Annotated in this window: 40 protein-coding genes and 1 tRNA gene (1 of these 41 cut by a window edge); 10 read left to right on the top strand and 31 right to left on the bottom strand. The window is 68.8% G+C overall.

What is annotated here, in order from left to right; all coding sequences use genetic code 11:
* Nucleotides 1-131 precede the first annotated feature (131 nt).
* Both M3195_RS16260 and M3195_RS16255 read right to left on the bottom strand, forming a co-directional pair.
* Nucleotides 132-213, bottom strand: a tRNA-Tyr gene (locus M3195_RS16260).
* Nucleotides 214-299: 86 nt separating this feature from the next.
* Nucleotides 300-1,223, bottom strand: a complete 924-nt coding sequence (locus M3195_RS16255) for a carbohydrate kinase family protein (protein WP_251589100.1) — start codon at nucleotides 1,221-1,223, stop codon at nucleotides 300-302.
* An 84-nt stretch (nucleotides 1,224-1,307) separates the two neighbouring features.
* On the opposite strand from M3195_RS16255, the gene M3195_RS16250 reads away from it, so the two are divergent.
* Nucleotides 1,308-1,895 carry a hypothetical protein gene (locus M3195_RS16250; protein WP_251589099.1) on the top strand — a complete coding sequence of 196 codons (588 nt, stop codon included), beginning with the start codon at nucleotides 1,308-1,310 and terminating at the stop codon, nucleotides 1,893-1,895.
* A 63-nt stretch (nucleotides 1,896-1,958) separates the two neighbouring features.
* Here M3195_RS16250 and rpoC read toward each other — a convergent pair whose 3' ends face one another.
* From rpoC to M3195_RS16195, 11 genes are all read right to left on the bottom strand, one after another.
* Nucleotides 1,959-5,834, bottom strand: a complete 3,876-nt coding sequence (gene rpoC, locus M3195_RS16245; protein WP_096714353.1) for a DNA-directed RNA polymerase subunit beta' — start codon at nucleotides 5,832-5,834, stop codon at nucleotides 1,959-1,961.
* Between the two features lie 83 nt (nucleotides 5,835-5,917).
* On the bottom strand, nucleotides 5,918-9,418 hold the full coding sequence (gene rpoB, locus M3195_RS16240) for a DNA-directed RNA polymerase subunit beta (protein WP_251589098.1): 3,501 nt from the start codon (nucleotides 9,416-9,418) through the stop codon (nucleotides 5,918-5,920).
* A gap of 220 nt (nucleotides 9,419-9,638) precedes the next feature.
* Nucleotides 9,639-11,360, bottom strand: coding sequence for an ABC transporter ATP-binding protein (locus M3195_RS16235; protein ID WP_251589097.1), 1,722 nt, complete (start codon nucleotides 11,358-11,360; stop codon nucleotides 9,639-9,641).
* Nucleotides 11,357-12,322 carry an ABC transporter permease gene (locus M3195_RS16230; protein ID WP_251589095.1) on the bottom strand — a complete coding sequence of 322 codons (966 nt, stop codon included), beginning with the start codon at nucleotides 12,320-12,322 and terminating at the stop codon, nucleotides 11,357-11,359. Before M3195_RS16230 ends, M3195_RS16235 begins: the two co-directional genes overlap by 4 nt.
* 46 nt (nucleotides 12,323-12,368) lie before the next feature.
* Nucleotides 12,369-13,373, bottom strand: coding sequence for an ABC transporter permease (locus tag M3195_RS16225; RefSeq protein ID WP_251589093.1), 1,005 nt, complete (start codon nucleotides 13,371-13,373; stop codon nucleotides 12,369-12,371).
* Between the two features lie 81 nt (nucleotides 13,374-13,454).
* Nucleotides 13,455-15,128 (bottom strand): ABC transporter substrate-binding protein, encoded by a 1,674-nt coding sequence (locus tag M3195_RS16220; protein ID WP_251589092.1) that lies wholly within the window; start codon nucleotides 15,126-15,128, stop codon nucleotides 13,455-13,457.
* Between the two features lie 153 nt (nucleotides 15,129-15,281).
* A complete protein-coding gene (locus tag M3195_RS16215; protein WP_251589091.1) occupies nucleotides 15,282-16,157 on the bottom strand; it encodes a MurR/RpiR family transcriptional regulator in 876 nt (291 codons plus the stop codon).
* 14 nt (nucleotides 16,158-16,171) lie between these two features.
* Nucleotides 16,172-17,683, bottom strand: coding sequence for a glycoside hydrolase family 3 protein (locus tag M3195_RS16210; RefSeq protein ID WP_251589090.1), 1,512 nt, complete (start codon nucleotides 17,681-17,683; stop codon nucleotides 16,172-16,174).
* Complete coding sequence (locus M3195_RS16205; RefSeq protein ID WP_251589089.1) at nucleotides 17,680-18,513, bottom strand: carbohydrate ABC transporter permease; 834 nt, start codon at nucleotides 18,511-18,513, stop codon at nucleotides 17,680-17,682. The genes M3195_RS16210 and M3195_RS16205 overlap by 4 nt, the downstream gene beginning before the upstream one ends.
* Nucleotides 18,510-19,487, bottom strand: a complete 978-nt coding sequence (locus tag M3195_RS16200) for a carbohydrate ABC transporter permease (RefSeq protein WP_251589088.1) — start codon at nucleotides 19,485-19,487, stop codon at nucleotides 18,510-18,512. The genes M3195_RS16205 and M3195_RS16200 overlap by 4 nt, the downstream gene beginning before the upstream one ends.
* Nucleotides 19,488-19,509: 22 nt before the next feature.
* Entirely contained in the window at nucleotides 19,510-20,805 is a 1,296-nt protein-coding gene (locus tag M3195_RS16195) for a sugar ABC transporter substrate-binding protein (protein WP_096713420.1), read from the bottom strand.
* A gap of 157 nt (nucleotides 20,806-20,962) precedes the next feature.
* On the opposite strand from M3195_RS16195, the gene M3195_RS16190 reads away from it, so the two are divergent.
* From M3195_RS16190 to M3195_RS16175, 4 genes are all read left to right on the top strand, one after another.
* Nucleotides 20,963-22,225 (top strand): LCP family protein, encoded by a 1,263-nt coding sequence (locus M3195_RS16190; protein ID WP_251589086.1) that lies wholly within the window; start codon nucleotides 20,963-20,965, stop codon nucleotides 22,223-22,225.
* Between the two features lie 30 nt (nucleotides 22,226-22,255).
* Nucleotides 22,256-23,116, top strand: a complete 861-nt coding sequence (locus M3195_RS16185) for a spermidine synthase (RefSeq protein ID WP_251589084.1) — start codon at nucleotides 22,256-22,258, stop codon at nucleotides 23,114-23,116.
* 101 nt (nucleotides 23,117-23,217) lie between these two features.
* Entirely contained in the window at nucleotides 23,218-23,745 is a 528-nt protein-coding gene (locus M3195_RS16180; protein ID WP_251589082.1) for a hypothetical protein, read from the top strand.
* A 90-nt stretch (nucleotides 23,746-23,835) separates the two neighbouring features.
* On the top strand, nucleotides 23,836-24,324 hold the full coding sequence (locus tag M3195_RS16175) for a SprT-like domain-containing protein (RefSeq protein ID WP_251589080.1): 489 nt from the start codon (nucleotides 23,836-23,838) through the stop codon (nucleotides 24,322-24,324).
* Between the two features lie 29 nt (nucleotides 24,325-24,353).
* Here M3195_RS16175 and M3195_RS16170 read toward each other — a convergent pair whose 3' ends face one another.
* The 11 genes from M3195_RS16170 to M3195_RS16120 form a co-directional block, all read right to left on the bottom strand.
* Complete coding sequence (locus M3195_RS16170) at nucleotides 24,354-24,866, bottom strand: DUF3054 domain-containing protein (protein ID WP_251589078.1); 513 nt, start codon at nucleotides 24,864-24,866, stop codon at nucleotides 24,354-24,356.
* A 41-nt stretch (nucleotides 24,867-24,907) separates the two neighbouring features.
* The gene (locus M3195_RS16165) at nucleotides 24,908-25,564 is read right to left on the bottom strand and encodes a 2-phosphosulfolactate phosphatase (protein ID WP_251589076.1); all 657 of its coding nucleotides are present in this window, start codon (nucleotides 25,562-25,564) and stop codon (nucleotides 24,908-24,910) included.
* Between the two features lie 67 nt (nucleotides 25,565-25,631).
* Nucleotides 25,632-27,104: an ABC transporter permease gene (locus M3195_RS16160; RefSeq protein WP_251589075.1), complete on the bottom strand. Its 1,473-nt coding sequence runs from the start codon at nucleotides 27,102-27,104 to the stop codon at nucleotides 25,632-25,634.
* Nucleotides 27,101-27,862, bottom strand: a complete 762-nt coding sequence (locus M3195_RS16155) for an ABC transporter ATP-binding protein (protein WP_251589074.1) — start codon at nucleotides 27,860-27,862, stop codon at nucleotides 27,101-27,103. The genes M3195_RS16160 and M3195_RS16155 overlap by 4 nt, the downstream gene beginning before the upstream one ends.
* Before the next feature lie 202 nt (nucleotides 27,863-28,064).
* Nucleotides 28,065-28,700, bottom strand: a complete 636-nt coding sequence (locus M3195_RS16150) for a response regulator (protein ID WP_251589073.1) — start codon at nucleotides 28,698-28,700, stop codon at nucleotides 28,065-28,067.
* Nucleotides 28,697-29,875 (bottom strand): sensor histidine kinase, encoded by a 1,179-nt coding sequence (locus M3195_RS16145; protein WP_251589072.1) that lies wholly within the window; start codon nucleotides 29,873-29,875, stop codon nucleotides 28,697-28,699. Before M3195_RS16145 ends, M3195_RS16150 begins: the two co-directional genes overlap by 4 nt.
* A 62-nt stretch (nucleotides 29,876-29,937) precedes the next feature.
* Nucleotides 29,938-30,729 carry a class I SAM-dependent methyltransferase gene (locus M3195_RS16140; RefSeq protein ID WP_251589071.1) on the bottom strand — a complete coding sequence of 264 codons (792 nt, stop codon included), beginning with the start codon at nucleotides 30,727-30,729 and terminating at the stop codon, nucleotides 29,938-29,940.
* A gap of 50 nt (nucleotides 30,730-30,779) precedes the next feature.
* On the bottom strand, nucleotides 30,780-31,934 hold the full coding sequence (locus tag M3195_RS16135) for an AMP-binding protein (RefSeq protein ID WP_251589070.1): 1,155 nt from the start codon (nucleotides 31,932-31,934) through the stop codon (nucleotides 30,780-30,782).
* 18 nt (nucleotides 31,935-31,952) lie between these two features.
* Entirely contained in the window at nucleotides 31,953-32,864 is a 912-nt protein-coding gene (locus M3195_RS16130) for a 1,4-dihydroxy-2-naphthoyl-CoA synthase (RefSeq protein WP_251589069.1), read from the bottom strand.
* Between the two features lie 30 nt (nucleotides 32,865-32,894).
* Nucleotides 32,895-33,893: a permease prefix domain 1-containing protein gene (locus M3195_RS16125; RefSeq protein WP_251589067.1), complete on the bottom strand. Its 999-nt coding sequence runs from the start codon at nucleotides 33,891-33,893 to the stop codon at nucleotides 32,895-32,897.
* A gap of 1 nt (nucleotide 33,894) precedes the next feature.
* A complete protein-coding gene (locus M3195_RS16120; RefSeq protein WP_251589066.1) occupies nucleotides 33,895-34,227 on the bottom strand; it encodes a PadR family transcriptional regulator in 333 nt (110 codons plus the stop codon).
* Between the two features lie 210 nt (nucleotides 34,228-34,437).
* Between M3195_RS16120 and M3195_RS16115 the strand changes: the two genes are divergently transcribed.
* Nucleotides 34,438-35,418 (top strand): o-succinylbenzoate synthase, encoded by a 981-nt coding sequence (locus M3195_RS16115; RefSeq protein ID WP_251589065.1) that lies wholly within the window; start codon nucleotides 34,438-34,440, stop codon nucleotides 35,416-35,418.
* 121 nt (nucleotides 35,419-35,539) lie between these two features.
* Nucleotides 35,540-36,109 (top strand): 2'-5' RNA ligase family protein, encoded by a 570-nt coding sequence (locus tag M3195_RS16110; protein ID WP_251589064.1) that lies wholly within the window; start codon nucleotides 35,540-35,542, stop codon nucleotides 36,107-36,109.
* A 16-nt stretch (nucleotides 36,110-36,125) separates the two neighbouring features.
* Here M3195_RS16110 and ccsB read toward each other — a convergent pair whose 3' ends face one another.
* The 6 genes from ccsB to M3195_RS16080 all read right to left on the bottom strand — a co-directional run bounded on the left by ccsB (nucleotide 36,126) and on the right by M3195_RS16080 (nucleotide 41,514).
* Complete coding sequence (gene ccsB / locus M3195_RS16105) at nucleotides 36,126-37,115, bottom strand: c-type cytochrome biogenesis protein CcsB (RefSeq protein WP_251589063.1); 990 nt, start codon at nucleotides 37,113-37,115, stop codon at nucleotides 36,126-36,128.
* A gap of 4 nt (nucleotides 37,116-37,119) precedes the next feature.
* Nucleotides 37,120-38,946 (bottom strand): cytochrome c biogenesis protein ResB, encoded by a 1,827-nt coding sequence (resB, locus tag M3195_RS16100; protein WP_251589062.1) that lies wholly within the window; start codon nucleotides 38,944-38,946, stop codon nucleotides 37,120-37,122.
* 28 nt (nucleotides 38,947-38,974) lie between these two features.
* Nucleotides 38,975-39,733 (bottom strand): cytochrome c biogenesis CcdA family protein, encoded by a 759-nt coding sequence (locus M3195_RS16095; protein WP_251589061.1) that lies wholly within the window; start codon nucleotides 39,731-39,733, stop codon nucleotides 38,975-38,977.
* A gap of 16 nt (nucleotides 39,734-39,749) precedes the next feature.
* Nucleotides 39,750-40,400 carry a TlpA family protein disulfide reductase gene (locus tag M3195_RS16090; protein WP_251589060.1) on the bottom strand — a complete coding sequence of 217 codons (651 nt, stop codon included), beginning with the start codon at nucleotides 40,398-40,400 and terminating at the stop codon, nucleotides 39,750-39,752.
* 108 nt (nucleotides 40,401-40,508) lie between these two features.
* Complete coding sequence (locus M3195_RS16085; protein ID WP_251589059.1) at nucleotides 40,509-41,138, bottom strand: histidine phosphatase family protein; 630 nt, start codon at nucleotides 41,136-41,138, stop codon at nucleotides 40,509-40,511.
* Between the two features lies 1 nt (nucleotide 41,139).
* Nucleotides 41,140-41,514, bottom strand: a complete 375-nt coding sequence (locus M3195_RS16080; RefSeq protein WP_251589058.1) for a DUF5684 domain-containing protein — start codon at nucleotides 41,512-41,514, stop codon at nucleotides 41,140-41,142.
* Nucleotides 41,515-41,630: 116 nt separating this feature from the next.
* Here M3195_RS16080 and aspS point away from each other — a divergent pair, with 116 nt between their 5' ends.
* A complete protein-coding gene (aspS, locus tag M3195_RS16075) occupies nucleotides 41,631-43,412 on the top strand; it encodes an aspartate--tRNA ligase (RefSeq protein ID WP_251589057.1) in 1,782 nt (593 codons plus the stop codon).
* Nucleotides 43,413-43,574: 162 nt separating this feature from the next.
* Here aspS and M3195_RS16070 read toward each other — a convergent pair whose 3' ends face one another.
* Nucleotides 43,575-44,402 carry a sulfite exporter TauE/SafE family protein gene (locus M3195_RS16070; RefSeq protein ID WP_251589056.1) on the bottom strand — a complete coding sequence of 276 codons (828 nt, stop codon included), beginning with the start codon at nucleotides 44,400-44,402 and terminating at the stop codon, nucleotides 43,575-43,577.
* A 240-nt stretch (nucleotides 44,403-44,642) separates the two neighbouring features.
* On the opposite strand from M3195_RS16070, the gene M3195_RS16065 reads away from it, so the two are divergent.
* Together M3195_RS16065 and M3195_RS16060 are read left to right on the top strand one after the other, a co-directional pair.
* Complete coding sequence (locus M3195_RS16065; RefSeq protein WP_251589055.1) at nucleotides 44,643-45,788, top strand: ABC transporter substrate-binding protein; 1,146 nt, start codon at nucleotides 44,643-44,645, stop codon at nucleotides 45,786-45,788.
* A protein-coding gene (locus M3195_RS16060) for an ABC transporter permease (protein WP_374209337.1) crosses the window boundary here: on the top strand, nucleotides 45,785-46,436 show its 5' portion. It continues 299 nt past the right edge of the window; the window shows 652 of its 951 coding nt (coding positions 1-652); it begins with the start codon at nucleotides 45,785-45,787; the stop codon falls past the right edge of the window. Before M3195_RS16065 ends, M3195_RS16060 begins: the two co-directional genes overlap by 4 nt.

Genomic DNA, 46,436 nt, shown 5'->3' with positions numbered 1-46,436 from the left:
ACACCATCGACCCCACCAAAACCTACTGGCGCAACACGCAGAAAGAGCCCGGCCGATGGCCGAGCTCTTCCTCCAACTAGTCGCCTATGTCGCGACTCACACGTCGCCTATGTCGCGACTCAACACATCGGTGGCGAGTGAGGGATTCGAACCCCCGAATGCAGTGCAGTCTGATTTACAGTCAGATCCCTTTGGCCGCTTGGGTAACTCGCCGTTGCGCGCCCGTCCGACTTCGACAGCCAACCGGGGGCACGAGTCATAATCATACCCGGATGCGGCGGGCCGGAGAAATCGAGTGGTCAGCTGCCGTGCACGCCCTTCTCCCCCTCGCGCAGCGACTCCGGCGTACGCAGCAGACCACCCTCGGCACGGACGGTCGCCGCGGCGACATCCATCGCGCGCTCGAGCAGGGCGAGCCAGCCCTTTCGGTCGGTCGGGGTCCCGTCGACCAGCCCGGCCGCCACGGCGGCGAGCGTCGCGTCGCCGGCACCGACGGTGTCGACGACGCGCCCCGGGAGCGACGAGATCGGTGCGTGCACGGCCCCGGCATGCGACTCCAGCGTTGCGCCGTCGGCACCGGCCGTGGCGAGCACCGCGCTGATGCCGAACCCCCGCAGGCGCTCGCGCAGCGCGTCGAGGTCGCCGTCGTAGAGCAGCGCCGCGTCGTCACCGCCGACCTTCACGATCTCGGCATCCGCGGCAACCCGCTCGAAGCCGCGCACGAACTCCGTCCGGTCACTGAGCATCCCCGACCGCGGGTTCGGATCGATCGCGAGCCGCGCGCCGGCGACGGCATCCACCAGTGCGTCCACCTCGGCCGGCACGTCGAAGGGGAAGCAGCTCACCGCGACGAGCGCGGCATCGGCGATCGCGGTGCGCGCCTCGTCGGAATATCGGATGCTGCGCCGCTGCGCCGCCTCGTTGAACAGGTACACGGGCTCGCCGTTGGCGGCCCGTTGCACGATCGCGCGCGACGAACCGAGGGGCGCCTCGCTCTCGATCAGACGCACGTCGTGATCGCTGAGGTACTCGCGGATGTGCGCGCCCGCCTCGTCGTCGCCCACCATGGCGATCAGCGTCGTCGGCACGCCCAACCGCCGCAGACCGACGGCCACGTTCAGGGCGGCGCCGCCGACCAGTTCGCGGACGCCACCGGCATCGTGGATCTCGTCGATGAGAGCATCGCCGATCACGACGACGGACGCGGAGGAATCAGTGCTCATTCCGCCGACACTACCGGTCACCACCCGCCCCGTGCGGCGGCATGTCCGCCTGCCGCCCGAGACCCGGGGCGGTACGGTGAGCGCATGAACGGACGACTCGCCGCCGGTGCGGCTGCCCTGGTGCTCCTCGTCGCCGTCACCGGCTGCGGAGCGGACACGCCCGCCGGGTCCGACGCGAAACCCTCGCCCTCGGCATCCAGCGCCTCACCCGACGAGACCGCCTCCCCCACACCCACCCCGACGCCCACGGCCGACGCCGTCGAACTGCCGACCGACTGCCGCGCGATCCTCTCCGAGGACGTCCTCTCGCAGCTCGGCGAGACGCCGTTGAACGACGCCGCGTTCGGCCCGTCCGGTGTCGGCGAAGACGGCACCCTCACCTGCATTTGGCGCGACCCGCGTGCCGACACCAGCGGTCTCGTCACCACCATCTCGCGCATGAACCGTGGCCCGGCCCTAGACATGCTCAACGCACTCGTCGCGAACGAGGGCTTCTCGTGCTTCACCCCCGACGGCGGCACGCGCTGCGAGAAGACCTGGCAGAACGAGCAGTACCCCGTGACCGACGGTCGGACGCTGTTCTGGCGCGACGACATCCTCATCGACACCCGGTACTCGAACCTCGCGCCGACCGGCTACACCTCGAGCATCATCGCGCACCTCTTCGACTGACGCGCCGCACGCACGAAGAAGGCCCCGGGCTGATGCCCGGGGCCTTCTCAGTCACTCAGTACCTCAGTTGTAGGTACCGGGGGTGATGTCGTCCGTCGAGAACGCGTCGAAGTCGACGTAGCCGAAGTCGCCGTCGGCGTACGCCCCGTCGGATGCGAAGATCCGGTTCGGGTAGCGCTCGCTCTTGGCCTCCTCGGTGGCCTCGACCGTGACGTCGCGGTACTTCGAGAGACCGGTTCCGGCGGGGATGAGCTTTCCGATGATGACGTTCTCCTTGAGACCGACCAGCGGGTCGCGCTTGCCCTCCATGGCGGCCTGCGTGAGCACGCGGGTCGTCTCCTGGAAGGACGCGGCCGACAGCCACGACTCGGTCGCGAGCGACGCCTTCGTGATACCCATCAGCTCCGGACGACCCGACGCGGGGCGCTTGCCCTCTGCCACGGCCTCGCGGTTGATCGACTGGTAGCGCTTGAGGTCGACCATCTCACCCGGCAGCAGGGTCGTGTCGGCGTGATCGACGACGGTGACCTTGCGGAGCATCTGGCGGACGATGACCTCGATGTGCTTGTCGTGGATCGGCACACCCTGCGAGCGGTAGACGCCCTGGACGCCGCCGACGAGGTAACGCTGCACCTCGCGGGCACCCATGACGCGCATGACCTCCTTGGGGTCGAGCGTGCCGACCTGCAGGGGCTGACCGACCGTGACGTGCTGGCCGTCCTCGACGAGGAGGGTCGCACGCTTCAGCACCGGGTAGACGACGGGCTCGTCGCCGTTGTCGGGCGTCAGGATGACCTTCTTGGCCTTGTCGGTCTCGTCGATCGTGATGCGGCCGTCGGCCTCGGCGATCGGCGACGCACCCTTGGGGGTACGGGCCTCGAAGAGCTCCTGCACACGCGGCAGACCCTGGGTGATGTCATCCGCCGATGCCGAACCACCGGTGTGGAACGTACGCATCGTCAGCTGGGTACCGGGCTCACCGATCGACTGGGCCGCGATGATGCCGACGGCCTCGCCGATGTCGACGGTCTTGCCCGTCGCCAGCGAACGGCCGTAGCACTGCGCGCAGACACCCACGGCGGAGTCGCAGGTCAGGACCGAGCGGACCTTGATGGTCTCGACACCGGCGGCGACCAGCTTGTCGATGAGCACGTCGCCCACGTCGTCACCGGCAGCGGCGAGGACCTCGCCCTTGCTGTCGACGACGTCGGACGCCAGGGTACGGGCGAACACCGAGTTCTCGACGTTCGCGTCGCGCACCAGCTCGCCCGCGGCGTTCGGAGCGGCGATCGGGAGCTCGAGGCCCTTCGACGTGCCGCAGTCCTCTTCGCGGATGATGACGTCCTGCGAGACGTCCACCAGACGACGGGTCAGGTAACCCGAGTCGGCGGTACGCAGAGCGGTGTCGGCGAGACCCTTACGGGTACCGTGCGTCGCGATGAAGTACTCCGCCACCGACAGACCCTCGCGGTACGAGGAGATGATCGGACGGGGGATGATCTCACCCTTGGGGTTGTTCACGAGACCGCGCATACCGGCGATGTTCCGGATCTGCAGCCAGTTACCACGAGCACCCGACGACACCATGCGGTTGATGGTGTTGTCCTGCGGGAAGTGCGCCTTCATCGCAGCCTGGACCTCGTCGGTCGCCTCGGTCCAGATCTTGATGAGCTCCTGACGACGCTCGGCGTCGGTCGTGAGGCCCTTCTCGTACTGCGACTGGACCTTCGCGGCCTGCTTCTCGTAGCCGGCGACGATCTCCGCCTTGTTCGGCGGGGTGAGGATGTCGCTGAGCGCGACGGTCACACCCGAGCGCGTGGCCCAGTAGAAACCGGCGTCCTTGATGCGGTCCAGCGTCGCCGCCGTCTCGACCTTGGGGTACTCCTCGGCCAGCTTGTTGACGATCTGCGACAGCTTGCCCTTGTCGGCCTGCTCGCGGACGAAGGGGTAGCCCTTCGGCAGCGCGTCGTTGAAGATCGCCTGACCGAGCGACGCGTCGACCAGACCGTGCTTCTCGTAGCCCTCGGGAGCCTCGCCCTCAAGGAAGGCCAGACCCGGGATGCGGATGCGGACCTTCGCCTGCAGGTCGAGCGTGCCCTCGTCGTACGCCAGCTGCGCCTCGCCCACGGAGCCGAACGCGCGACCCTCACCGGCTGCGCCCTCCTTGACCGTGGTCAGGTGGTGCAGACCGATGATCATGTCCTGCGAAGGCAGGGTGACCGGGCGGCCGTCGGACGGCTTCAGGATGTTGTTCGACGCGAGCATCAGCACGCGGGCCTCGGCCTGAGCCTCGACCGACAGCGGCAGGTGCACGGCCATCTGGTCACCGTCGAAGTCGGCGTTGAACGCCGCGCAGACGAGCGGGTGCAGCTGGATGGCCTTGCCCTCGACGAGCTGCGGCTCGAACGCCTGGATGCCGAGGCGGTGCAGCGTGGGCGCACGGTTCAGCAGCACGGGGCGCTCGCGGATGATCTCCTCGAGCACGTCCCAGACCTCGGGACGGGTGCGCTCGACGGCGCGCTTCGCAGCCTTGATGTTCTGCGAGTGACCGAGGTCGATCAGACGCTTGATGACGAACGGCTTGAAGAGCTCGAGAGCCATCTGCTTGGGCAGACCGCACTGGTGCAGCTTCAGCTGCGGGCCGACGACGATGACCGAACGGCCAGAGTAGTCGACGCGCTTGCCGAGCAGGTTCTGACGGAAGCGACCCTGCTTGCCCTTCAGCATGTCGCTGAGGGACTTCAGGGCGCGGTTGCCGGTACCGGTGACGGGACGACCGCGGCGGCCGTTGTCGAACAGCGCGTCGACGGCCTCCTGCAGCATCCGCTTCTCGTTGTTGACGATGATCTCGGGAGCGCCGAGGTCGATCAGACGACGAAGACGGTTGTTGCGGTTGATCACACGACGGTAGAGGTCGTTCAGGTCGGAGGTCGCGAAGCGGCCACCGTCGAGCTGCACCATCGGGCGCAGCTCCGGCGGGATCACCGGCACGACGTCGAGGACCATAGCGGCCGGGCTCATGCCGGTCTCCAGGAACGAGTTGACGACCTTGAGGCGCTTGATCGCACGGATCTTGCGCTGGCCCTTGCCCTCGGAGATCTGCAGGTGCAGGCTCTCCGCCTCGGCGGCCAGGTCGAACGACTGCAGACGACGCTGGATCGACTCCGCGCCCATGTAGGCCTCGAAGTACTGACCGAAGCGGTCCTGCAGCTCGTGGAAGACGTCGTCCTCGGGGCGGAGTGCGCCGACCTCGAGCGTGCGGAAGTCCTCCCACACGCGCTCGAGCTTGGCGATCGCCTCGTCGGCACCCTTGCGGATGAGCGACATCTCCTTCTCGGCGGCGTCCTTGACCTTCTTCTTCTGGTCGGCCTTGGCACCCTCCGCCTCGAGAGCGGCGAGCTCCTCCTCCAGCTTGGCCAGACGCTCCGCGATCTTCGAGTCGCGGCGGTCGCCGAGCGTCTTCAGCTCGAGACGGATGTTGTTCTCCTGCGTGCCCAGGTCGCGGTGACGAGCTTCCTCGTCGACCGAGATGACCATGTAGGCGGCGAAGTAGATGACCTTCTCGAGGTCCTTCGGCGCCATGTCGAGCAGGTAGCCGAGGCGCGAGGGCACGCCCTTGAAGTACCAGATGTGGGTGACGGGTGCGGCGAGCTCGATGTGGCCCATGCGCTCACGACGGACGGAGGACTTGGTGACCTCCACGCCGCAGCGCTCGCAGACGATGCCCTTGAAGCGGACGCGCTTGTACTTTCCACAGGCGCACTCCCAGTCGCGGGAGGGGCCGAAGATCTGCTCCCCGAAGAGGCCGTCCTTCTCCGGCTTCAGGGTGCGGTAGTTGATGGTCTCAGGCTTCTTGACCTCGCCGTACGACCACGCGCGGATGTGGTCAGCGGTGGCCAGGCCGATGCGAAGCTCATCGAAGGTTGTTGCGTCGAGCACTAGTTCTCCTGTGTCGGAATTCTTTTGAGAAATCGGGCTTCGGCGGGCTCAGCGGCGATGCGGCGCTGAGCCCGTCGAGGCGTTTAGATCTCGTCGATCGAGGCGGCCTCGAAGCGGCTGGAGATGTTGATTCCGAGCTCTTCCGCTGCGCGGAAGGCCTCGTCGTCGGTGTCGCGGAGGTTGACAGCCGTGCCGTCGGCCGAGAGGACCTCGACGTTCAGGCAGAGCGACTGCATCTCCTTCATGAGCACCTTGAAGGACTCGGGGATGCCGGGCTCCTGGATGTTCTCGCCCTTGACGATCGCCTCGTACACCTTGACGCGGCCGAGGATGTCGTCGGACTTGATCGTGAGGAGCTCCTGGAGCGCGTATGCCGCACCGTAGGCCTCGAGGGCCCACACCTCCATCTCACCGAAGCGCTGACCACCGAACTGCGCCTTACCACCGAGCGGCTGCTGGGTGATCATCGAGTACGGGCCGGTCGAACGCGCGTGGATCTTGTCGTCGACCAGGTGGTGCAGCTTCAGGATGTACATGTAGCCCACCGAGATCGGCGCGGGGAACGGCTCGCCGGAGCGACCGTCGAACAGCTGCGTCTTTCCGCTCGAGTCGATCAGGCGCACACCGTCGCGCGTCGGGAGCGTCGAGTCGAGGAGACCGGAGATCTCCTCCTCGCTCGCACCGTCGAACACCGGGGTGGCGACCTTGGTGCCCGGTGCCGCCTCGAGCGCCTGCTCGGGCAGCTTGACGGCCCACTCGGGGGTGCCCTCGACCTTCCAGCCCTGCTTCGCGATCCACCCGAGGTGGGTCTCGAGGACCTGGCCGAAGTTCATTCGACCGGGGATGCCGAGCGGGTTGAGGACGATGTCGACCGGGGTTCCGTCGGCGAGGAACGGCATGTCCTCGATCGGCAGGATCTTCGCGATGACACCCTTGTTGCCGTGACGGCCGGCGAGCTTGTCACCCTCGGTGATCTTGCGCTTCTGGGCGATGTAGACCACGACGCGGCGGTTCACGCCGGAGCCGAGCTCGTCGTCGCCGTCCTCGGCGTTGAACTCCTTGACGGCGATGATCGTGCCCTGCTCACCGTGGGGCACCTTCAGGGAGGTGTCACGGACCTCGCGGCTCTTCTCGTTGAAGATCGCGCGGAGCAGGCGCTCCTCGGCCGACAGCTCGGTCTCGCCCTTCGGCGTGACCTTGCCGACGAGGATGTCGCCGGGGCGGACCTCGGCGCCGATGCGGATGATGCCGCGCTCGTCGAGGTCCTTCAGGAGCTCGGGGCTGACGTTGGGGAGGTCACGGGTGATCTCCTCCTTGCCGAGCTTCGTGTCGCGGGCGTCGACCTCGTACTCCTCGATGTGGATCGAGGAGAGGGTGTCGTCCTTCACCAGATCCTGGCTGAGGATGATGGCGTCCTCGAAGTTGTAGCCCTCCCACGTCATGAACGCGACGAGGAGGTTCTTGCCGAGGGCCAGCTCGCCGTTCTCGGTGGCGGGGCCATCGGCGATGACCTCTCCGACCTCGACGCGCTCACCGGCGCTGACGACGACCTTCTGGTTGTACGACGTGCCCTGGTTCGAGCGGTCGAACTTGCGCAGGTGGTACTCCTGCGTGCCGCCCTCGTCGAGCATGACGACGACGCGGTCGGCGGAGACCTCGGAGACGACACCGGCCTTCTCGGCGGTGATCACGTCACCGGCGTCGATGGCGGTGTAGCCCTCCATACCGGTTCCGACGAGCGGCGAGTCGCTGCGCAGCAGCGGCACGGCCTGACGCTGCATGTTGGCGCCCATGAGCGCGCGCTGCGCGTCGTCGTGCTCGAGGAACGGCACGAGCGAGGTCGCGACCGACACCATCTGGCGCGGCGAGACGTCGATGTAGCCGATCTCCTCCGGCAGGAAGAGGTCGACCTCACCGCTGCCGCCCTTGGGGCGTGCGAGCACGTGGCTCTCGCGGAAGCGACCCTTCGCATCGAGCGGCGCGTTGGCCTGCGCGATGTTGAAGTCGACCTCCTCGGATGCCGTGAGGTAGTCGATCTGCTCGGTGACGACACCGTCGACGACCTTGCGGTACGGCGTCTCGATGAAGCCGAACGAGTTGATGCGCGCGAAGGTCGCGAGAGCGCCGATCAGACCGATGTTCGGGCCTTCCGGGGTCTCGATCGGGCACATGCGGCCGTAGTGCGAGGGGTGGACGTCACGGACCTCGACGCCGGCGCGGTCACGGCTCAGACCACCGGGGCCGAGAGCCGAGAGACGGCGCTTGTTGGTCAGACCCGCGAGCGGGTTGTTCTGGTCCATGAACTGCGACAGCTGAGAGGTTCCGAAGAACTCCTTGATCGCGGCGACGACGGGGCGCACGTTGATCAGGGTCTGCGGCGTGATCGCCTCGATGTCCTGCGTGGTCATGCGCTCGCGGACGACGCGCTCCATGCGGGACAGACCGGTGCGGACCTGGTTCTGGATCAGCTCGCCGACCGCGCGGATGCGACGGTTGCCGAAGTTGTCGATGTCGTCGGTCGCGATGCGGATCTCGGCCTGCTTGCCCGAGCGGATGCCGTCGAACGACTCGACACCGGCGTGGATGCGGACCAGGTACTTGATCGTCGCGACGATGTCTTCGACCGTGAGCACCGAGTCGGTGAGCGGGGCGTCGAGACCGAGCTTGTGGTTGATCTTGTACCGGCCGACCTTCGCCAGGTCGTAGCGCTTCGGGTTGAAGTAGAAGTTGTCGAGGAGCGCGCGAGCGGCCTCGGCGGCCACCTGCTCGCCCGGACGCAGCTTGCGGTAGATGTCGCGCAGCGCGTCTTCCTTGGTGACGATGGTGTCCTTCGCCAGGGTCTCCTCGATCGAGGGGAAGCCGGCGAACTCGGCGAGGATCTCCTCGCTCGACATGCCCAGGGCCTTGAGGAAGACGGTGACCGACTGCTTGCGCTTGCGGTCGATGCGGACGCCGACCTGATCGCGCTTGTCGATCTCGAACTCGAGCCATGCACCGCGGCTCGGGATCACGCGCGCCGACACGATGTCCTTATCGGACGTCTTGTCGGGGGTCTTGTCGAAGTAGACACCGGGCGAGCGCACGAGCTGCGACACGACGACGCGCTCGGAGCCGTTGATGATGAACGTGCCCTTGTCGGTCTGCAGCGGGAAGTCGCCCATGAAGACCGTCTGAGTCTTGATCTCACCGGTGAGGTGGTTCATGAACTCGGCCTCGACGTACAGCGGGGCGGCGTAGGTCTTGCCGCGCTCCTTGCACTCCTCGATCGAGTACTTCTCGGGCTCGAGGTACGGGTTCGTGAACGAGAGCTGCATCGTCTCGCCGAGGTCCTCGATCGGGGAGATCTCCTCGAAGATCTCGCCGAGTCCGGAGACCTCGTTGACGTCGGTGCGACCGGCCTGCTTGGCCTCTTCGACACGCGCCTTCCAGGCGTCGTTGCCGACGAGCCAACCGAAGGACTCGGTCTGCAGGGCGAGAAGGTCGGGGACCGTCAGCGTGTCGGAGATCTTGGCGAACGAGAGGCGGGATGCTCCGCGTCCGTTCTTGGTGGTGGTGGATGTGGATGCGTTGCGAGCAGCAGCCAAGGGAATAACCTCCGTGAGCCCCGCAGGGCTTCTCGATTCCTTTGTCGTCAGGTGGAGTTGCGCGCTCAGAAGCTCAACGGATGCCGACCACCATATGAGGGCACGGAGAAGCGAGCGCAACTACCAACTATAGACGCGATTGTGCGACATGGCAAGCTCAATCCTTGACCAATTCCGGATGCTGCGGTAAAAGCATCCGGAACCGGTCAGGATCCAGTCGTCAGGAGGCGATGTTCAGCTCGTTCCCCGGGATCGAGGCGAGCAGACGCCGGGTGTACGGGTCCCGAGGGTTCGTGAAGATCTCTTCCGAGGAGGCGGCCTCCACGAGCACCCCGTCCTTCATCACGCACACGTAGTCGCTGATCAGGCGGACCACCGCGAGGTCGTGCGAGATGAACAGGTAGCTCAGGCCGTACTCGCGCTGCAGGTCGCCGAGCAGCGTGAGGATCTGGTCCTGCACCAGCACGTCGAGAGCCGACACCGGCTCGTCGCACACGATGAGGTCGGGTGACAGGGCGAGCGCCCTGGCGACCGCGACGCGCTGGCGCTGCCCGCCGGACAGCTCTGACGGGTAGCGCGTGAGCATCGACTGCGGCAGCGCCACGTCGTCGAGCAACTGCCGCACGCGCTTGCGGCGATCCGCTCCGCTCCCCCGCCGATAGAAGTCCAGCGGCTCGGAGATGAGTCGCTCGATCGTGAACATCGGGTTCAGGCTCGAGTACGGATCCTGGAAGATCGGCTGCACCCGCTGGCGGAAGTCCTTCGTCTCCGCCCTGCTGAGCGACGACACGTCCTTGCCCTCGAAGCGGATGAGACCGCTGGTCGGCTCGATGATCTTCAGCAGCATCCGCGCGGTCGTGGTCTTGCCCGACCCCGACTCCCCCACGATCGCCACCGTCTCGCCGCGCGGGATCGCGAGCGACACGTCGTTCACCGCGACGAAGTCGTCCTTCTGCCCGCGCACCGGATACACCTTGGTGAGGTTCTCGATCTCGACGATGTTGTCGGCGGGGCCGCGTTTCGTCTCGTCGCTGCGCTCCTCGCTCAACGACCGATCGATCTCCGAACGGTCGGCGACCTCGAACGCCTCCGGGCGCAGCCGTGCGGCGGCGACGGACGGCGCCGCCTTCACGAGCGACTGTGTGTACGGATGCTGCGGAGCCTCGAGGATCTGCCTGGCCGGCCCCTGCTCCACCACGCGACCGCGGTGCATCACGACGACGCGCTCCGCGCGCTCCGCCGCGAGGCCCAGGTCGTGCGTGATGAGCAGCACGGCGGTGCCGAGCTCGCGCGTCATCGCGCCGATCTGGTCGAGGATCGTCTGCTGCACGGTGACGTCGAGCGCGCTCGTCGGCTCGTCGGCGATGAGCAGACGCGGCTTGCAGGCCAGGCCGATCGCGATGAGTGCTCGCTGCCGCATACCGCCCGAGAACTCGTGCGGGTACTGCTTGGCCCGGCGCTCGGGGTCGGGCAGACCGGCGGCGCTCAGCGCCTCGACCACCTTCTCCTGCACGTTCTGCCGGGTGGCGAGGCCGTGCGCGAGCAGCGTCTCGGCGACCTGCGTGCCGATCTTCGCGACCGGGTTGAGGTTCGACATCGGGTCCTGCGGGACCATGCCGATATCGCGACCCCTGATCGTGCGCAGCTCGTTCTCCGAGGCGTGCGCGATCTCGCGGCCGTCGAGACGGATGCTGCCGGCGGCCACGCGGCCTCCGCCCGCGAGCAGGCCGATGATCGCCATGGCGGTCGTCGACTTGCCCGATCCCGACTCGCCGACGATCGCGACGGTCTCGCCGGGCGCGATCTCGAGGTCCACCCCCTCCACCGCGTGCACGACGCCGTCCATGGTGGCGAAGTCGACGGCGAGGCCTTCGACCGACAGCAGCGGAGCGCTCGGCATCCGATTCTCCTTGTTCCGTTCCATGACGCCTTCGTCGTTCATCGCGCCCTCGTCCTCGGGTCCATGGCCTCGCGCAGCGCCTCACCGAACAGGGTGAAGCCGAGCGCGGTGACCGCGATGCAGATACCGGGGAGGAAGGCCAGCCACGGCGCGATCGCCAGCTCGTCCTGCGCGTAGGTCAGCATGCGTCCCCACTCGGCCGTCTCGGGGCGTCCGCCGCCGAGTCCGAGGAACGACAGGGCGGCGGCGTCGATCACGGCGGTCGCGAGCGTCAGGGTTCCCTGCACGATCACCGGGCCGATCGCGTTGGGCAGCACGTGCGACATCGTGATGCGGCCTCGGCCGAGACCCAGGGTCTGCGCCGAGAGCACGTAGTCGCTCGACCGCTGCTGCAGCATCGAGGCGCGCAGCAGGCGGGCGAAGATCGGCACCTGAGAGGCTCCGATCGCGATCATGACCGCGAACGGCGTCTGTCCGAGGATCGCCGCGATCGACACCGCGAGCAGCAGGTTCGGCACCGACAGGATGATGTCGACGACGCGCATGATGACCGTGTCGACCCAGCCGCCGAACGTGCCTGCGATGAGTCCGAGCAGCATTCCGCCGACGAGACCCAGCGCGGTCGAGACCACGCCGACGAGCAGCGAGGCCTGAGCACCCCAGATGAGCTTCGACAGCACGTCGCCGCCGAAGCGGTCGAGCCCGAGCGGGAACCCCGGCAGTTCGCCCGGCCCGGGGATGTACGTCGGGGTGATGTTCTTCGCGCCGGGCAGTGCCGTCTCGGGGTAGGGCGCCAAGACGGGCGCGAGAGCCGCGACGAGGACGAAAGCCAGCACGATGGCTGCTCCGATCCACGCCGTCGGGTTGCGACGCAGGCGACGGAAGACGTCGCGCCAGAAGCCGCCGGGGCCTTCCTTGATGCCGGCCTGGGCCACCGCGACGGTGTCGACGACCTCGCCGCCGGCGGCCGAGGGGCCCTGGGCGGGCGGGAGTGAGATGCTCACGACACCGCCTCCTCTCGGTGGGTGTTCGGGTGGGTCACGCCGGTCATCACTGCACCCGCACTCTCGGATCGATCAGGCTGTACGACACGTCGACCGCCAGGTTGATGAGGGCGTACGCGATGGCGATGAAGATGATGAACCCCTGCAGCACCGGGAAGTCCCTCGTGAAGATCGCTCTCGCCAGGAACGAGCCGATACCCGGGAAGGCGAACACGGTCTCGGTGAGCACGGCCCCCGAGATCAGAAGACCGGTCTGGAGACCGATCGTCGTGATGACCGGCAGCATCGCGTTGCGGAGGATGAACCGGTTGCGCAGGGTCGTCGACCCGACGCCCTTCGCGCGGCCGGTGCGCACGAAGTCGGCGTTCTGCACCTCGAGCACGCTGGCCCTCGTGATGCGGACGATGATCGCGAGCGGGATGGTCCCCAGCGCGAGCGCGGGGAGGATCAGATGCAGGATGGCGTCCCACGATGCGTCGAACTCGCCGGTGATGATGCCGTCCCACACGTAGAACCCGGTGACGTGGGTCGCGTCGATGCGCGGATCCTGCCGGCCGTCGGACGGCAGCCAGCCGAGCTGCACCGCGAACACGTACTTGAGGATGAAGGCGAGGAAGAACACCGGGATGGTGATGCCGACGAGGCTCAGCACGACCGAGGCGTGGTCGGTGAACTTGCCGTGCCGGCGGGCGGCCCAGTACCCGAGCGGGATGCCGACACCCACCGCGAAGATGAGAGCCGTGACGCTCAGCTCGATCGTCGCGGGGAACCGCCGGAAGAACTCCTCCATCACGGGCCGGTTCGTCTGGATCGACGTCCCGAAGTCTCCCTGCAAGAGGCGGGAGACCCAGACGAAGTACTGCTCGAGGATCGGTCTGTCGAATCCGTAGAGCTTGTTGACTCGCTCGATGGCCTCGGGGGTCGCCTTCTCGCCGAGAAGCGCGACGGCCGGGCCGCCGGGCAGGGCCCTCACCCAGGCGAACAGCAGGATGCTGAGGCCGATCAGGGTGGGGATGAGGAACAGCAGTCGCCTGCCGATGGTGCGCAGCACGAGAACTCCTATCATCGGCCGACGATCCGGCCGCCGAGCGAGGGCTGCTCGCTCGACGGCCGGTCGTCAGGCCGGTGGCCGTTACTTGGTGAGGACGATGTCCGTGAAGACCTCGTCGTTCACCGGGCTGGCCGGGTAGCTCTCGACGCGCGGGTCGAACGCGAGCGTGGGCGCCGGGTGCGCGAGCGGCACACCCGGGATGAACTGCGCCACCATCTCGTTGATGTCCTCGTACAGCGCCGTCTGCTCGTCGAGGTTGGCGACGCCGCGCGCCTCGGTGAGCTTCTGGAACAGCTCGGGGTTGTCGAAACCCCACTCCGAGCTCTGCTGACCGAAGAACACGCCGACGAAGTTGTCGGTGTCGTTGTAGTCGCCGGTCCAGCCGAGCAGGTGGATGCCGTGGTCGGACGTGCCTGTGGTGCGGTCGAGGTACTCGACCCACTCCTCCGAGACGGGCGTGGTCTGCACGCCGACCTCGGAGAGCTGCGACGACAGCACCGTGAAGATCTGCTCGGGGTCCGGCATGTACGGACGCGAGACGTTGACCGGGTAGTTGAAGTCGAGCGACAGGGGGTTCGCCTCGCTGTAGCCGGCCTCGGCGAGCAGCTGCTTCGCCTTCTCGGGGTCGTAGTCATAGGTCGTGACGTCGGCGTTGTAGCCGTTGACGGTGTCGGGCACGAACTCGATCGCCTTCTCGGTGCCCTCCGGGAGCACCTGGCTGATCAGGGCGTCCTTGTCGATCGCGTACGACAGCGCCTCACGGACCTTGGGGTCCTGAAGCTCCGGGATCGCCTGGTTGAACGCCAGGTAGAGGATCGTGAACGGCGGGCGCGAGACCATCGTGAAGCCGTCGTCCTCGAGGGCTTTCGTGTCGGCGGGGCCGACGAGGTCGTAGCCGTCGATCGAGCCGGACTCGAGAGCCTGACGGCGGGCCGTCGGGTCGTCGATGGTGCGGAAGATGATCTCGTCGACCTGGCCCGCCTCGCCCCAGTAGTCGCCGTAGGCCTTGAGCGTGACCTGCTCGCCCGGAGCCCACTCCTCGAACTGGTAGGGGCCGGTGCCGACCGGGTGACCCATGGCGTACTCGGACAGCACGGGCGCCTCGGCGGTGCCGCTCACGTCGTCGGCGCCGAACTCCGACATCGCGGAGGGGCTCTGCATGCCGAACGCGGGGAGCGAGAGAGAGGCGACGAAGCCGGCGAACGGCTTGTTGAGGTCGATCGTGACCGAGTAGTCGCCGTCGGGCGTGCACGACTTGTAGACGGCGTTCGTCGGATCGGACGCGTAGCCCTTGAAGAGCTTGTTGTAGTAGTACCCCAGCGCCTCGGAGGCGGCGAGACCGGTCCAGTTGTACCAGCGGTCGAAGTTCGCGCACACCGCCTCGGCGTTGAAGGGTGTGCCGTCGTGGAAGGTCACGTCCTCCTTGAGGGTGAACGTGTGGCTCATGCCGTCTTCCGACGACTCCCACTTCTCCGCGAGGAGCGGAGCGGGGTCGGCCGTGCCGGGCTCGGTGCCGACGAGTCCCTCGAAGATCTGGCGGGAGACGCGGAAGGTCTCACCGTCCTGCGCGAACGCGGGGTCGAGGCTCGCCGGGTCGGACGACGCCGCGAAGACGAACGTGCCGTCGACGTCGCCGGATGCTCCGCCGTCGCCGTCGTCGCGCTGACTGGCGACGCATCCTGAGAGGACCAGCGCCGCGAGCGCTGCTCCGGAGACGGCGATGAGGCCTCGCCGGCGTGTGATCGAGTGGTGCATGTGAAGAATGACCTTCCCTGTGGGGCGCTGCGTTGCGCGATCGGGGAGTGTTCGCCCCGGCTCACGGTGATTCCTTCGAAGCTACCCAGCGGATCCACGGATGCCAATCACCGATTCATCTCAATCGGGTATCGACTGACCGCGAATGAGGACTCAGCGACCGGAGGCGCGGCGTCGGGGCGCGGCGGCCTCGTGCGTGAGCTGCAGCGGGATTACGACCGGCTCGCCTCGGTGCTGCACGACCCGCACGAACAGGATGTCCACCAGCGCGAGCTGTGCGATGCGGCTCGACATCGCCGCCATGCGGAACGGCGACTCCTGCGCGTGGGTGAGCAGCACGACGTCGGCGGCGATGGCCAGCGACGAGTCCGAGACGCTCGTGATGGCGACGGTGAGAGCCCCCGCATCCCTGGCGACCTCGACGCCCCGAACGACCTCCTGCGTCTCTCCTCCGTGCGAGATCGCGACGACGACGTCGTCGGCGGTGCGGATCGAGGCCGCCGTGAGCGACAGGTGAGGGTCGGACGAGTGCGCGGCCGAACAGCCGATGCGGGAGAGCTTCTGCTGAAGGTCCTGGGCGGTGAGCGAAGACGACGCTTGGCCGAGGACCTCGATGTGCCGGGCGCCCACGATGGCCAGAGCCGCCCGGTCGAGGGCCGCGGCATCGAGTCCGCGCGCCGTCTTCTCGATCGCGTCGATCTCCTGTGCGGCGAGCTTGGCGGCGATCGCGGCCGGCTCGTCGTCGCGGTCGATCGCGGTCGTGTCGAGGCCGAACCGCGCCTGCTGCGCCTGCGCGAGCGTCACGGTGCGGGCGACCGCGACGCGCAGTTCGCGGTAGCCGCTGAAGCCCAGCGACTGCGCGAACCGCGCGACGGTCGACAGCGAGGTGCTGCAGAGCCGCGCGAGGTCGTTGATGGCGAGGTCGACGACGAGCGTGGGGTCGCCGAGTATCGTCTCCGCGACCCGTGCCTCGGCAGCACTCAGTCGGGGAACGGATCGGCGCACCAGCGCGAGAACGTCAGCGTCCACGGTGCCATCCTGCCTCAGACGGGGCGTTCTGCGCCCTCCGATGACGAAACCGGCGGAGCGGATGCGGTGCTCAGACGTGCCCGCGCCACCTCGGCGCCGACCCGGCTCGCTGCTCCGACCTCGACGACCGGGAGCGGAAGCGCCGCCTCCGGCGTGAGCCCGACGTTCACGACGACCGCATCCCGGTCCCGCCGCGCAGCCCTCTCGACGAGCTCGCGCTGGGCGCGGTCGGCGTCGGGCCTGTCGATGAGAAGCACGGTCCGCCCGTCCGCGGAGACGGCCGCGTCCAGAGCGGCATCCTGCTCCTCGACGGAGGTCCGGGCGACGTCCAGCCGCACCCGGTGGCCGCCGCCGGCCAACGCGGCCGCGACGTAGCCGGCCGCACTGTCGACCGCGAGGGAGGATCGCCGCCGTGCGTCGACGACGGACAGCGCCTCCGCCTCGCCCTCGGCGCCCGTGACGGCCCTGCCGACGATGCCGACCGCATCGAAGGGCACTGAGGGGTGCGGCGCGGCATCCCTCGCCTGCAGCGTCTGTGCGAGGCGAGCCACCCGTCGGGCGGCCTCTTCGACGCGCTCGTGAGACAGCGACCCGTCGCGCACTGCGGCGACGATGCCGTCGCGAGCCGCGTGGAAGTCGCGCTCGTCCTGGTCGGATGCCGCGGCGTCTCCTGGGTTGGTGGGGTTGCCGATGCAGAGCAGGTCGGCGCCGGCCGCGAGGGCACGGGCCGCTCCCCCGCCGAGCCCCACGGTCTCGCGGATGGCGGCCATGTCGAGGGCGTCGGTGACGATGACGCCCTCGAAGCCCCAGTCGCGCAGCATCCCGAGCACCCGCGGATTGAGCGTGGCCGGTTCGGCGCCCCACGCGGGAACCACGATGTGCGCGGTCATGATGCTGTCGACGCCGGCTTCGATCGCGGCGCGGAACGGAGCGAGGTGCACGCGCTCGAACTCCTCGATGTCGAGGGAGATCTCGGGGAGCGAGTGGTGCGAATCGAGGTGCGTGTCGCCGTGGCCCGGGAAGTGCTTGACGCACGCGGCCGCGCCTGCGGACTGGATGCCGTCGACCTCGGCCACGACGTGCCGCGAGACGAGCGCCTCGTCGCTGCCGAACGAACGAACGCCGATCACCGGGTTGCGCGGATCGGTGTTGACGTCGGCCACGGGACCGAGCACGACGTTGCCGCCGATCGCGGTGACCCGCCTGGCGAGCTCCGCACCGGTCGCCCTCGTCGCCTCGACGTCGTCGACGCGACCGAGCTGGGCGGCTCCAGGCAGGGTCGACCCGGTCGCCGACTCGAGACGGGTGACGCTGCCGCCCTCCTCGTCGATGCCGATCAGCGCCGCAGGATTCGCCGCGAGGATCGCATCGCTCAGCCCGGAGAGCCCGTCGCCGACGTTCTGTCCGAAGTACACGACTCCGGCGAGGCCGTCGCGCAGCTCGGCGAGCAGCCACTCCGGCGCCTCTGTTCCGAAGAATCCGGGCCAGAGCACGCCGTTCGCGAGGCGCTCGAGTTCGTCGGTCATCCCTTCACCGCTCCCGCGACCATGCCTGCCGACAGACGGCGCTGCACGATGACGAAGAAGATCATGACCGGCACCGTGATGATGGTCGACGCGGCCATGATGCTGCCCCAGTCGTTGGCGTACAGGCCGAAGAACGACTTGAGACCGATCGACACCGTGTACTGGTCGGTCTGCGCGCCGAGGATCGTCATCGCGAAGATGAACTCGTTCCACGCGGTGATGAAGCTGAAGATGCTGGTCGCGACGAGGCCCGGCATCACGAGCGGCAGCAGAATCGAGCGGAACATGCGCCACCAGCTCGCGCCGTCGATGTACGCGGCCTCCTCGAGCTCGACGGGCACCGCGGCGACGAAGCCGCGCAGCATCCAGATACCGAAGGCCAGCGAGAGCGCGACGTAGACGACCATCAGACCCAGGATGCTGTTGAGCAGCCCGAGGCTCTTGACCTGCAGGAAGAGGGGGATCACGAGCGCCTCGAGCGGCACCATCTGCACCACGAGGATCATCATGAGGATCGTCGTGCGGAACTTGAACTTGAACCGCGCGACCGCGACGGCGGCGAGCAGACACACGAGCGCGCTCACGAGCACGGTCACGAGCGCCACGATCGCCGAGTTGCGGAGGTAGGTGCCGAAGCCGCCCTCGGTCAGGACGAAGGCGAAGTTGTCGAAGCTGAACTCCTGCGGCAGCAGCGACTGACCTCCCGACGACGCCTTCTTGTCGAAGGCGCTGGAGACCATCCAGTAGACGGGGAACAGAGTGAAGATCAGGACGGCGGCGACGCCGATCCCGACGCCGATGCGCGAGCGGAGCCTGGGGCGCGGGTTCACAGCTCGTCCTCCTTCATGAGGGATCGGATGTAGACGATCGTGATGCCGATCAGCACGAGCGTGAGCAGCACGGCGAGCGCCGCGCCGAAGCCGTAGCGGTTCTGCCCGAAGGACTCCACGTACGACCAGACGCCGAGGTTGAGGACCTGCCTGTTGCCCCCGCCTCCGCCGGGCATGAGGTAGACCTGCGCGAAGACCTTGAAGTCCCAGATCGTCGACAGGATGATGACGACCGAGAAGACGGGCTTGAGAGTCGGGAAGATGATCTTCCAGAAGCGCGTCCAGGCGTTCGCGCCGTCCAGCGCCGCAGCCTCGAGCATCTCCTTGGAGACGCCGAGGAGGCCGGCGAGCACCGTGATCGCCACGAACGGGAAGCCGTGGTGCACGACGTTGAGGAGCACGATGCCGTAGAACGACCACTGGTTCGTGAACCAGTTCACAGCCCCGTCGATGAGGCCGAGGTTCTGCAGCACGGTGTTGAAGATGCCGCGGTCGGCGTCGAAGATGAAGGTCCAGACATACGTGCCGGTCACGGCGGGCATCGCCCACGCGACCATGATGCAGCTGGAGACGATGGTGCGCCACACCGGGCCGAGGCGAGCGAGCAGCAGGGCCACGAGCGTGCCGACGGCGACCGTGACGAAAACGGCGACGGCTGCGAAGCCGACGGTGTTCGGCAGCACCACCGTCCAGAGCGTCGGGTTGGTGAGCGCCTCGACGTAGTTCCCGAGGCCGATCCAGTTGCTCTCCCCCGTGTTGATCTCACGCAGACCGTAGTCCTGCAGTGAGTAGATGACCACCTGGACGAGCGGCCAGAGCATGAGCACCGCGAGGATGATCAGCCCGGGAGCGAGAAGGAGCCAGGGGCGAGCCGTGATCAGCGAGAGGCCTCGCTTCTTCGGCCGGCCGCCGGCCACGGGGGCGGAGCTGGACTCCGCCTCCGCGACCGGCAGTGGCGCGTGCACCATCGACATGGGGTGATATTGCCTAACTGTCTTACTGGTTGAGCAGCTCGGTCATCTCCGCAGCGGCATCCTTCGTCGCCGTGGCGACGTCCTTCTGCCCGCTGAGAATGGCCTGGATCATGGCGTTGGTGGTCTTCTTGGCCTGGACGGCACCGAAGTTCGGCGTCACCGGCACGGAAGCGCCTCCCTCGACCATCTGCTCCGCGAACGGAGCGACGAGCGGGTCGGTCGAGGCGAGGGCCTCTTCCATCGCCGACTGCACGCCGGGGAAGTAACCGGTCTCGTCCGCCCACTTCTCGGCGAACTCGCCCGTGGTCATGAGCTTGACGAACTGCCACGCGAGATCGGCGTTCTTCGTCGTGTTGAACACCGAGAGGTGCGATCCGCCGAGCACGGACGGAGCGATGCCGCCGTCCTCACCGGGGATCACGGCGGCGCCGATCTTGCCGTCGAGGTCGGGGGCGGCCTCGATGAGGGCCTTGGGGGTCCACGAGCCGGAGAGCATCATCGCGACATTGCCCTGCGTGAAGGCGTCGCGGAGGTCGGTCTCCTTCCAGGTGGTGGCACCCGCCGAGGAGAAGCCGTGCTCGGTCGCGAGTCCGGTGTAGAACTCGATTCCGGCCTGGGACTCCTTGCTGTCGAGCTCGCTGGTCCACTCGCCGCCGTCCTGCGTGGCGACCTCGCCACCGGCGCCCCAGACCCAGGGGTAGACCTGGAACTCGGCGTCACCCGGAACGGGGAACGGGAGCATGTCGGGCTTGGCGGCCTTGATGGCCTCACCGGCGGCGACGATGTCGTCCCACGTCTTCGGAGCCTCGAGACCGAGCTCCTCGAACACGTCGGTGCGGTAGACGAGCGAACGGACGCCGGCGTACCAGGGCATGCCGTACAGCTCGTCGTCGTAGGTGCCGGCGACCGCGAGGCCCTCCACGAGGTCGTCGCGCAGGCCCTTCTCGGCGTCGACGTACTCGTCGAGCGGCTCGAGAGCACCGGCGTCGGCGAACTCCGCGGTCCAGGTGGTGCCGGTCTCGGCGATGTCGGGGGTGGTGCCGCCGGCGATCGAGGTCACGAACCGGTCGTGGGCGTCCGCCCACTGGATCTCCTCGATGGTGACGGTCGCACCGGTCTCGTCCTCGAAAGCCTTGGAGACCTCGTCGTAGAAGGCGCTGGAGTCGGGGTTGGTGCCCTTCATGATCCAGACGGTGAGCTCCTGGCCCTCGCCGTCGACCGCTCCGCCGTTGTCGTCACCGGCTCCGCCGGCGCAGGCCGCCAGGCCCAGGGTGGCCACAGCGCCGAGCGCCACGACCGGAAGGATGCGCTTATGCATCAGGGATCTCCTCTTTGAACGTCCTGGCGGGCTCGGGTGCTGCCTACCACGTAGGAAAAAGTATTCACGACTAACTAATTCCCTGCAAGTTCCTCTCGGAAACGTCATGCACCCGTAACATCGCTCTTCGTCAGGCTCGCCGAGTAGGCTCTGCCGCATGTCAGGCGCCCTGGATGACACGAGAAGATCGACCGTCGCACGCCACGCGACCCTGCCGACGCCCACGGCTCTCTCATCCTTCCTGAAGATCCTGGGCATCTCGCTCAGCGTGCTTCTGGTATCGGCCATCGCCATCGGCGGCTTCGTCGCGGCCGACCTCCTCAACCGCACCGGCGACGGCGCCGTCGCCCTCGAGGACGGCGGCGACGCCGCTCCGCCGGCACTGGGCGCCTATCCGGACGACAAGGCGTTCAACATCCTCGTCGTCGGGACGGACGAGTGCGGCGAGATCACCACCCAGCTCCTCGGCGAGCGGTGCGAGGAGGCCGACGACGGCATCCGCAACGACGTCAATCTCCTCGTGCACGTGTCGGCCGCACCCCGAAACGTCACCGTGGTGTCGTTTCCGCGCGACCTGATGGTGCGCGTCCCCGAGTGCACGCGAGACGACGGCTCGACCGCCTCGTCGATGTCGAAGGCGCCGATGAACTCGCTGTTCGACCACGCCGGCATCTCGTGCATCGCGAAGACCATCACCGACCTCAGCGGCATTCCGATCGAGTTCGCCGCGAAGATCAGCTTCGACGGCGTGATCGAGATCACCGACGCGATCGGCGGCGTCGAGGTATGCGTCGCGGGCGACGGAATCCGCGACCCTCAGGCCGGCATCGACCTCCCCGTCGGCACCCACACGGTCTCGGGCGCGGACGCTCTCGCGTTCATACGCACCCGCCACGGCGTCGGCGACGAGAGCGACCTCGCCCGCATCTCCAATCAGCAGCAGTACATGTCGCGACTGGCGAAGAAGATCCTCAGCGCCGAGACGCTCACCGATCCGTCGACCGTGCTGCGGCTCGCGAACACCGTCGCCGACAACATCGTTCCGAGCCAGTCGCTGAACAACCCGCTGACGCTCAGTCAGCTCGCCCTCGCGCTCAAGGACGTGCGGTTCTCGGACTTCGTGTTCGTGCAGTACCCCAATCTCGACGACCCCGACAACCCGGGCATCAAAGTCGTGCCGGACGAGCGGGCGGCAGAGCCCCTGTGGGCGGCTCTCGCGGCGGGCGAGCCGGTCTCGCTGTCGGGCGACGTGGCGACGAATCAGAGCGTCGAACTCGTCGAGCCGACGGAGCCGGCGCCGACCGAGGAAGCGCCGGCCACAGCCGCGCCCACCGAGGCTCCGCGTGCGACGCTCCCTCCCGAGATCTCCGGGCAGAGCGTCGACCAGGAGACGTGCTCGGTGGGCAACCAGTCCCGCTGACCGACGCGAACGAGCGCGTAGTCTCGGAGCATGGGCAGGACGAGAGCGCGCGACACCGAGCATCCGCAGACCCGCCTCGACCACGGCGGCATCGCCCGCATCATCCCGTCCGACTTCACGAGCGGCTTCGAGCTCATCGTCGACGACACCCCGCAGTCGCACGTCGATCTCGACGACCCCACGCACCTGCACTTCGAGTACATCGTGCGGATGGGCGCGGTGATCGACCAGCTGCCCGAGGGACCTCTCACCGCGCTGCATCTCGGGGCGGGCGCGCTCACCATCCCCCGCTATGTGGCGGCCACCCGGCCGGGCTCCAGGCAGCAGGTCATCGAATGGGAGGCACCGCTCGCCGCTCTCGTGAAGGAGCATCTTCCGCTGCCCCGCGATGCCGCGGTCCGGGTGCGCATCGGCGACGCCAGGGAGGGTATCGGCCGCCTGCCCGCCGCACTGCAGGGGTCGTGCGACCTCGTCGTCTCGGACGTCTACTCGGGCGCGCAGACTCCGGCCCACCTCACGAGCGTCGAGTTCTACCGCGAGCTGCGTGCCCTGCTCGCGCCCACCGGTGTGCTGCTCGTGAACGTCGCCGACGGCCCCGGTCTCGCGTTCGCGCGCAGGCAGGTCGCCACGATCGCCGAGGTGCTGCCCGAGATCGGCATCCTCGCCGACACCCAGGTGCTGAAGGGTCGCCGTTTCGGCAACCTCGTCATCGCGGCATCCGCCTCCCCCCTGCCGACGGAATGGCTGCCGCGCATGCTGGCAGCAGGACCGCACCCGGCGAAGATCGCGCAGGGCGCTGAGGTGTCGTCGTTCATCCAGGGCGCGCGCGTCGTGACGGACGCGGATGCCGTGGCCTCGCCGCGTCCGGACGCCTCGCTCTTCCTGCGCTGAGCATCGACCGATCGATCGGATGCGGCGACTCGGGGCGTGCCGCCCCGGCTGGGGCTCCGACGGAGGGCACACTGGTCGGGGGATGCTGCGAGAGGAGAGCAATGAGTTTCATCCGTGGATACGACCACGAGAGTCTTCGCGAACTGGTCGATCTCGATGAATGCGCGGCACGCCTGGAGGAGATCTCGGACCAGCGCAGCCTGCCCGCTCTGCTGGAGCGGGTGTGGCTGTTGAAGGTGCTGAACCGCCTCGACGATGCGCTCGCCGTCGCCGACGAGACCGTGCGCCAGGCCCGTATGGCCGGCACGCGGAAGGACGTGCTCCGCGCGCGCGTGCTGCACGCGACCGTGCTGCAGCATCGCCGAGCCCACGCCGCTGCCGAGCAGGAGCTGGCGACATGCGCGACCGAGGCGGAGGGTCAGCGGTGGCTGTCGATCGCGGCGTTCGCGTACCACCACCACGGCCGCAACGCCTACGAGGCCGGCGACTACGACACGGCGCGGGAGAGCTTCAAGCAGTCGCTCTTCCTGCGTCGCGAGGCCGGTGCCGACGACCGCGAGCTCGAGACCGTGCTGCTCGCGATCGAGGCGGCCGAGCGCCGTCGCTCATCGGAACTGCTCGCGGGCTGACCCTGCTCGACGTCTCGACGGACGGATGCCGCGCGGCGGCGTCCGTGTGGATGCCGCCGCGATGTCGGCGGCATGGCTTAGCCTGAGCGCATGGCGGAACTTGAGCGGGTGCGCGTCTGGGGCGAAGCACTCATCTCGATGCACCTCGACGACAGCTGGTCGTTCGGGTTCGACCACGCGAAGCGCCGCGCGGGCCAGTGCGACTACTCGAAGAAGCGCATCACGGTGTCGCGGTATCTGGCTGCCCGGTTCGACGACGACGAGATCCATCAGGTGCTGCTGCACGAGGTCGCCCATGCGCTCGCCGGGCACGCCGCCGCGCACGGACCGGTGTGGAAGCGGGTGGCGCGCGACCTCGGCTACGTCGGCGGCACGACTCACCACGGCGAGACCGCCGTCGAGCTCGCTCCGTGGGTCGGCCGATGCCCGGCCGGACACGTGACGTACCGCCACCGGCGGCCATCGCGCGCGACGTCGTGCGCCCGCTGCTCACGCACCTTCGACGCGCGGCACCTCTTCGCCTGGACCCGTCGCGAGATCACCGCCGACACCCGGCTCGCGGCGCAGATGTCTCGCTGAGCCCGCCAGAGCCAGTCTGCGGAGAGCGCTCAGTCGCGACGAGGATCGCGATCGTGCTCCGCGGGGCCATCGTCCGACGCCGCCGGCTGTGATGCACCGGTGTCCTCGTCCGACGCAGAATCCGTGTGCTCGGTCGCGCCGTCGAGCGAATCGTCGTCACCGGCGGGAGCATGGGCCGCCCGCGCACTCGACCGACGTCGGAGCAGCGCTGCCACAGCGCGCCACCCGACCAGCAGCACCCCGAGGACCAGTGTCGCGACGATGATGAACGCGACCTGTGCCGTATCGCCGGAGACGACGCGCAGAAGCACGCCGCCCACAACAGTCACGACCCACACGACCGCGCCCCACGCCAGTGACCACGGCCGCCGCGGGCGACCCGGCAGCAGTGCCGCCGTGAGATGCCCGAGCAGCAGGGCCACGAGGAACGGCCAGGCCGTGACGAGGAAGCCCGCGGCATCCTCCTGGTGAGACGCTCGCCCGATCACGGCGAAGACGAGCACGAAGACGGCGTCGAGGACGAAGGCGGGGACGAACCTCATGCCACGACCCTACGACCAGGTCGGCGGATCGCTCGCGAGACTCACGCGAAGGCGAGGAACACCCCGTCGCGCAGCACCGGGACCGCGTCGATCGCGTCGAGCTCGGCAGCCTCCGTCGCGGTGGTCGGCCTCAATCCCGCAGCCGTCATGCGGTCGGTGGCGGGTACGCCGACCGCGATCTCCCGTGCCGAACCGCTCGCGCTGAGCATGTGGCGCAGCGCGCGGCGAAGGGCTCGGAACCCTTCGGCCGCGACCGCGGCATCCGGGGCGGTGTGGTCGATGCCCAGATCGGTGAGGGCGGCGATGACCGCACCCGCACCGAGGTGGTCCTCCACGGCGAAGCGGAGTCCTCCCGTGCTGTCGAGCTCGCCCGCCGCGATCACGGCGACCGAAGTGCGGGCCTGCCGTCGCTCCTGCTCGACGGCGATCGCCCGCGCGACGGCACCCGCGTTGCGCACACTGCCGAGGAGGACCGTCGCCCTTTCCGCTGCAGCGGCCACAGCCGCGCCGTTGCGCGACCACTCCCCCGCGTCGGCGAGCGACACGGTCGCGCCGGCGGCGACGGCATCCGCCACCGTCGACGAGAAGCGCAGCACGTCGACCACCACGACGACGTCGGCCGGGGCCAGCCGGCCGAGTCCCTCGACGCCCCAATCGAGGCGCACCTGATACGTGGACTGGTCGAAGGGAGTCGGCATCCGTCCAGCCTAGAGCGCGACGTCACCCTCGCGCCGCGTCGGGGACGAGGGTGACGGAAGATGACGCTCAGTCGGCGGCGAGCGCCTCGACCGGGGCGACCCGCGTCGCGAGCCTGGTCGGCGCGGCTGCCGCGACGAGGGTCAGCACCGCCGTCGCGACGACGATGATGACGACCGGGAGCCACGGCACGTGCGGTGCGACGAGCCCGGCCGGAGCGAAGTCGGGGTAGGTCGGCACGGAGCCGAGCAGCGACTGTGCGGCGATCCAGCCGTAGACCACACCCAGCACCAGGCCGGTGAGGGTCGCGGCGACCGTGATGTGCGTCGCCTCGAGCAGCACCATGCGGCGCACCTGGCGGTTCGACAGCCCGATCGACCGCAGCAGCCCCAGCTCACGGCGCCGCTGCACGACGCCGATCGTCAGCAGGTTGACGAGACCCACTGCGGCGATCACCGCCGACACCGCGACGAGCACCATCATGACGCCGGCGAACGCGTCGTAGGGGGCGAAGAACTCCGGCGGCACCTCACCGCCCGACTGGCCGATCATCATCTGCTTGACCGATTCCAGGGCGACGGCGAACAACGTGACGAGCGTGACCCCCATGACCACGCCGATCGTCATGCGCGAGGACCGCTCGGGGTAACGGAGCGCGTTCTCGGCTGCGAGCCGCGCTGTGGCGCTCGACCCGAACATCCGGCCGACCAGTCGCAGCACGGGCGGCATGAACAGGACGGACCCGGTCGCGAGCCCCGTGAACGACAGGACTCCGCCGAAGAACGCCACGACGACGCCCAACGGGTGCAGCAGCCCGAGACCGACGCCGGCCGCGAGCAGGATGGCCCCCGTGACGAGCAGGATCCATGCGCCGACGTGGCGGCTGGGACGCGAGACCTCATCGTGCGTGCGCTCGACCGACCCGCCGATCGCCTGCAGCGGGGTGACGGTCAGCACGCGGCGCGAACCTGCCCACGCCGCGGCCCAGGTGGTGAGCGCGACGCCGACGACCGGAAGCGCGACGAACGGTTGGGCGAGCGTGAAGCTCTCGGGCGAGGTGCCGATCAGCTCCGATCCGATCTGCACGCCCACGGCGGCGAGCCCGATGCCCGCGGCGAGGCCGAGCAGCGCGCCGATCACGCCGACGATGAGCCCCTGCCTCCCGACCTCCGTGCGCTGAGATCGCGCCGAGGCGCCGATCAGACGCATGAGGGCGATCTGGCGCGTTCGTCCCGCGATGATCGTTGAGAACGTGTTGGCGGTGACGATCGCCGCGACGTACATCGCGACCCCCGTGAGCAGGACGGAGAGGATGCCGACGACGAGAGCGAGACTCTCGCTGTCGCCGATGAACGGGTCGGCCTGCAGCACCGCTCCGAGATAGGCCGTCGTCTCGACGAGCACGACGCCGAACCCGGCTGAAAGCGCGGCGACGAGGACGCTCGCGCCCATGCCGCGGTCGCGGAGCCAGGCGAGGCGCGGTGCCGTGGCAGCCGTCTCAGGGACGATCGTGTTCGTCAGCGGCGTGGCCACCGCGGTCATGCCGTCACCTCGGCGGCGAGCATGTAGGCCGAGATCTCCTCGGCGCTCTGACGGGGATGGTCGGCGACGATGCGGCCGTCGCCGAGGAAGAGCACGCGATCGGCGTAGCTCGCGGCGATCGCATCGTGGGTGACCATCGCGATCGACTGCCCGTGCTCGCGGCTCGCGGCGGCGAGCAGCTGCAGCACCTCGCGACCCGTCTGCGAGTCCAGGTTTCCGGTGGGCTCGTCGGCGAAGACGAGGTCGGGGGCGGTGGCGAGAGCACGAGCGATGGCGACGCGCTGCTGCTGGCCGCCCGACAGCTGATGCGGACGGTGGTTCAGTCGGGATCCGAGCCCGAGGGTCTCGACGAGCCCGTCGATGCGCGCCTTCTCGATCGCGCTCGGTCGGCGGCCGTCGAGCTCGAACGGCAGCAGGATGTTCCCCATCGCCGTGAGCGTCGGGACGAGATTGAAGGCCTGGAAGATGAAGCCGACGCGACGGCGGCGCAGGACGGTGAGGTCGAGGTCTCCGAGGCCGGTGATGTCGGTGTCGCCGATCCAGACGCGTCCGTCGGTCGGGGTGTCGAGTCCGGCCATGATGTGCATGAGCGTCGACTTGCCGGATCCGGACGGACCCATGATCGCGGTGAACTGACCGCGGCGGATCCCGACGCTGACATCGTCGAGGGCACGGACCGTGCCCTCTCCCGAGCCATACGTCTTCGTGAGGTGCTGGACGCGGGCTGCGAGCCCGAGGTCGGTGGTCGTGATCTCCATGTCATCGACGCTATTTCCGGGGCAGTCCTCGGCACGTCGCCCCGGCGACGCATCCTCGTACATCGCAAGGATGATCCCCTCTCAGCCGAGCCACCCCTCTCTGTGCGACCCACCCCTTTCTGGACAGTCCGCAGACGGGTGGCTCGCGCCGTAAGGGGTGGCTCGCGCCGAGGGAGAAGGGTGGCGCGCGCCAATAGAGCGATCAGGCGAGGCCGTGCTCGAACGCGAAGACGACGAGCTGCACCCGGTCGCGCAGCGCCAGCTTGGTCAGGATGCGGCTGATGTGGGTCTTCACCGTCGCCTCGCTGAGATACTCGCGCGCCGCGATCTCGGAGTTCGACAAGCCGCGCGCGGCCAAGGCGAAGATCTCCTGCTCCCTGTCGGTCAGGGCAGCGAACTGCGGGGGGACGGGCTTGGGCGCCTCGGCGAAGTGCTGGAAGAGCTCGCGCGTCGCGGATGCCGCGATCACGCTCGACCCGGAGTGCACCGTGCGGATCGCGGCGAGCAGGAACTCGGGGTCGGCATCCTTCAGCAGGAAGCCGCTGGCACCCTGTCGGATCGCGCGCGCCGCGGCTTCGTCGAGATCGAACGTCGTGAGCATGACGATGCGCGGCGAATCAGGCTGCGCGAGGATCTCGGCGGTGGCGGCGAGGCCGTCCATGACCGGCATCCTGATGTCCATCAGCACGACATCCGGGCGCACCGAGCGGACGAGCTCGATGGCCTCCTGCCCGTTGCCCGCTTCGCCGACGACGTCGAGGTCGGGCTGCGAGGCGATGAGCATCCGGATGCCGGCGCGGAACAGCGCCTGGTCATCGACGAGTACGACCCTGATCATGCACCTTCTCCGATCGGGAGCGTCGCGCGCACGACGAACTGCGCGCCCTCCCGCTCCGCCTGAAGGCTACCGCCCACGAGCTGCGCCCGCTCGCGCATGCCGATCACACCGTGCCCGCCGCTCGGCTGCGACGACCCGGAACCGACCGTGTTGCGCACCTGGATCTCGACCCGATCGGGCAGCCAGGCGAGGTGCACGTCGACGGCACCGTCGCCGTGTCGGATGGCGTTCGTCAGGGCTTCCTGCAGGATGCGGTAGACCGCGAGCTGGATCGCTCCCGGCGGCTCGCCGGGCGGTGTCGGGTCGACCGTGATGCGCGGCTCGATGCCCGCCTGGCGTACCTGCGCGAACAGCGTCTCGAGGTCGGCGAGCGTCGGCTGCGGACCGTCGCCCTGCCGGTGGCGCAGCTGCGTGAGCAGCAGACGCACGTCGCTGAGCGCTCCCCGGGCGGTCTGTGCGATGGTCCCGAGCGCCTCCGTGGCCATCTCGGGCTTCGCCGCGGCGGCGTACCGCGCTCCGTCGGCCTGGGCGATGACGACCGCGAGCGAGTGCGCGACGATGTCGTGCATGTCGCGCGCGATGCGCACGCGCTCCTGCTCCTCGGCGGCGAGCGACTCGGCCTGCAGCTGAGCCGTGCGGGTGCGGCGAGCGCGCAGCACCACGCGCCACAGCAGACCGCAGACCCAGGCGAACCCGAGAGCGAGGATCGAGAGCACCAGGAGAAGCGAACCGGCGGTGATCTGGTCCCACCCGCTCCCGGAGCCGAAGGCGACGCCGTTGACGATCACCATGAACGTCGCCGCGACGAACCCGCCGAACAACGCGGATCCGAAGCCCCACCAGAGCACGGCGCGCGACCCCCAGGCAGAGGTCGCGTAGAGCACCAGCAGGATGCCGACGTCGATGGGCAGCGGGCCGAGTCCCGCGAACATCTGCAGCACAGCACCGAGCCACGCCGCGATGAGCGCCAGCGCGGGAGAGAGACGGCCGATCGCGACACCGCCGAAGATGAGCAGGCCGGCGCCGACGACGGCGGCGGCCGCCGCGCCCTGCACCGCCACGCTGCCCGTCACCGGGCCGTAGAAGGCCACCGAGATCGGCGTGAACACGAGGAACAGCAGCGCCGCGCCCACGATGTCGAGGGTCAGCGCTGTGCGCGAGAGCGGGCGGATCACCCCTCAACGCTACGCGGGGCGTGATGCCGACGGCATCCGCCTGCAGATGTATCCCCGCCCCCTCAGGCGCGCGCGATGATCTCGCCGTGCGGAACGAGATACCACCCGTCGCTGTCAGCGGCCCAGCGCTTCCACGCCTCGCTGATCTGCTCGAGGTCGTCCGACGTGGCCATGCCCGACGCGACGAGTTGCCGCGCGAGCGCGGACTCGCGGATGCGATCGGCCCACATCCCGCCCCACCACGCGCGCTGCTCGGGGGTGGCGTAGCACCAGGTGGATGCCGTCGCCTCGACCTCGTCGAATCCGGCGGCGCGGGCCCAGGCGAGCAGTCGTCGTCCGGCATCCGGCTCTCCTCCGTTGGCTCGCGCCGCGCGACGGTACAGGTCGAGCCAGCGGTCGAGTTCCGGCAGCACGGGGAACGACAGGAATCCTGCATAGTCGGCGTCTCGGGCGGCGACGATGCCGCCGGGAGCCGTGACGCGGCGCATCTCGCGGAGCGCCTGCACCGGGTCGCCCACGTGCTGCAGCACCTGGTGCGCGTGCACGATGTCGAACGAGTCGTCCGCGAAGCTCAGACGGTGCACGTCTTCGACGGAGAAGTCGAGGTTCCCGAGGCCTCGATCGGCGGCCAGTTCTCTCGAAAGCGACAGTGCCGACTCGTCGATCTCGGTCGCCGTCACATGCCCGACGACCGTCGCGAAGTCGACCGTGATGCTGCCCGGCCCCGCACCCACGTCGAGCAGGCGGACGCCGTCGTGCAGATGCGGGCGGAGATACGCCGCGGAGTTCGCGATGTCGCGGACGTTGTGCGAACGGAGAACGGACTCGTGATGCCCGTGCGTGTAGGTGGCCATGCTCCAGTGTGTCAGGAGCGCGCGTGACGGTCCGATGCAGGCCGCAGCGCTCAGCGCAGCTCGGCGACCGCTCGGCGGATCGCTTCGCGGTCGGGCTTACCCGAAGCGAGCACCTGCAACTCGTCGACGAGGATCAGCCGGGTCGGTCGCGCGTGCTTGCCGAGCTCGTCGGCGACGACGTCGCGGGCGTGCGCGAGCTGTTCGGCCTCGCTTCGCCGCAGCGCCTCGCCGCGCGCTGCGACGATGACCGACGCCTCGCCCCACCGCTCGTCGTCGACCGCGACGACCACCGCGCCGGCAAGACCGGGCACACCGCGGACGATCCGCTCGACGCGATCGAGGGAGACGTTGATCCCACCCGACACGATCACGTTGTCCGCACGCCCGTGCACCCGCACCACGCGGTCCTCGACGAGGCCGAGGTCGCCGGTGCGATACCAGCGGATGCCGTGCTCGTCGCGCACGAAGTTCCTGGCCGTCAGAGCGCCGTCACCGATGTAGCCGTCGGCGAGCATGGGTCCGGCGATGCGCAGTTCGCCGTCGACCGCGCGCACGAGAGCGCCGTCGAGCGGGACGCCGTCGTACACGCACCCACCGCTCGTCTCGGTCGAGCCGTACGTGCGCACGAGCCGGACGCCGAGGTCGGCGGCACGCTCCCGCAGCGGCTCCGGAAGCGCCTGGCCTCCCACGAGGATCGCACGGTACGCGCGGAGCGCCGCGAGAACGGAGGCGTCAGCGGCGGCATCGAGCAAGGTCGACAGCTGGACCGGGACGAGCGAGGTGTACAGCTCGGGCACCTCCCCTCCCGCCGCAGGACGCAGCATCGACAGCGTGGCCTCCGCGAAGGACTCCGGGGAGAACCGGCCCGACAGAGCGACCGGCTCGGTGCCCGCGAGGTATGACCGCACGAGCACCTGCAGTCCGGCGACGTAGCCGGCGGGGAGCGCGAGCAGCCAGCGTCCGGCGCCCAGACGCACGGCCGTCGCCTCGGCGCTCGCCCGCAGCGCCTCCCCGCTCAGGGCGACCCGCTTCGGGACGCCGCTCGACCCCGACGTCGCGATCACGACGGCGGTACCCTGCGGCACCCAGTCCGGCGCGTCGGCGAGCATGCCGAATCCGAGCGCCGGTCCGCCGTCCATCGCCCGGACGAGCGCGTCGCGCAGCAGCGCCGGATCGTCGGCATCCATCGGGATCAGCGCGACCATGACCGTGCCCTCAGCGCCTCAGTAGTGCCAGGGGAACGACGACCAGTCGGCATCCCGCTTCTCGAGGAACGAGTCGCGGCCCTCGACGGCCTCATCGGTGCCGTAGGCGAGACGCGTGGCCTCACCGGCGAAGACCTGCTGCCCGACCAGGCCATCGTCGACCGCGTTGAACGCGAACTTCAGCATGCGGATCGCGGTGGGCGACTTCGTCAGCACGGTGCGGGCCATCGACAGTGCCTCGCGCTCGAGGTCGTCGTGTGGGACGACCCGGTTCACCGCGCCCGCCTCGTAGGCCCGCTGCGCCGAGTACTCCTCGGCGAGGAAGAACACCTCCCGGGCGAACTTCTGCCCGGTCTGTCGCGCCATGTAGGCGGAGCCGTACCCGGCGTCGAAGCTGCCGACATCGGCATCCGTCTGCTTGAACCGCGCCTGCTCGGCCGAGGCGATCGTGAGGTCGCAGACGACGTGCAGAGAGTGCCCTCCGCCGGCCGCCCACCCCGGGACGACCGCGATGACGACCTTCGGCATGAACCGGATGAGTCGCTGCACCTCGAGGATGTGCAGCCGCCCGGCGCGAGCGGGATCGGCCACCTCGGTCGCGGACTCGGAGTACTTGTAGCCGTCCCGTCCGCGGATGCGCTGGTCGCCGCCCGAGCAGAACGCCCAGCCGCCGTCCTTCGGGCTCGGACCGTTGCCGGTGAGCAGCACGGCACCGATCCGCGGGTCCTGACGGGCGATGTCGAGCGCGCGATACAGCTCGTCGACCGTGTGCGGACGGAACGCGTTGCGCACCTCGGGGCGGTTGAAGGCGATGCGGGCGACGCCGCCGTCGTGCGTGACGTGGGCGGTGATGTCGGTGTAGTCCTCGGCGCCGGGCGCGAGCACCCATTCGTCGGGGTCGAACAGGTCGGAGACGAATGCGCTGGTCACGGCATCCAGCCTATTCCCGCGCGCCCCCGCTCACGAGCGGCGAGCGCGCAGCGCCTTTATCCAGCCGTCGACGATGTCCCACAGGCCGCTGCCGACGATCACTACGCCGAGGATGACGGAGAGGATGCGGAGCACTCCGCCCTGCGCGGCCGCTCCCGCGTCGGCCTGCGCCATCTCCGCCGCGTGCTCCACGGCGAGATACTGCAGGAATCCAGGATTGACCAGGTCGCCCGAGACGAGCAGATACATCGCCGGGACGACGAAGGCCACCGCGAGGATCGTGTTCACGACCGCCGCGGCGACCGTCCACCGGCGCTGCCGCCAGATGACGACGGCCAGAGCCGCCTCGGCGAGCAGAAGAACCAGAAGCACCGTCATGCCGACCGGCCAGAGCGAGGGATTGAGGATCGGCACCGGCACGCCGTCGTCGCGGACGAATCCCCGCAGCGCATCCCACAGGATCGCCCCGGCCGCGAGCACCAGGAAGATGAGCGAGCCGATGACCTCGCTGCGCCCCGCGCCCTGATCGGTGAGCTCCGGCAGCTGATCGACGGTCCACGTCGCCCCGGTGTCGGTCGCTGTGCGCTCCAGCACCGCGAAGACGAGCGTGGTCCAGAAGCCGACGTGCACGATCGACATGATGATCGCGACCACCACTGCGCCGATCGTCTCGCCGATGGCCGCGAACTCGAGGATCTTCGCGAGGGCGACGCCGATGGCCGCGAACGTCGGCACGATCCAGAGCAGGATCTTGAGCAGTCGCCACCACGTCAGGTAGTACTTGGGTCCGATGAGGTGGAGCGGACGATCGGCATAGCCCGCCGCGAGGATGCCCGGGTCGCCGAGATCGGTGAGCACGGCGCGCTCGGCGTCGGGAAGATCCTCGCCCTGCTCGCGTCTCGCCTCGATCGCATCGGCGATGGATGCTTCGAGCTCGGCGCGCACGTCGTCCTGAGACTCCGGGCGCAGGCTGCGGACGGTGGCGCTGATGTAGCGCTCGGTGAGAGTGGCGGTACTGGTACTGGGCATGTCAGTTCTCCTCTGCGGTGAGAGAGGCGATGGCCGCGGTGAGCACGCGCCATTCGTCGGTGAGGGTGTCGGCGAGCCGGATACCGGCCTCCGAGGTGCGGTAGAACTTGCGGGGTCGGGCCTCGTCGGTGTTCCACTCGCTCGTGAGGTACCCCTGCTTCTCGAGGCGACGCAGCAGCGGGTAGAGCGTGTTCGCGTCGGTGGCGAACCCGCGGGCGTCGAGCTGCTCGAGCAGGCCGTAGCCGTACCCCGCGACGCGCAGCAGCTGCAGACACGCCAGCACGACCGTGCCGCGCCGCAACTCCTGCAGGTGGGTGTCGAGCGTCTCGTTCATGTTGAATACAGTACTGTGTGGCACACACTACCGTCAAGCACACATGCATGTGTCTCGTCCGCCGATGACAGCAGTCGCCCGGCGCCGAGACACCCCTCTGTGCGCGAGCCACCCCGTTCGCGGCACGCCTGAAGGGGGTGGCTCGCATCAAGAGGGGTGGCTCGCGCGGAGGTCGCTTCGCTACGGGCCGCGACCCAGCAGAATGGGCACATGATCCCGCCGCTCGCAGACCTGCTCGACTCCACCCGGGTCGTCGCCCTTCCGATGCACACCCGCTTCCGCGGAGTCGACACCCGCGAGGCGCTGCTCTTCGAGGGTTCGCAGGGGTGGGCGGAGTTCTCGCCTTTCGTCGAGTACGACGACGCGGAGGCGGCCACCTGGCTCGCAGCGGCGATCGACTTCGCCTGGCAGGTCCAGCCCACGGCGGTGCGCGACAGCATCCGCGTGAACGCGACCGTGCCTGCGGTCGACGCGGCGAACGTGCCCGACGTGCTCGCCCGCTTCGCCGGATGCCGGACCGCCAAGGTCAAGGTCGCCGAACCCGGCCAGTCGCTCGCCGACGACGTCGCCCGAGTCCGTGCGGTGCGCGAGATCATGGGGCCGGAGGGCCGCATCCGCGTCGATGCGAACGGGCTGTGGAACGTCGACGAGGCCGAGCATGCCGTGCACGCTCTCGCGGAGTTCGACCTCGAGTACGTCGAGCAGCCCTGCGCGACGGTGCCCGAGCTCGCCGAGCTGCGGACGCGTGTGAAGTACATGGGCATTCCGGTCGCGGCCGACGAGAGCGTGCGGAAGTCCTCCGATCCGCTTGCGGTCGCACGCGCCGAGGCGGCCGATCTGCTCATCGTCAAGGCCCAGCCGCTCGGTGGCATCACCCACGCACTGCAGATCATCACGGCAGCGGGGCTCCCCGTCGTCGTCTCCAGTGCCCTGGATACGGCGATCGGCCTGTCGCAGGGCGCCGCGCTCGCCGCCGCCCTGCCCGCGCTCGACTACGACTGCGGCCTCGGCACAGCATCCCTGTTCTTCGACGACGTCGCCGACCGCCGCCCCGCAGACGGCGCCATCCCCGCGGAGCGCGCGGTCGCCGACCCCGCCGCGCTGACACGCCTCGCCGCTGCGCCGGAGCGACGCGACTGGTGGCTCGACCGGCTACGCCGCTGCTACGAGGTGCTCGAATCGCGACGCTGACCGGGGCTGTGGCGGAAACCGACGACGTCGACCGATATGTCATCCGGTCGGTCGCACACGCGTCACTATGACGTCACCCGGCCCGACTCATCCGTACGCTCGGGGTATGCGACGACCGTTCATGAACACCTCTGAGCAGCTCGCCTCGCTCGACGGGCAGCAGTACCTCGTGCTGCGTCCGAGCGGTCCCGTGGCCGAGCTGTACGAGCGGGAGCAGGATGCCGCGCTGCAGCGCGCCGACGTTCGTCATCCGTATACGGGGCACGTGACCCTGCGCGGGTTCTACGAACCGCAGCGGCGGGAGGAGCTCGCCTCGCTCGTGCGGGAATGGGCGGCCGTGCAACCCCCGATCGATGTCACCGTCGAGGCGGTCGACGTCTTCCCCGCACCCTGGCAGATCCTGATCCTGCGGCTCGCGCGCAGCGCGACTCTCGTCTCGGCGTATGCGAGCCTGACGCGGGCCCTGGACGCCACCGACTTCCGACGGCTCGGCGAGTTGAGCCTCGAGGAGTGGACGTTCCACCTGTCGGCCCTCTACGGCAAGACCCTCGAGCCGCGGGAGTGGGACGCCCTCGAGGCGGCGTCCGTGCGCGAGTTGGCCGACCGACCGACGGAGACGATCGACGAGATCGAACTCGTCTCCTACGACAGCGGAGCCGAGTATGCCGAGGTCATCCGTCTCGGGGACTGACCCTCGAGAACCCGGGTCAGCTCAGGCCCGAGTAGGCGTGCAGGCCCTTGAAGAAGACGTTGACGATCGTGAAGTTGAAGATCACGGCCGAGAAGCCGACGATCGACAGCCATGCCGAGGGGTTGCCCCGCCAGCCGCGGGTCGCGCGGGCGTGGATGTAGCCGGCGTAGAGCACCCAGATCACGAACGTCCAGGTCTCCTTGACGTCGAAGCCCCAGAAGCGGCTCCACGCGTAGTACGCCCAGATCGAGCCGGCGATGAGGGTGAAGGTCCAGAGGATGAAGCCGATGATCGTGAACCGGTACGCCATGCTCTCGAGGCGCTCCGATCCGGGGAAGGTACGCAGGAATCCGGGGCCGGTCTTCTCCGCACCCTCCGAGATCAGACGCTCGCGACGCGACTGCATCAGCTGGATCACCGAGAGCGCGAACGACAGGGCGAAGAACGCCGTGCCCAGCGAGGCCACGAACACGTGGATGACGAGCCACACGCTCTTCAGCGGGTCCATGAGGGGCGAGACCTCGACGTAGAAGTTCGTCGCGGCGAGCCCCAGCAGGATCACGACCAGACCGGTCATGAACGTGCCGAGGAAGCGCAGGTCGACGCGGGTCAGCACGACGAGGAAGACGGCGACGATCAGCAGCGTGCCCATCATCGCGAACTCGTAGAGGTTCGCCCACGGCACACGTCCGGCGGCGAAGCCGCGGGTGAGGGTGGCAGCGAGGTGGAAGACGAACGCGAGCACCGTGAGCGAGGTCCCGATGCGCGCCATGACGAATCGCTTCGGAGCAGGGTCGGACCCGGATGCCGCAGCGCCGCCCTTCGCGGCTGCTCCGCCCCGCGTCGCGGCGGAGGCACCCACGAGCTCGAACTCCCGCACGCTCGCCGCGTCGGCGGAGAGCTGCGAGCGTCGCGCGAGGTCGAAGGCATAGGCCACGAAGGCCGCCGCATAGATCGCGATCGCCGTCCATAGAAGGACGGGAGAGATCACTTCGAGATCGAGCATGGTGTCAGTCTACTTTCGGGGTGTCGGATGCGGGCCGGTCGGGTTCGGCGTCCGCGGCAGAGGTGCCTGATTCACCGGCGGCCGTCACGCGGGCGGAGCGGGACGGAACGCGCTGCTCGTCATGCGACGCCTCTGCCTCGGCATCCGCCTCCGCAACAGCCGTCGTGACCCCCGCCGCGTCGAGCAGTCGTGCGTGCCCGGCGACGAGATCGTCGACGGCGGATGCGAGCGTCGGATCCTCGCCGCGCGCCAGCCCGGCGTACTCCAGCGACACGGCGCCCTCGACCGGCGTGGCCTTGACCCACACGCGGCGGCGCGGCACGAACAGCGCCAGCATGAGGCCGCCGAGCGCGAGGAGCGCGAATCCGAGCACCCACGGCCCCGAGGCGTCGCGGTGGATCTGCAGCGACGCGAAGCGCTTGACCGACTGCGACGCGTCCGTCGCTCCGGCGGGTGACTCGTCGTCGAACGTGACCGTCCCCAGGCCGTTCGGCAGGTCGGCGGTCTCGCCGGGTGCGAGCTCGATCGAGTCGAGATCAGTGCCGCGGCCGGTGACCTTGGTCATGCCCTCGGTGTCGAGCACGTACACCGACCGGGGGACGCCCTCGTTGATGCCAAGGTCGCCCGAGTACACGTCGAGGGTGAGCGTCGGGTTCGTGAGGTCAGGATAGGCGGAGAAGAATGCGCCCGTATCGAGCACGCCGGTGGTCGGGTAGAAGAACCCGACGAGGCCGATCTGCTCGGCCAGACCGTCGGGGATCTTGATGACTCCGAGCGAGGTCATGTTGTTGTCCTGCGGCAGGAACGGCGTGCTGTTCGTGAAGACGACATCGCCGTCGGCGTCGCGCACCGTGATCGTCGGCGCGTAGCCGTTGCCGAGCAGGAAGACGTTGTCGTCGGCGACCGCGAGCGGCTCGTTCACCTTGACGGCGCCCGTGCGCTCGTCATCGTTCTCCAGCACCGTCATGTTGGCTGAGAAGTCACCGGCCTGTCCCGAGCCTGCTTCACCGAATGGCTGATAGGTCACGTCGAATGAGTCGAGCCGCATCGAATAGGGCGCGAGGGCGCCGTCGCTCACGAAGCGCCCGCGGTTCATCGAGTCGTAGTCGAGCAGCGTGTTCGCGAAGGTCTCCCCCTCGACGAGCACCCGCTGACCCGTGTAAGCGAAACCGCCGCCGACGCCGATCGTCACGAGCACGCCGACCAGGGCGAGGTGGAAGAGCAGGTTGCCGGTCTCGCGCCAGTACCCGCGCTCCGCCGACACCGATGACGACCGCTTGTCGTCGTAGCGCTCGACGCGGTAGCCGAGGGCCTTGAGCTGCTTCTGCGCGACGTCGACGGTCGCGGACGCGTCGGCCGCGGCATCCGTCGAGGTGCGCTCGACCGTGCGGAAGTCGGCGAGCCGCTTCAGACGCGCCGGGGTGCGAGGCGGCCGGGCGCGCAGCGCCTTCGCGTGGTGCTTGATGCGCGGGATCACGCAGCCGACCAGAGACGTGAACAGCAGCAGGTAGATCGCCGAGAACCACGGCGAGAGGTAGACGTCGAACATCTTCAGCCCATCGAGGATGGGGAAGAGATCGGGGTTGTCGCGCTGCCACTGCGTCACGCCGTTCGGGTCGGCCATGCGCTGCGGGAAGATCGATCCGGGGATCGCGGCGATCGCCAGCACGAGCAGCAGGATGAGCGCCGTGCGCATCGAGGTCAGCTGGCGCCAGCCCCAGCGCAGCCAGCCCACGAATCCCAGGCGGGGCTGCGTGATCGACTCGTCGCCGTCGATGTGGTCGGACGGGCGGAGCGGATCGCTGGTGGTGTCGCGAGACGTGGTCTTCACGGAATCCTTCCGTCGCGGCGTCTTCTGGTCAGAGCGGGAGGAAGACACTGCTCATCACCGCCTGGAGTCGGGACATGATGTCGGTCCACAGCCCGGTCACCATCAGCACGCCGAGCAGGATCAGCAGCACGCCGCCGATGATGTTCACGACGCGGATGTGCCGGCGCAGGAAGCCGATGGTCTTGGTCGCCCAGCCGAACCCGAGGGCGACGAGCAGGAACGGGATGCCGAGTCCCAGCGAGTACGCGAGACCGAGGAACCCGGCGCGCACCGGATCTCCGGCATTGAAGGAGAGCGCGAAGATCGCCGTGAGCGTGGGGCCGAGGCACGGCGCCCACCCGATGCCCAACGCGATGCCGAGCAGCGGTGCGCCGATCACGCCGTACTTCGAGTCGACATGGAGGCGGAGCTCGCGCTGGGCGAATCCGAACAGGCCGAGGAACACGAGTCCCATGAGGATCACGACGGCGCCCAGGATGCGGGTGACGAGGTCGCCCCAGCGGATCAGGAAGACGTTCGCGGCGCCGCCGAGTGCGGTGAGGGCGACGAACACGACGCTGAAGCCGAGGATGAACAGCAGCACGCCGAGGACGAGTCGGCCGCGACCCGGGGCGACCTGCTGCGCACCGCTCACGGGGCGGGGCGACACGGCGCCCCCGAGGAAACCGAGGTAACCAGGCACGAGCGGAAGCACGCACGGCGACAGGAAAGAGATGAGCCCCGCGAGCATCGCCACGGGGATCGCCAACCAGAGTGCGCCCGAGTTGATGATGACTTCGGGGCTCACGGCGCACCCGCCGGGCTCACGAGTCCTCCGCCAGCGCGTCCTTGACGAGCGTCGAGAGGACGGAGGTGCCGTCGATCGGACCGATGATCTTCGCGGCGACACGGCCCTGCTTGTCGAGCACGAGAGTCGTCGGGGTCGCCTGGATCGGCACGGCCTCGGCGAAGGCGAGCTTGGCCTCGGCGGTGTCGACGTCGATGAGGCTCGGGTACGTCACGCCGAACTCCGTCGAGAACGCCTTGGCGGTGTCGGGCTGGTCGCGGGTGTTGATGCCGACGAAGGCGACGCCGTCACCGCCCTGCTCCTGCCAGACGGTCTCGAGGTCCTTCGCCTCGAGGCGGCACGGAGCGCAGCCCGCGTACCAGAAGTTCACGACAGTGACCTTGCCCGCGATGTCGACCGAGTCGAACTTCTCGCCGTCCTCGGTGACGCCGCCGAAGGATACGGGCTCACCGCGCTCTGTGACAGGGATCTCGACGATCGCGCCATCGGCGGCCACGTAGCCGGTGTTGTCTCCGCTGAGGAAGGAGTCGCTGACCGCGTCGGGAGCGCACGCGCTCAAGCTGATGGCGAGCACCGCGGCGAGCGCGACTCCGACCGCACGGCGAGAGGACCGGATGCGGGAGGGGCGGCCGCTGCGGATCGGACGAACCGTCGAGGCGAGTGGCACGATTCCCAGTTTACGCGCGGGTTCCTATGCGTCGGCCGGGTAGGTGGGGCTGCGGAGCGTGGCGGGGTGCTGAGCGAGCGGAGCGAGGCGAAACGCGGTGACTGTCGCTCAGACCGCGCCGACGTCGACCGCGCCTCCCGTCGCGGCGGGCTCGGCGTACGCGACCTCGCGCCACACGTCGCCGACCAGTTCGAACGACGTGACGCTCGACAGCGCGCAGCGCCGGGTGCGGGGGTCGTGACGCAGCGGCAGACCCGCCACGCGGAGGTGCGTGATCCAGATCGGCGCCTGGTGCGACACCATCACGAGGTCTCCCCCGTCGGCGGCGTTCCAAGCCTCGGCCATGAGTCCTGTCATCCGCTCCGCGATCGACGCGTACGGCTCTCCCCAACTCGGCAGCGACGGCTGCCTGAGGTGCCACCAGTTCAGCGGATTCAGCAGGGATCGCTTCATCTGCGTGCCCTCGAACACGTTCGTCGGCTCGATGAGGCGCACGTCGATCTCGGGCACGAGGTCGAAGCGCTCGGTGAAGGGCTCGGCCGATTCCTGAGTGCGCTCGAGCGGCGAGCAGAACAGTCCGCTCACCGGACGGTCGAGGCCGGCGACATACTCCGCCGCGGCACCCGCCATCCGTCGCCCGGCGCGGCTCAGGTGGTAATCGGGGAGCCGACCGTAGAGCACGCGGCGCGGATTGTGCACCTCACCGTGACGGACGAGATGCAGTCGCGAGGCCGGCATGTCAGGCCTTGCTGTAGCGCGAGTCGCCGAAGCCCAGGATCAGGTAGCCGATGTAGGGGAACACGAAGAGCAGGAAGAACGAGAACAGTCCGCCCTTGCCGAAGCGCTCGCCGAGCTTGATCGCCACGACGATGCCGAAGATGAACCCGACGACAGGGATCAGGTAGAGCAGCGCCAACCACCCCGACATCCCGGCGATCTTGACGAGGAAGACGACGTTGACGATCGGGATGATCGCGAGGATGCCGGGGTACCCGGCCTTCGTGAACACCTTCCAGAGCCCGATGACGACCAGGATGTAGAAGACGAGGGCGATGAGGCCCGTGGTCCCCGAGAAGATCGATGCGTACAGGTCGGAGATGCCGTTGGAGTCCATGGTGCGCCTTTCTGTCGAGGCGATCCTACTGACCGATATGCCACGGGCCGGGGAGGCGACGGCTCCCCACGTAGAATGGGCGGGTTCAGCATCCCCCAGATCAGGAGGAATCCTCCGTGCTTCGCACTCACTCCGCCGGCTCCCTGCGAGCCGAGCACATCGGCCAGACCGTCACCCTCACCGGGTGGGTGGATCGCCGCCGTGATCACGGAGGAGTCGCGTTCATCGATCTGCGGGACGCATCGGGCATCGCCCAGGTCGTGATACGCGACGAGGAGGTGGCGCACCCGCTGCGCAACGAGTTCGTGCTCCAGGTGACGGGCGAGGTGTCCCGCCGCCCCGACGGCAACGAGAACCCGAACCTGCCGACCGGCGAGATCGAGGTCATCGCCACCGACGTCGTCGTGCTCAACGAGTCCGCTCCCCTGCCCTTCCAGGTGTCGACGGCGCTCGCCGAGACCGAGAACGTCGGCGAGGAGGCGCGCCTCAAGTACCGCTATCTCGACCTGCGGCGCCCTGCCGCGGCATCCGCCCTGCGTCTGCGCTCGGACGTCTACAAGGCGATCCGCGACGTGCTGCACGCCGAGGACTTCACCGAGGTGGAGACCCCGACCCTCACGCGCTCGACCCCCGAGGGGGCCCGCGACTTCGTCGTGCCCGCACGCCTGCACCCCGGTAGCTGGTACGCCCTGCCGCAGTCGCCGCAGCTGTTCAAGCAGCTGCTCATGGTCGGCGGTGTGGAGAAGTACTTCCAGATCGCCCGCTGCTACCGCGACGAGGACTTCCGCGCCGACCGCCAGCCGGAGTTCACCCAGCTCGACATCGAGATGAGCTTCGTCGAGCAGGAAGACGTGATCGCGCTCATGGAGCGCCTGGTCGTCGCCATGTGGAAGACGATCGGCGTGGAGGTGCAGACCCCGCTGCCGCGCATGACCTACGCCGAGGCGATGTCGAAGTACGGCTCGGACAAGCCCGATCTGCGCTTCGACCTCGAGCTCGTCGAGGCGACCGCGTACTTCGCCGAGACGCCCTTCCGCGTCTTCCAGGCCGAGTACGTCGGCGCGGTGCGCATGCCCGGCGGCGCGAGCCAGCCCCGCAAGCAGCTCGACGCCTGGCAGGACTGGGCCAAGCAGCGCGGTGCCCGCGGACTCGCGTACGTGCTCTTCAACGAGGACGGAACGCTCGGCGGCCCCGCCGCGAAGAACCTGTCCGAGGCCGAGCAGGCCGGTCTCGCCGAGTTCGTCGGCGCCGAGCCCGGAGACTGCGTGTTCTTCGCCGCCGGCGCCACGAAGGAGAGCCGGGCGCTGCTCGGCGCCGCCCGCGTCGAGATCGGTCGCCGCCTCGGCTACCTGAACCCCGACGAGTTCGCGTTCACCTGGGTCGTCGACGCCCCGATGTTCGAGCCGGCGGCGGATGCCGTGGCCTCGGGCGACGTGGCCGTCGGCGCGGGTGCCTGGACCGCCGTGCACCACGCGTTCACCGGCCCGAAGCCCGAGTTCGAGGACACCTTCGACACCGACCCCGGTTCGGCCCTCGCGTACGCGTACGACATCGTGTGCAACGGATCGGAGCTCGGCGGCGGATCGATCCGCATCCACCGCGAGGACATCCAGAAGCGCGTCTTCGAGGTCATGGGCCTCAGCGACGAGCTGGCCGAGGAGCAGTTCGGCTTCCTGCTCGACGCCTTCAAGTTCGGCGCCCCGCCGCACGGCGGGATCGCGCTCGGCATGGACCGCGTGCTGCAGCACCTGTCGAAGACGGAGTCGATCCGCGAGGTCATCGCCTTCCCGAAGTCGGGCAACGGCTTCGACCCGCTGACGGCGGCTCCGGCGCCCATCACGGCCGAGCAGCGTGCCGAGGCGGGCGTCGACTTCGAGCCGGAGGATGCCGAGGCCTGACCCGGCGCCCTCGCTCCACCTCGGTCGTTGAGCGACACTTCGACTCGCTTCGCTCGCTCAGTGCGGGTCTCCGCGAGACGAAACGCGGTGAGACGCTCTGTGCGACTCACCGCGTTTCGTCTCGTCGCTGCGCTCCTCGCTCAACGACCGGGATCCGGCCCCTCAGCGCATGGCGGCCATCGCGGGAACGATGTTCTCGTTCCACACATCGACGCCGAGCTTCGCGATGAGCGCGACGACCACGAGAAGGAACACGACGCGGATGAACGTCGCGCCGCGCGAGATCGCCATCCGCGATCCCAGATAACTGCCCGCGACGTTCGCGATCGCGAGGATGCCGCCGAGCAGCCACAGCACGGCACCGTGGGGGATGAAGAGCAGCAGTGCCCCGGTGTTCGTGGCGAGGTTGACGATCTTCGCCTTCGCACTCGCCTGGAGGAAGTCGTAGCCGAGCAGCGCGACGAGTGAGATCACGAGGAACGTCCCCGTCCCCGGCCCGATGAGCCCGTCGTAGAACCCGATCACGAGTCCGGCCATCCCCGCCATGATGTGGTGCCTGTGCCCGGAGAACCGGAGCTTCGTGGCCGCCCCCATCTGCGGGCGGAACGCCGTGAACAGCGCGACCGCGAGCAGCGCGACGACGATGATGGGCTTGAACGCCGCTGCCGGCAGCACAGTGGCGACCGCCGCGCCGCCGAACGACCCGGCGAGCGCGATCGCAGCCATGGGCAGCGCCGTGCGGATATCGGGTCTCGCTCGTCGGTAGTACGTCACGCTGCTCGTCGCCGTGCCGAACACCGAGGCGAGCTTGTTCGTCGCAAGGGCCTGGATCGGTGAGATCCCGGGGATGAGCAGCAATGCGGGGAGCTGCAGCAGCCCTCCGCCGCCCACGACGGCGTCGATCCACCCGGCCGCGAAAGCCGCGACGATCACGAGGATCAGCGTGCCCCAGGTGAGCTGCTCCAGCCCGAGCACACTGCCGATGTCCATCCCTCCAGGATGTCAGACCGTGCGGTCGCGGCAGCGACGCCACCCGTGACGAGTGGCCCGGCCACGGCATCCTGCACCCCTGCGCACAGCTGTCCCGACGAGGCGTCGCTCCGCACCGGATCGGCCACGATCCGGTCACCGGCCGTTCACCCGACCCCGCCCGATCGGCAACGTGGGAGCCGTAGTTTCCTCTCGCAATCCGAATACCGGCACACAGCGCCGGACACCGAGAGGACACCCATGTCTCGCATCACCCGCCGCGCCCGCATCGGCGCCGGCCTCGCCCTGGTCACCACGGCCGCCCTCGCCCTGACCGCCTGCTCCGGCGCGGCCGACGCCGCAGGCTCCGGCTCGGGCGACGGATCCGTCGACGCCGCCACCGCCACGTCCGTCGAGGACTTCGGCACCTTCGCCGATCTCGAGGAGGCGGCCAAGGCGGAGGGGCAGCTCAACGTCATCGCCCTGCCCCGCGACTGGGCGAACTACGGCGAGATCATCGATCTGTTCATGGAGAAGTACCCCGAGATCACGGTCAACGAGGCCTCGCCCGACGTCTCCAGCGCTGAGGAGATCCAGGCCGCCGAGACCAACAAGGGCCTCGACACCGCTCCCGACGTGTTCGACCTCGGTCTGACGGTCGCCCTGCAGAACACCGACCACTTCGCTCCTTACAAGGTGCAGACGTGGGACGACATCCCCGATGCACTCAAGGAGCCCAGCGGCCTGTTCGTCGGGGACTACGGCGGGTACATGTCGATCGGCTACGACTCCTCGAAGTTCCCCTCGCCCGACTCGCTCGACGACCTGCTCGGCGCCGACTACAAGGGCGCTGTCGCGATCAACGGCGACCCGACGCAGGCGGGTGCCGCCTTCGCGGCCGTCGGCCTCGCGACGGTGCAGTCCGACGGCACGCTCGACGACTACCAGCCGGGCATCGACTTCTTCTCGGAGCTCCAGAAGGCCGGCAACCTGCTCAAGGTCGACGTGACCACGGCGACGATCGCGAGCGGCGAGACCCCCGTCGTCTTCGACTGGGACTACCTCAACGCGACCCACGTCGCCGACAACAAGGACTGGAAGGTCGTCGTCTTCGACGGCACCGGCTACGCCGGGTACTACAACCAGGCTGTGAACGTCGACGCGCCGCACCCGGCCGCCGCCCGCCTGTGGCAGGAGTTCCTGTACAGCGACGAGGTGCAGAACCTGTGGCTCGGCGGCGGCGCACGCCCGGCCCGCATGGACGCCATGACCGAGGCCGGCACGATCGACGCCGACCTCGCCGCTGCCCTTCCCGAGGTGCCGGCCGAGACGGTCGTCCCCACGGAGGAGCAGTCGACGAACGCCGGCACGCTGCTCGGCGAGAAGTGGGCAGCGGCGGTCCAGTGACCACTGCCATCGCAGCGGGGGCGGATGCTTCGGCATCCGCCCCCGTCCCCTCCGCTCCGCTCAGCGCGGGGCCTGCGACGTCGTCGCGGGCCCCGCGCTCCGCGCCCTCCGCGGCCTGGCTGGGACTCGTCCCGTTCGCCGCGTACGTGCTCCTGTTCCTGGCCGTGCCGACGGTGCTCGCGATCGGCTCCGGCTTCTTCACGAAAGACGGCGAGTTCACCTGGACGAACGTCTCGGCGCTCGCCGACCCGGTCGTCCTCACGACCTTCGCGAACTCCGCCTGGCTGTCGCTGCTGACCGCCGTCGTCGGCGCCATCGTCGGCGCCCTGGTCTGCTACGCCCTCCTCGGCATGAACCCCGAGGGCGTCGTCCGCTCGACGGTGGATGCCGCGGCCGGCGTGCTGGCGCAGTTCGGCGGCGTCATGCTCGCATTCGCCTTCATCGCGACGATCGGCATCCAGGGCGTGCTGAAGCTCTTCCTCCAGGACACGTTCGGGATCAACATCTACGAGAACGGCACGTGGCTCTACGAGCTGCCGGGCCTCATCCTGCCGTACATCTACTTTCAGATCCCGCTCATGGTCATCACGTTCATGCCGGCCCTCGCGGCGCTGAAGCCGCAGTGGGCCGAGGCGAACCTCACCCTGG

The sequence above is a fragment of the Microbacterium hydrocarbonoxydans genome (genome assembly GCF_023715885.1).
GTDB classification, from domain to species: domain Bacteria; phylum Actinomycetota; class Actinomycetes; order Actinomycetales; family Microbacteriaceae; genus Microbacterium; species Microbacterium hydrocarbonoxydans_C.
This window is presented reverse-complemented; position numbering and strand designations above follow the sequence as displayed.

What these genes read in the sequence shown, in the direction of transcription:
- M3195_RS16140 (WP_251589071.1), bottom strand. Translation starts at nt 30,729, where the DNA reads ATGGCCACCTACACGCACGGGCATCACGAGTCCGTTCTCCGTTCGCAC.
- M3195_RS16135 (WP_251589070.1), bottom strand. Translation starts at nt 31,934, where the DNA reads ATGGTCGCGCTGATCCCGATGGATGCCGACGATCCGGCGCTGCTGCGC.
- M3195_RS16210 (WP_251589090.1), bottom strand. Translation starts at nt 17,683, where the DNA reads ATGACCGACGAACTCGAGCGCCTCGCGAACGGCGTGCTCTGGCCCGGA.
- M3195_RS16120 (WP_251589066.1), bottom strand. Translation starts at nt 34,227, where the DNA reads ATGAACGAGACGCTCGACACCCACCTGCAGGAGTTGCGGCGCGGCACG.
- M3195_RS16175 (WP_251589080.1), top strand. Translation starts at nt 23,836, where the DNA reads ATGGCGGAACTTGAGCGGGTGCGCGTCTGGGGCGAAGCACTCATCTCG.
- M3195_RS16195 (WP_096713420.1), bottom strand. Translation starts at nt 20,805, where the DNA reads ATGCATAAGCGCATCCTTCCGGTCGTGGCGCTCGGCGCTGTGGCCACC.
- M3195_RS16070 (WP_251589056.1), bottom strand. Translation starts at nt 44,402, where the DNA reads ATGGACATCGGCAGTGTGCTCGGGCTGGAGCAGCTCACCTGGGGCACG.
- M3195_RS16065 (WP_251589055.1), top strand. Translation starts at nt 44,643, where the DNA reads ATGTCTCGCATCACCCGCCGCGCCCGCATCGGCGCCGGCCTCGCCCTG.
- M3195_RS16170 (WP_251589078.1), bottom strand. Translation starts at nt 24,866, where the DNA reads ATGAGGTTCGTCCCCGCCTTCGTCCTCGACGCCGTCTTCGTGCTCGTC.
- M3195_RS16180 (WP_251589082.1), top strand. Translation starts at nt 23,218, where the DNA reads ATGAGTTTCATCCGTGGATACGACCACGAGAGTCTTCGCGAACTGGTC.
- M3195_RS16115 (WP_251589065.1), top strand. Translation starts at nt 34,438, where the DNA reads ATGATCCCGCCGCTCGCAGACCTGCTCGACTCCACCCGGGTCGTCGCC.
- M3195_RS16255 (WP_251589100.1), bottom strand. Translation starts at nt 1,223, where the DNA reads ATGAGCACTGATTCCTCCGCGTCCGTCGTCGTGATCGGCGATGCTCTC.
- M3195_RS16165 (WP_251589076.1), bottom strand. Translation starts at nt 25,564, where the DNA reads ATGCCGACTCCCTTCGACCAGTCCACGTATCAGGTGCGCCTCGATTGG.
- M3195_RS16155 (WP_251589074.1), bottom strand. Translation starts at nt 27,862, where the DNA reads ATGGAGATCACGACCACCGACCTCGGGCTCGCAGCCCGCGTCCAGCAC.
- M3195_RS16185 (WP_251589084.1), top strand. Translation starts at nt 22,256, where the DNA reads ATGGGCAGGACGAGAGCGCGCGACACCGAGCATCCGCAGACCCGCCTC.
- M3195_RS16235 (WP_251589097.1), bottom strand. Translation starts at nt 11,360, where the DNA reads ATGAACGACGAAGGCGTCATGGAACGGAACAAGGAGAATCGGATGCCG.
- M3195_RS16220 (WP_251589092.1), bottom strand. Translation starts at nt 15,128, where the DNA reads ATGCACCACTCGATCACACGCCGGCGAGGCCTCATCGCCGTCTCCGGA.
- M3195_RS16190 (WP_251589086.1), top strand. Translation starts at nt 20,963, where the DNA reads ATGTCAGGCGCCCTGGATGACACGAGAAGATCGACCGTCGCACGCCAC.
- ccsB (WP_251589063.1), bottom strand. Translation starts at nt 37,115, where the DNA reads ATGCTCGATCTCGAAGTGATCTCTCCCGTCCTTCTATGGACGGCGATC.
- M3195_RS16080 (WP_251589058.1), bottom strand. Translation starts at nt 41,514, where the DNA reads ATGGACTCCAACGGCATCTCCGACCTGTACGCATCGATCTTCTCGGGG.
- M3195_RS16125 (WP_251589067.1), bottom strand. Translation starts at nt 33,893, where the DNA reads ATGCCCAGTACCAGTACCGCCACTCTCACCGAGCGCTACATCAGCGCC.
- M3195_RS16150 (WP_251589073.1), bottom strand. Translation starts at nt 28,700, where the DNA reads ATGATCAGGGTCGTACTCGTCGATGACCAGGCGCTGTTCCGCGCCGGC.
- M3195_RS16085 (WP_251589059.1), bottom strand. Translation starts at nt 41,138, where the DNA reads ATGCCGGCCTCGCGACTGCATCTCGTCCGTCACGGTGAGGTGCACAAT.
- M3195_RS16110 (WP_251589064.1), top strand. Translation starts at nt 35,540, where the DNA reads ATGAACACCTCTGAGCAGCTCGCCTCGCTCGACGGGCAGCAGTACCTC.
- M3195_RS16250 (WP_251589099.1), top strand. Translation starts at nt 1,308, where the DNA reads ATGAACGGACGACTCGCCGCCGGTGCGGCTGCCCTGGTGCTCCTCGTC.
- M3195_RS16160 (WP_251589075.1), bottom strand. Translation starts at nt 27,104, where the DNA reads ATGACCGCGGTGGCCACGCCGCTGACGAACACGATCGTCCCTGAGACG.
- M3195_RS16200 (WP_251589088.1), bottom strand. Translation starts at nt 19,487, where the DNA reads ATGTCGATGGTGCACGCGCCACTGCCGGTCGCGGAGGCGGAGTCCAGC.